Origin of the sequence: Angustibacter sp. McL0619 (assembly GCF_049994355.1) — a bacterium.
Classification (GTDB): domain Bacteria; phylum Actinomycetota; class Actinomycetes; order Actinomycetales; family Angustibacteraceae; genus Angustibacter.
Window position 1 is genome coordinate 2722495 of record NZ_CP188257.1, and the last position, 57671, is coordinate 2780165.

General features: G+C 70.1%; 50 protein-coding genes (1 of these 50 running past the window's edge). 21 read left to right on the forward strand and 29 right to left on the reverse strand.

All coding sequences use genetic code 11. The annotated features are described in order from the left end of the window. Positions 1–20: 20 nt before the first annotated feature. Positions 21–1367 (reverse strand): M20/M25/M40 family metallo-hydrolase, encoded by a 1347-nt coding sequence (locus ACPPVT_RS12590; protein ID WP_426560721.1) that lies wholly within the window; start codon positions 1365–1367, stop codon positions 21–23. Positions 1368–1421: 54 nt separating this feature from the next. After that, positions 1422–2837 carry an anaerobic C4-dicarboxylate transporter family protein gene (locus ACPPVT_RS12595; protein ID WP_426560723.1) on the reverse strand — a complete coding sequence of 472 codons (1416 nt, stop codon included), beginning with the start codon at positions 2835–2837 and terminating at the stop codon, positions 1422–1424. Positions 2838–3146: 309 nt separating this feature from the next. On the opposite strand from ACPPVT_RS12595, the gene ACPPVT_RS12600 reads away from it, so the two are divergent. Beyond that, complete coding sequence (locus ACPPVT_RS12600; RefSeq protein WP_426560725.1) at positions 3147–3884, forward strand: DedA family protein; 738 nt, start codon at positions 3147–3149, stop codon at positions 3882–3884. A gap of 47 nt (positions 3885–3931) precedes the next feature. Here ACPPVT_RS12600 and ACPPVT_RS12605 read toward each other — a convergent pair whose 3' ends face one another. The 3 genes from ACPPVT_RS12605 to ACPPVT_RS12615 form a co-directional block, all read right to left on the reverse strand. Beyond that, positions 3932–6544, reverse strand: a complete 2613-nt coding sequence (locus ACPPVT_RS12605) for a glycogen debranching protein (RefSeq protein WP_426560727.1) — start codon at positions 6542–6544, stop codon at positions 3932–3934. 354 nt (positions 6545–6898) lie between these two features. Further along, the gene (locus ACPPVT_RS12610; RefSeq protein WP_426560729.1) at positions 6899–8974 is read right to left on the reverse strand and encodes a Calx-beta domain-containing protein; all 2076 of its coding nucleotides are present in this window, start codon (positions 8972–8974) and stop codon (positions 6899–6901) included. Between the two features lie 155 nt (positions 8975–9129). Next, positions 9130–9777 carry a LuxR C-terminal-related transcriptional regulator gene (locus tag ACPPVT_RS12615; RefSeq protein WP_426560731.1) on the reverse strand — a complete coding sequence of 216 codons (648 nt, stop codon included), beginning with the start codon at positions 9775–9777 and terminating at the stop codon, positions 9130–9132. A gap of 150 nt (positions 9778–9927) precedes the next feature. On the opposite strand from ACPPVT_RS12615, the gene ACPPVT_RS12620 reads away from it, so the two are divergent. The 6 genes from ACPPVT_RS12620 to ACPPVT_RS12645 all read left to right on the forward strand — a co-directional run bounded on the left by ACPPVT_RS12620 (position 9928) and on the right by ACPPVT_RS12645 (position 16399). Beyond that, a complete protein-coding gene (locus tag ACPPVT_RS12620; RefSeq protein ID WP_426560733.1) occupies positions 9928–11112 on the forward strand; it encodes a VOC family protein in 1185 nt (394 codons plus the stop codon). A gap of 159 nt (positions 11113–11271) precedes the next feature. Continuing rightward, entirely contained in the window at positions 11272–11859 is a 588-nt protein-coding gene (locus ACPPVT_RS12625; RefSeq protein WP_426560735.1) for a hypothetical protein, read from the forward strand. A 5-nt stretch (positions 11860–11864) separates the two neighbouring features. Beyond that, positions 11865–13001 (forward strand): DUF4331 family protein, encoded by a 1137-nt coding sequence (locus ACPPVT_RS12630; RefSeq protein WP_426560737.1) that lies wholly within the window; start codon positions 11865–11867, stop codon positions 12999–13001. 33 nt (positions 13002–13034) lie between these two features. Continuing rightward, positions 13035–14378 carry a Dyp-type peroxidase gene (locus ACPPVT_RS12635; protein WP_426560739.1) on the forward strand — a complete coding sequence of 448 codons (1344 nt, stop codon included), beginning with the start codon at positions 13035–13037 and terminating at the stop codon, positions 14376–14378. 34 nt (positions 14379–14412) lie between these two features. Then, the gene (locus ACPPVT_RS12640) at positions 14413–15273 is read left to right on the forward strand and encodes an enoyl-CoA hydratase/isomerase family protein (RefSeq protein WP_426560741.1); all 861 of its coding nucleotides are present in this window, start codon (positions 14413–14415) and stop codon (positions 15271–15273) included. A 46-nt stretch (positions 15274–15319) separates the two neighbouring features. Further along, complete coding sequence (locus ACPPVT_RS12645; protein ID WP_426560743.1) at positions 15320–16399, forward strand: sulfite oxidase; 1080 nt, start codon at positions 15320–15322, stop codon at positions 16397–16399. A 48-nt stretch (positions 16400–16447) separates the two neighbouring features. Here the strand turns inward: ACPPVT_RS12645 and ACPPVT_RS12650 are convergent, their stop codons facing one another. Further along, positions 16448–17842, reverse strand: a complete 1395-nt coding sequence (locus ACPPVT_RS12650) for an NAD-dependent succinate-semialdehyde dehydrogenase (RefSeq protein WP_426560745.1) — start codon at positions 17840–17842, stop codon at positions 16448–16450. A 36-nt stretch (positions 17843–17878) separates the two neighbouring features. Then, positions 17879–18268 carry an ester cyclase gene (locus ACPPVT_RS12655; protein WP_426560747.1) on the reverse strand — a complete coding sequence of 130 codons (390 nt, stop codon included), beginning with the start codon at positions 18266–18268 and terminating at the stop codon, positions 17879–17881. A 470-nt stretch (positions 18269–18738) separates the two neighbouring features. On the opposite strand from ACPPVT_RS12655, the gene ACPPVT_RS12660 reads away from it, so the two are divergent. Continuing rightward, a complete protein-coding gene (locus ACPPVT_RS12660; RefSeq protein WP_426560749.1) occupies positions 18739–19941 on the forward strand; it encodes a cation:proton antiporter in 1203 nt (400 codons plus the stop codon). Positions 19942–20065: 124 nt separating this feature from the next. Here the strand turns inward: ACPPVT_RS12660 and ACPPVT_RS12665 are convergent, their stop codons facing one another. The 3 genes from ACPPVT_RS12665 to ACPPVT_RS12675 all read right to left on the reverse strand — a co-directional run bounded on the left by ACPPVT_RS12665 (position 20066) and on the right by ACPPVT_RS12675 (position 24562). After that, positions 20066–21385 (reverse strand): hypothetical protein, encoded by a 1320-nt coding sequence (locus tag ACPPVT_RS12665; RefSeq protein ID WP_426560751.1) that lies wholly within the window; start codon positions 21383–21385, stop codon positions 20066–20068. A 101-nt stretch (positions 21386–21486) separates the two neighbouring features. Continuing rightward, positions 21487–23325: a SulP family inorganic anion transporter gene (locus ACPPVT_RS12670; RefSeq protein WP_426560753.1), complete on the reverse strand. Its 1839-nt coding sequence runs from the start codon at positions 23323–23325 to the stop codon at positions 21487–21489. 169 nt (positions 23326–23494) lie between these two features. Beyond that, positions 23495–24562, reverse strand: a complete 1068-nt coding sequence (locus ACPPVT_RS12675) for a hypothetical protein (protein ID WP_426560755.1) — start codon at positions 24560–24562, stop codon at positions 23495–23497. Positions 24563–24775: 213 nt separating this feature from the next. Between ACPPVT_RS12675 and ACPPVT_RS12680 the strand changes: the two genes are divergently transcribed. Continuing rightward, the gene (locus ACPPVT_RS12680) at positions 24776–25567 is read left to right on the forward strand and encodes a methyltransferase domain-containing protein (protein WP_426560757.1); all 792 of its coding nucleotides are present in this window, start codon (positions 24776–24778) and stop codon (positions 25565–25567) included. A 243-nt stretch (positions 25568–25810) separates the two neighbouring features. Here the strand turns inward: ACPPVT_RS12680 and ACPPVT_RS12685 are convergent, their stop codons facing one another. The 3 genes from ACPPVT_RS12685 to ACPPVT_RS12695 form a co-directional block, all read right to left on the reverse strand. Then, on the reverse strand, positions 25811–28732 hold the full coding sequence (locus ACPPVT_RS12685; protein WP_426560758.1) for a vitamin B12-dependent ribonucleotide reductase: 2922 nt from the start codon (positions 28730–28732) through the stop codon (positions 25811–25813). Positions 28733–28916: 184 nt separating this feature from the next. Then, positions 28917–29432, reverse strand: a complete 516-nt coding sequence (gene nrdR / locus ACPPVT_RS12690) for a transcriptional regulator NrdR (protein WP_426560760.1) — start codon at positions 29430–29432, stop codon at positions 28917–28919. Between the two features lie 392 nt (positions 29433–29824). Next, positions 29825–30235 carry a LysM peptidoglycan-binding domain-containing protein gene (locus tag ACPPVT_RS12695; protein WP_426560762.1) on the reverse strand — a complete coding sequence of 137 codons (411 nt, stop codon included), beginning with the start codon at positions 30233–30235 and terminating at the stop codon, positions 29825–29827. Between the two features lie 201 nt (positions 30236–30436). Here ACPPVT_RS12695 and lexA point away from each other — a divergent pair, with 201 nt between their 5' ends. After that, the gene (lexA, locus tag ACPPVT_RS12700; protein ID WP_426560764.1) at positions 30437–31222 is read left to right on the forward strand and encodes a transcriptional repressor LexA; all 786 of its coding nucleotides are present in this window, start codon (positions 30437–30439) and stop codon (positions 31220–31222) included. Positions 31223–31268: 46 nt separating this feature from the next. Here the strand turns inward: lexA and ACPPVT_RS12705 are convergent, their stop codons facing one another. Next, positions 31269–31625 (reverse strand): hypothetical protein, encoded by a 357-nt coding sequence (locus ACPPVT_RS12705; RefSeq protein WP_426560766.1) that lies wholly within the window; start codon positions 31623–31625, stop codon positions 31269–31271. A gap of 81 nt (positions 31626–31706) precedes the next feature. Beyond that, the gene (locus ACPPVT_RS12710) at positions 31707–32816 is read right to left on the reverse strand and encodes an aminotransferase class V-fold PLP-dependent enzyme (protein ID WP_426560768.1); all 1110 of its coding nucleotides are present in this window, start codon (positions 32814–32816) and stop codon (positions 31707–31709) included. 82 nt (positions 32817–32898) lie between these two features. Here ACPPVT_RS12710 and ACPPVT_RS12715 point away from each other — a divergent pair, with 82 nt between their 5' ends. The 5 genes from ACPPVT_RS12715 to ACPPVT_RS12735 are packed head-to-tail and all read left to right on the forward strand — an operon-like array spanning position 32899 to position 38077. Further along, positions 32899–33801, forward strand: a complete 903-nt coding sequence (locus ACPPVT_RS12715; RefSeq protein WP_426560770.1) for a LysR family transcriptional regulator — start codon at positions 32899–32901, stop codon at positions 33799–33801. 22 nt (positions 33802–33823) lie between these two features. Next, entirely contained in the window at positions 33824–34567 is a 744-nt protein-coding gene (locus ACPPVT_RS12720) for a monooxygenase (RefSeq protein ID WP_426560772.1), read from the forward strand. A gap of 11 nt (positions 34568–34578) precedes the next feature. Continuing rightward, a complete protein-coding gene (locus ACPPVT_RS12725) occupies positions 34579–35421 on the forward strand; it encodes a carotenoid biosynthesis protein (RefSeq protein WP_426560774.1) in 843 nt (280 codons plus the stop codon). Beyond that, a complete protein-coding gene (locus tag ACPPVT_RS12730) occupies positions 35418–36545 on the forward strand; it encodes a glycosyltransferase (protein WP_426560776.1) in 1128 nt (375 codons plus the stop codon). The genes ACPPVT_RS12725 and ACPPVT_RS12730 overlap by 4 nt, the downstream gene beginning before the upstream one ends. Positions 36546–36565: 20 nt before the next feature. Next, positions 36566–38077, forward strand: a complete 1512-nt coding sequence (locus ACPPVT_RS12735) for a phytoene desaturase family protein (protein ID WP_426560778.1) — start codon at positions 36566–36568, stop codon at positions 38075–38077. Positions 38078–38095: 18 nt separating this feature from the next. On the opposite strand, the gene ACPPVT_RS12740 is transcribed toward ACPPVT_RS12735, so the two are convergent. Continuing rightward, positions 38096–38785, reverse strand: coding sequence for a CDP-alcohol phosphatidyltransferase family protein (locus ACPPVT_RS12740; RefSeq protein WP_426560780.1), 690 nt, complete (start codon positions 38783–38785; stop codon positions 38096–38098). After that, complete coding sequence (gene metF / locus ACPPVT_RS12745; protein ID WP_426560782.1) at positions 38757–39692, reverse strand: methylenetetrahydrofolate reductase [NAD(P)H]; 936 nt, start codon at positions 39690–39692, stop codon at positions 38757–38759. The genes ACPPVT_RS12740 and metF overlap by 29 nt, the downstream gene beginning before the upstream one ends. Positions 39693–39791: 99 nt before the next feature. Here metF and ACPPVT_RS12750 point away from each other — a divergent pair, with 99 nt between their 5' ends. Together ACPPVT_RS12750 and crtI are read left to right on the forward strand one after the other, a co-directional pair. Continuing rightward, positions 39792–40868: a polyprenyl synthetase family protein gene (locus tag ACPPVT_RS12750; protein WP_426560784.1), complete on the forward strand. Its 1077-nt coding sequence runs from the start codon at positions 39792–39794 to the stop codon at positions 40866–40868. A 13-nt stretch (positions 40869–40881) separates the two neighbouring features. Further along, positions 40882–42396 (forward strand): phytoene desaturase family protein, encoded by a 1515-nt coding sequence (gene crtI / locus ACPPVT_RS12755; RefSeq protein WP_426567148.1) that lies wholly within the window; start codon positions 40882–40884, stop codon positions 42394–42396. Here crtI and ACPPVT_RS12760 read toward each other — a convergent pair. Continuing rightward, on the reverse strand, positions 42372–43217 hold the full coding sequence (locus ACPPVT_RS12760) for a DUF559 domain-containing protein (RefSeq protein ID WP_426560786.1): 846 nt from the start codon (positions 43215–43217) through the stop codon (positions 42372–42374). The genes crtI and ACPPVT_RS12760 overlap by 25 nt on opposite strands. A gap of 167 nt (positions 43218–43384) precedes the next feature. On the opposite strand from ACPPVT_RS12760, the gene ACPPVT_RS12765 reads away from it, so the two are divergent. Then, positions 43385–44332 (forward strand): phytoene/squalene synthase family protein, encoded by a 948-nt coding sequence (locus ACPPVT_RS12765; RefSeq protein WP_426560788.1) that lies wholly within the window; start codon positions 43385–43387, stop codon positions 44330–44332. On the opposite strand, the gene ACPPVT_RS12770 is transcribed toward ACPPVT_RS12765, so the two are convergent. Genes ACPPVT_RS12770 through ACPPVT_RS12780 form a run of 3 tightly spaced genes read right to left on the reverse strand, consistent with a single transcriptional unit; the run spans position 44261 to position 45361 of the window. After that, on the reverse strand, positions 44261–44671 hold the full coding sequence (locus ACPPVT_RS12770; protein WP_426560790.1) for a lycopene cyclase domain-containing protein: 411 nt from the start codon (positions 44669–44671) through the stop codon (positions 44261–44263). The two genes, ACPPVT_RS12765 and ACPPVT_RS12770, sit on opposite strands and share 72 nt — an antisense overlap. After that, a complete protein-coding gene (locus tag ACPPVT_RS12775) occupies positions 44668–44997 on the reverse strand; it encodes a lycopene cyclase domain-containing protein (protein WP_426560792.1) in 330 nt (109 codons plus the stop codon). Before ACPPVT_RS12775 ends, ACPPVT_RS12770 begins: the two co-directional genes overlap by 4 nt. Before the next feature lie 7 nt (positions 44998–45004). Then, entirely contained in the window at positions 45005–45361 is a 357-nt protein-coding gene (locus ACPPVT_RS12780) for an Rv2175c family DNA-binding protein (RefSeq protein ID WP_426560794.1), read from the reverse strand. Between the two features lie 203 nt (positions 45362–45564). On the opposite strand from ACPPVT_RS12780, the gene ACPPVT_RS12785 reads away from it, so the two are divergent. The 3 genes from ACPPVT_RS12785 to ACPPVT_RS12795 all read left to right on the forward strand — a co-directional run bounded on the left by ACPPVT_RS12785 (position 45565) and on the right by ACPPVT_RS12795 (position 49650). Then, positions 45565–46650, forward strand: a complete 1086-nt coding sequence (locus ACPPVT_RS12785; protein ID WP_426560796.1) for a LysM peptidoglycan-binding domain-containing protein — start codon at positions 45565–45567, stop codon at positions 46648–46650. A gap of 116 nt (positions 46651–46766) precedes the next feature. Then, positions 46767–48659 (forward strand): Stk1 family PASTA domain-containing Ser/Thr kinase, encoded by a 1893-nt coding sequence (pknB, locus tag ACPPVT_RS12790; protein WP_426560798.1) that lies wholly within the window; start codon positions 46767–46769, stop codon positions 48657–48659. Between the two features lie 31 nt (positions 48660–48690). Next, on the forward strand, positions 48691–49650 hold the full coding sequence (locus ACPPVT_RS12795; protein ID WP_426560800.1) for a DMT family transporter: 960 nt from the start codon (positions 48691–48693) through the stop codon (positions 49648–49650). Here ACPPVT_RS12795 and ACPPVT_RS12800 read toward each other — a convergent pair. The 8 genes from ACPPVT_RS12800 to ACPPVT_RS12835 all read right to left on the reverse strand — a co-directional run. After that, the gene (locus tag ACPPVT_RS12800; protein ID WP_426560802.1) at positions 49559–50143 is read right to left on the reverse strand and encodes a molybdopterin-dependent oxidoreductase; all 585 of its coding nucleotides are present in this window, start codon (positions 50141–50143) and stop codon (positions 49559–49561) included. The two genes, ACPPVT_RS12795 and ACPPVT_RS12800, sit on opposite strands and share 92 nt — an antisense overlap. A 7-nt stretch (positions 50144–50150) precedes the next feature. Continuing rightward, complete coding sequence (locus ACPPVT_RS12805) at positions 50151–51197, reverse strand: threonine aldolase family protein (RefSeq protein WP_426560804.1); 1047 nt, start codon at positions 51195–51197, stop codon at positions 50151–50153. Continuing rightward, complete coding sequence (locus tag ACPPVT_RS12810) at positions 51197–52546, reverse strand: class II 3-deoxy-7-phosphoheptulonate synthase (RefSeq protein WP_426567149.1); 1350 nt, start codon at positions 52544–52546, stop codon at positions 51197–51199. Before ACPPVT_RS12810 ends, ACPPVT_RS12805 begins: the two co-directional genes overlap by 1 nt. A 130-nt stretch (positions 52547–52676) precedes the next feature. After that, a complete protein-coding gene (locus ACPPVT_RS12815; protein WP_426560806.1) occupies positions 52677–53684 on the reverse strand; it encodes a sugar phosphate isomerase/epimerase family protein in 1008 nt (335 codons plus the stop codon). Positions 53685–53705: 21 nt separating this feature from the next. Continuing rightward, on the reverse strand, positions 53706–54842 hold the full coding sequence (locus ACPPVT_RS12820; RefSeq protein ID WP_426567150.1) for a Gfo/Idh/MocA family protein: 1137 nt from the start codon (positions 54840–54842) through the stop codon (positions 53706–53708). Positions 54843–54874: 32 nt separating this feature from the next. Next, positions 54875–55942: a substrate-binding domain-containing protein gene (locus ACPPVT_RS12825; RefSeq protein ID WP_426560808.1), complete on the reverse strand. Its 1068-nt coding sequence runs from the start codon at positions 55940–55942 to the stop codon at positions 54875–54877. Between the two features lie 94 nt (positions 55943–56036). Next, positions 56037–57086, reverse strand: a complete 1050-nt coding sequence (locus ACPPVT_RS12830) for an ABC transporter permease (RefSeq protein WP_426560810.1) — start codon at positions 57084–57086, stop codon at positions 56037–56039. Beyond that, positions 57083–57671, reverse strand: partial view of a sugar ABC transporter ATP-binding protein gene (locus ACPPVT_RS12835; RefSeq protein WP_426560812.1) — the end only. 926 nt of this gene lie beyond the right edge of the window; the window shows 589 of its 1515 coding nt (coding positions 927–1515); its start codon lies off the right edge, out of view; it ends in the stop codon at positions 57083–57085. Before ACPPVT_RS12835 ends, ACPPVT_RS12830 begins: the two co-directional genes overlap by 4 nt.

The window sequence follows — 57671 nt, forward strand, 5'->3', positions numbered from 1 at the left end:
GACGCGGCCCAGACCGCCAGTCATACCTGCGACGCGAGACGGTCGAGAAGAAGGATCTGCGCGACGGTCATCGATTCGATCTCGACCGGGTCGACGCTCTCGTCGGAGGCGTGGATGCGTGCACCGGCAACGTCCTCAGGCCCCCACAGGATGAACTCGGCCCGGGGTGCGACGCCCTGCAGCGTCTTCAGGAGCGGGATTGAGCCACCCGAGCCGGCCTCGCCCACGGGCTTGCCGTAGGCGTCGGCCAGCGCGGCGCGTGCCGCTGCGTAGCCCGGACCGTCCGTAGCACACCGGAACGGCGGTGCCTCCTTCGTGCGTTCGACCGAGACCTGCGCGCCCCATGGCGCGTGGGACTCCAGATGCCGGACCAGCGCGTCCAGCTCAGCGACCGGGTCCGCACCTGGCACGATGCGCATCGAGATCTTCGCCGCGGCCTCGGGAATGAGCACGTTCGACGAGCCGGCGATCGACGTCATGTCCACGCCGATCGCCGATACGGAAGGCTGCGCCCACAAGGTGTCCGCAATCGACGGCACACCGACCACCTGCACGCCGTCCAGCAGGTCAGCACTGTCCGCGAACTCCTCGGCGGACATGTCGACGCCGTCCCAGCTGAACCTCGTGACGCCGTCGACCGCGACGTTGCCGTCGTCGTCCTGCAGTGTGGCAAGCAGGCGCGCCAGCGACATCATCGCGTCTGGGGCGGCGCCGCCGAACACGCCGGAGTGCAACGGGTGCTCAAGAGTGCGCACCGTCACGACGCAGGCCACGTCCCCGCGCAGCGTCGTGGTCAGGACCGGCTCACCGACGCGCAGGTTGCCCATGTCCGCGATGACGAACAGGTCGACGTCGAACAGCTCGGGGTGGCTCTCCACAAACACTTCGAGGTTGCTGTTCGTCTCCTCCATCCCCTCGACGATCAACCGCACAGTGCACGGCGGCTTGCCGTCGAAGGCGCGGAGCGTTCCCAGGTGCATCGCCAGACCGCCCTTGTCGTCAGCGATCCCGCGGCCGTAGATGCGCCCATCGTCCTTGCGGGTCGGCATCCACGGGTCGCTCGTCCAGCCCTGCTCCATCGGCGCCGGCTGAACGTCGTAGTGCGCGTACAGCATCACGACCGGCGAGCCGGGCGGCCCGGCGATCTCGCCGTACACCGGCCGGTAGCCGTCCGGTACGTCCATCAGTCGGGCGTTGGCGAAACCTGCGTCCCGGAACAGCTCAAGCGTGCGCTGCGCCATCTCCTCCACCGGCTCAGGCGGGTAGCCGGGGAAGGCCACGGACGCAACCTCAACCAAGGCCATCAGGTCGGTCAGCATCTGCGGCATCTGCTCGGCGACGCGCGTGCGGGCTTCTTCGATCTCCATCGTGTCCCTCTCAGCAACTGCTTGTGTCGGCGTTCAGGATGACCGGCTTGCGAGTCACTTCACGACGGCTGCGATCGCCAGGCCGACCGCGACCACGCTCACCCACGACACCAGCATCGGGATCGTGAACGAGTGCCAGACCGGGACCTGGCTCAGCTTGGTCGTCCCGGTCTTGTCGATGGCGACCGCGGCGATCTGCGAACCGTTCGCGGGGAACAACCAGACCCCGACCAGGGACGGCCACATCGCCGTGATGATCGCCGGTGACATGCCCGCGGCGAGGGCGATCGGGATCAGCGTGCGAGTGGTTGCGGACTGGCTCGTGGTCAACCCGCAGACCAGGAACAGCGCGACGGCCAGGAACAGCGGATGGTCCTTCACCACGGACCCCATCCACTCGATGATCTGCGGGTTGCCGGCGATGAACGTGTCCGCCATCCACGCGATGCCGAACAGGGCTATCGCCGCGACGATGCCTGCGGAGAGCAACGGCTGCTCGAGTACCTTCGCCGGGGCGATCCTGCCGACCAGCAAGATGATCAGCGCGACGGTGAACATGGCGAGCTCGATCACGACCGTCATGCTCAGCGGACCGGCGTCCTCACCGGTGCCGACAGTGGGCCGCAGGTCCTCGAACAGACCCATGATGACGATGAAGGCCACACCGGCCAGGAAGATCAGCGCACTGGTCCGCCCATGGGCTACGTCCGAGGCGACCTCGCTCGCGCTGCGCTCCTCCGTGACGATCGCGGAAGCCGGCCGACGCGCCGCAGCGGCCGCTGCGGCCGCGCGGGTCTCTGCCGGCAGCTCGGCCATCACCTGCTCCGGGACCTCGACCTCGCCCGCGGCAACCAGTCGCAGGTACTCGGGGTCGTCCTTCAGCTCGGCACCGATGCGCTGCTGCACAAGCGAGGTCGCGATGCACGCAACGATCGAGGCCGGGATGGTAATCATCAGGATGTCGGTCAGCGTGAAGTCGTCCGGCAGCAGCGTCAGATAGGCCGCCATCGCTGCCGACACCGGGCTCGCGGTGATGCCGAGCGCCGAAGTCACGGTCGATGACGCCAACGGGCGCTCGGGCCGGATGCCGTTGCGATACGCCGTCTCGTTGATGACCGGGATGAGCGCGAAGTAGATGTTCGACGTCCCCGCACCGACCGTGAAGACGAACGAAACCAGCGGCGCGACGATCGTGATCCGCTTGGGGTTGGCTCGGATGATCCGCGAGGCGATGGAGACCAGCCAGTCGATCCCACCCGCGGCCTGCATCGCCGACGAAGCGGTGATGACCGCGATGATGATGAAGAACGCGTCGACCGGCGGACTACCGGGATCCATCTGGAAGCCGAACACCAGCACGGCCGTACCGGCCACTCCCCACAGTCCGAGACCGATACCCCCCATGCGGACGCCGAGGAAAATCGCAGCGAGGACGACAAGACCCTCAAAGACAACGACCAGATCATCCATGGTGTCCCCCCTTCAACGTGACCGGTCGACGGCACTTGCGGGCTCACTGTCGTCCCATCGTGGGGCGAAATCAAGAGAACCATCGAACAGGGTCACTTCGCGCGGCGATAGTCGCAGAGGCAGTTGTCACCGTCGAGGCCGGCCGCTTCCTGAGCGGCGACCCATGGTCCATGATGGTCGTGGCTTTGCCCCCGCCCGAGGCAAACCTCCGGGTCGAACCAGAGCAGCTGGATGTGGTGGCTCCAATGATCTGTCGTCGGGTGATCCCTTGATCCCGCCCACCTTCGGGTTCGAGGGCCTGGTGTTCTGATGCCGCTCCTGCACGCCGCGACGGTGCGATGGCGCAGTCTGTCGTGGCGCCGAAAGGCGGCGTTCGCGGCGGGCGCGCTCGCCGTCCTGGTGTGCTGCGTCGCCGCGGTCCAGTACATGGCGACCGGCGACGGGATCACGTTCATCGATCCCAGTCATCCTGGACGGTCCTACCTGGCCGTCTTCGTCCTGGTGGCACTGGACGCCGTAATCCCCATCTTTCCCGGGGAGACGACCCTGAACGCGGCTTCGACGGCGGCCGCGCAGGGTCGGCTCGAGCTCTGGCCAATCGTGGTGATGGGTGCGTTGGGCGCGATCGCGGGTGACTCAGCGCTGTTCTGGCTGGCCCGCCGCTACTCGAGGAGGATCGAGCCCCAGGTCGACCGCGCTCGGGCCAATGCCAACGTCCGCCAGGCGCTGGACCTCATGGACTCCAGCGCACCCGCGCTGATCGTCGGTGGACGCTACGTGCCCGGCATGCGATTCGTGGTGAACGCCACGATGGGCCTGTCGCGAATCGCCTACCGTCGGTTCCTTCTCTGGTCAGTGCTGAGCGGTGTCCTGTGGAGTGTCTACACCTGCGCGATGGCCTATTGGATCGGCCTGAGCTTGGGAGAGTATCCGCTCGCCTCAGTCGTCGTCTCTGGACTGGTGACCACCGTCGCGCTGGCGATCGTGTTCCTCAGCATGCGACGTCACCGCCGAACCCTCGCCACCCGCGGGCGGACTGCACCCTGACGTCGGACATCCGGTCCGCACGTCGTCCACTGGCCGGCTGCTGCCGGCTACTCGGTGATCACCAGCGTGTGACGTCCCGGCGAGGTGGGCACGCTGACCTCGCTGCCGCGGTTGGTCTGCGTGACCTGGTAGCCGTCGACGACGTGTCCATCGAGCAGCACGGATGACGGTCGCACGCCGTGCGGCAACGTCTGGCCGATGACGATCTGGTATGCGCCGGTGCTGGCGGGAGCGTTGACCCGGGTCCGGTACGTAGCACCGACGTGAGTGGCGAGGACGTCCGCCGAGCCGGCGCCGAGCCTGATGTCACTGCCCTGGACGGTCCGCTGGCCGGCCGGTACCTGCGGGATGAAGGACAGCCGGCGCCGCCCCAGATCCGGCTGGACGCCGAGCCACTGGTGCACGACCGCCCAGGCCGTGCCGTAGTTGCCCCAGGCCTGCATGAACATGGACCGGCACGTCCAGCAGCGGTCGATGTTCGCGCCCTGGTCCGGCGAGGGGAAGATCTCCGGCATCGCGCCCGGCTGCTCGTCCGGCGTGCCGCCGGTCGCCGGCTCGGCGAACATCGTCTGCGCCAGCGCGTTGGTGTAGCGCTGCTGCTGGCCGGCACCGAGCCGGCCGTAGTTGCCCTCGGCGATCGACTGGATCGAGGTGGTCAGGCCGAAGATGACCTTCTCGCCAGTGCCGCTGGCGCCACCGCCGCAGGCGGTGTGGAACAGGCCGGGGTTGAACGGCGGGGTGCCGCTGAAGCAGTCGTTCTCGCGCCCGGCGGCCGCGGTGTCGCCGTGCTGGTAGGGGGCCAGGCCGGGTACCTCACGGCCGGCCACCCGCAGTTCGGCCTCCATCGGCGTCTGGCCGATCCAGTGCTTCTGGAAGCTCTGCATGTTGCCGGGGTCGTTCAGCGAGTCGGCGTACTGCTGCGCAGCGCCATCCCACCACGTGCTGTCGAACCGCTGCGCCAGCCCGTCGGCGAGCCGGCCGGCCCAGGTGGCGGTACCGGTGTCGTGCTTGGACGACGCCATGTCGGCCAGGTCGTAGAGACCCCGGATCAGGTACACGGTGTTGTCCAGCTTCTCCGGGCCCATCCCGGTGCGCTCGACGTTGCCAAGACCCTCCGGCCAGCCGTCGTGGTCGGCGTCCAGCTGGTTCACGACGTAGCGCAGGTTCCGAACGGTGAAGTTGTACATCTGGTCGCGGAAGCGGTTATCCCCGGTCCAGCGCCAGACCAGCGCGACGGCGCTCGGGAACTTCACCGTCTCGTCGGTGTTGAAGTCGTAGGCGGTGGTGCCGTCCGGGTTGGTCCGACGCGAGTCGTGGCCGAAGTAGACCGAGCCGTCCGAGACCACCTCGTGGGTGACGACGCCCGAGCGTTGGTTGAGCAGGTCAGAGACGTCGCGCAGCGCACGCAGATGGCCCTCGATCGACTCGAACTGCCCGACCGAGACCGCGGCGAACGACGTGTACTCCGCGTCGGTGCCGAACATCCACGGGTAGTCCGGGAAGCCCGCGCCGATCCAGGTCGCCTCAGGCACCGTGCCCAACGGCGCCGGGAACTGGGTGCCTTGGTTGGTCCAGCGAACCCGCAGGTTCTGCGCGCTCTGGGTGAGGTCGGCGAGGTTCTGCTTGCCCCAGTCGACCGCGGCCTGCAGCACCCGGTCCCCCGGCAGGGACAGTTTCGTCCTGCCGGCCAGCTGCTTGCGGGCGGCGACCTTCGCCGCGAGCGCGGCGTCGGGGTTGCGCAGCGTCTTGCGCAGCTCGTGCTGGGCTGCCGTCATCCCGTGGTCGGAGCCGGCGACAGCCAGCCACACGGTCTTCGAGGCGCCGGGCGCCAGCTTCACGGAGTAGGTCAGCTGGCCGCCGACACCGTGGCCGAACGGGCCGTCGTCGCATTGCGACGGCTTGGGGTCGGCGGGCGCGCCGGGTTCGGTCCCGGTGCAACGATGCCCCGGCTGCGGGCCCCAGAACCCGTCGCCGACCGCGCCCCAGTCAGGCTTGGCGGAGGTTCCGACGAGCGCCGCGTAGTGGTGCGTCGGCGTGCCTGGCAGGGCGCCGTCGTCGGTGAACGCGAGGTTCTGCCCGGTGAACTGGCCGTGGTCAGGCAGGTTGTCCGACGCATTCGGCGTCAGGCCACTGAAACCCCATGGGAACTGTCCCATCAGCTCGGAGCGGGCGTCGATTGACAGCTTCGCCGTCCGGGCTGCGCCGGGGTTGGTGATGGTCAGGCCGAACAGCGCGCCGCGCGAGCCGTCCGGCACGAAATCGGTGCGCCGGACCTGCAGGCCGCTGGTGTCGGGCAACGCGTACCGCGTGTAGCCCTGGCCGCTGGTGAAGGTCGTCGCCGGCCCGACCCACTGGTCGTCCAGCCCGAACCACACGCCGTCCAGGAGCTTCAGCGGCGGCGTCCACACACCGCCCATCTCGCCCGTGATGTGCCAGCCGTTCGCATAGAACCGGCCGTCCTCGAAGCCGATCGAGTAGGCCCGCGTGCCGGCGGCGACCTCGCGCCGATCTTGCAGCCGGCTGCTGGTCGACAGCTCCGGCCCGGACGGCGCAGGTCTGGCCGCCCCGGACGAGGCCGCGCTGGCCAGCCCCTGCCCCCAGATCGACATCGCGGCCATCACGAACACCGTGGCCGTCGTGGCCACGAACCTGCGAGACATGTGGCACTCCTTCATCAGCCGCGCAGCGGGCGAACCGGCGTCAATCCGGACAAACCTGCCGCCTTCGGCCGCACCTTCCCACAGGTGAGCCGGATTTGCGACCGCAACCACTGTCCGTGACCATCGAGGGTTACTCGGCACCCTCCACCACACCGGCATCGAGCCTCGGAATCCTTCGGGAATACGGGAACTGCCGAGCTGTGGCGTTGACCTAGCCGCATCGTTGCAGGGGTGGTTGCAGCGGACTGGTGGTGATCACCACCAGTCCGCTGCAACCACGGCGCGCAGACGACGACGCTGGGGCGCGGCCCGTGCGGGCCGCGCCCCAGCGCTGGGTGTTGCGGTCGGACCTCGTCAGCGGATTCGGACGCTGGCCTTCGCCGACTCGTACGTGCCCGCGGACGTGGCCACCACGGCGGCCAGGGTCACGCTGCTGCCGACCTTGTAAGCCTTGGTCGGCTTCAAGGTGAGACGACCGCCGGCGTCCAGGGTGCCCTTGGCGACCAGCGTGTGCTTGCCGGTGGAGGCGACGGTGTACAGCGACACCGTCGACTTCGGCGCGGCCGACGTCGTGGTGACCGCGGCGCTCAGGTGGCCGCTGCCGGTGGCTGCGACCTTGATCCCGACGGTCCGGTCGTCGTTGACGATCGTGCCGGTCGCCTTCGCGTCGGCGATAGAGCCGTAGCTGGCGCCGGACAACGAAACCGCGAAGGTCTCGTTGGCCTCGCGGACCTTGTCACCGACGACCTTCACCGAGATGGCGCCCGTGGTCTTCCCCTTGGGGATGGTCACGGTGCCGGTGCGAGTGACGTAGTCGCTGCCGCCCTTGGCGGTGCCCGACGTCGTGGCGAAGTTGACGTTGACGTCGTAGTCCGCCGGACCGTTGAGCGTGACCGGGAACACGGCGTTGACCGAGGAGTTGCCCTCGACGACGCGCGCGTCACCGATCGCGACCGTCGGCGGTACGACAGTCGGCTCCAGGTCGTACGACGTGCTGTTCAGCACAGAGCCGTTGCCCGCCGAGGCGGTCCCGATGACGACGTCGTCGAGGTAGTAGGCGCCGTTCATCTGCGACGTTCCGCCGCCGCCGACCTGGAAGGCGACGCCGCCACCGCCGGAGGGGTTCGCCACGATGGTGGCGTCCGGGTGCTCGGCGAGGAACGCCTTGAGGGTGACCGCGTTCTCCGGGCCGGTGTCACCCGAGCCGATGCTCCACTTGCCGGAGCCGGCGTCCCACTTCTGCCAGGTGCCCTGCGCCACGGTCTGCTGCCCGGCGTTGTTGCCAGGGTAGAAGTACATCCGCTCGTCGTCGTTCAGGTCACCGTTGGTGTCGATGTTGACCCGCAGGTACACCGGCTGCTGCGGGGTCGCGTTGTCGGCGTCCGGCTGCTGCAGCGTGCTGAACGTCAGCTTGCTCAGGTCCCGCACGAGCATGCCGTCCAGAGCCGAGGTGCGCAGGCGCTCGACCCGGTTCGGGTTGCTGTCGTTGTTGAGCTCGAAGCGCATGCTGCCCAGGCCGTGCGGCGCCGTGCCCGCACCGCGGACGAACGACTGGTGCAGAGCCAGCGGGGTGCCGCTCACGTAGTCGTACGCCTGCTGGTCCCAGCCCTGCAGGTGCCCGGGCTCGACGGTCAGCGCCTTGGCGGGCGCGGCCGTGGTGCCGTTCAGGCCCAGGTCGTAGAGCGTCGTGGACTCACGGACGCCGACGATGACCCGGTCGACGAAGTACTCGCCGTTGATCTGCGAGTCCCCGTTGCCGGAGAGCGCGCCACCGGTCAGCAGCCCCAGGCCGCCGCCGTTGGAGTAGGAGTCGGAGTGCTCCGAGACGATGGTCGCCGTGGGGTTGGCGGCGACGTAGTCGTCCCAGCTCACAGTGGCGTGCGGGCCGGCGTCGCCGTCCTCGCTGAGACGACCGTTACGCACGTCCCAGTTCTGCCAGACGCCGTTGTCGATCGGCTGCTGATCGGCGTTGTTGGCCGGGAAGAAGTACAGCTTGTGATCGCGCTCGCCATCGCCGTCGGTGTCGATCGCCAGTCGCATCGCGGACGGCTGCCGCGGGTCAGTGCCGGCCTTGGCCTGGGCGAACGTCGAGTACGCCAGCCGCGAGATGTCAGCCAGGTGGGTCTCGTCGAAGTCAGTGGTCCGGTAGATCTCGGCCTGCGCGGTGGACTCGCCGATGGTGATCTGGTGGCTACCGGTCCCGAACGGCGCGCGCCCCGGGCCCTGAACGTCGCTCTCGCGCGGGGTCAGGTGGCCGTTGCCGCCGCCGTCGAACGCCTCGAACGCCTGCGCCTTCCAGCTGCTGCCGTCGCGAACGGAGTCGGAGGGGGTCGCGGCCGCGAACGCGGAGCCGGCGCCGAGGCCAATGCCGGACACGGTCACAGCAGCTGCGATCGCAGCGCCGATGCCCGCCTTGTTGATGCACTTCACTTAGGTGTCTCCCGTAGTTCCTCAGCGCCGCCGAGTCGCGGCGCTCTTCTGGACTTCGGTGTTTGCGGGCAGACGCCCCTAGGGACCTATGTCACCTGATCCCCGCGGACTGTCACTGATTGCGTCGGCACCCGAAGTGACACCGCGTGGTGTCGCTAGCGCGGGTTGTCCATCGCCTCCGCCTGCAGGGCCATGGCTATCACCTGTGCCCGTCGCTGGACCCCGAGCTTGGCCATCAGCCGCGTGACGTAGTTGCGCACGGTTCCGTGTGCGAGCCGCAACCGTTCGGCGATCTCGGCATTTCTCAGCCCCTGCCCGATCAGCTCGAAGATCTCACGCTCCAGCGGCGTCAGGCTCGCAACTGGACCAGTCCCCCGCTCCCGCTCGCGCCGCAGCAATGCGCGCAGCACATCCGCCGGAGCGACCGTCTCGCCGCGGGCCGCCCTCAGCAGGGCGTCGTCGAAGCCCGCCTGGTCCAGGTACACCGTCGTCACGCCGGCGGCCCCCGCGTCCAGAGCCTCGGCGAGCAAGGTGACGTCGCACGTGCTGGAGAGCACCAGGGCACGCGTGCCCGGCAGCTGTGGGAGGAGCGTGCGGCACAGCTCTGTGCCGGAGGTGTCTGGCAGGAGCTGGGTGGGCAGGAGCAGGTCGATGGGCGTGTGCGGCACCAATGCAAGAGCCTGCGCACCGCTGGAGCACTGCCCGACGACTTCGAAGGCGTCTTCGGCGTCGAACACATCGACGAGGAGTTCGCGAATGGCTTCCGCATGTGAGACGAAGAAGAGTCTGATCGGATGGCCCACCACTGGAGTGTCCCACCGCCTGAGGCGCCACGAACATCCACAGATTCAGTTGAGCCTTCAACCGCGTCCCGTGATGATCGTCCGCTCATGGCTGGGACATGACCACTATCCGGGAGAAGATCGTCCGGAATGAGCTCTACAGTGCCGGGCATGACAGAGATCGGAACGGACTGGCGGGCGGTCGATGGCGTTGCGACAGCATGGTTCGACGCGCCTTCGCTGATCGCGGGGGCTGCGCTGGCCGGGCGCATCGTGGAGCTGTCGGCCGAGATCGTGGTCGACCTGCGCGCGACAGGCTTGCGGGTGCGCCTCGACTCAGACGAGCACGCCGAGGCGGTGTCGGCGGCCGCGCAGGATCTCGGGCTGCCGGCAAGCCCTGCCGTGCTGCAGCAGCTGAGCGTCGTGTTCGAATCCGCGAACCCGTCTGGGGTGAGGTGGTTCTGGCAGCGCGTGCTGGACTACGCGCCTGGGGAGGACGGCGGATTGGCGGATCCGTTGCACCGCGACCCCGCGATACGGATCCGGCAGTCGACCGAACCACGGCCGTTGCGAAACCGCATCCACCTCGACGTGGTGCGGCCGGCCGCGGCGGTCGAGCAGGCGAGTCTTGGTCAGGCATCGGGACCGTTCGGGGTCTGTCACACCGACCCCGACGGCAACGAGGTCGACCTGGTGCCGGGCGCGGCGCTCGGCGAGAGGATCGAGACTGCCGACTGGCGGGCGGTGTTCAGCGCGATGGCGTGCTACCGCATCACCTCGCCGACGCAGCAGCGTGACCTGGCCGCCGCAGCAGCGGCGCTGGCCGACGACACTGGCTTCCCGCTGCTGGTCGACCTGCGCCCCGGGCTCGTGATCATCGACAGCGGTAAGGACCAGTCGGAGGACGACGCCCACGGCCTCGAGCTCGACTTCACCGACCTCGCCGCAAACCTCCAGACCGCCGCCCGCGAACTAGGGGCCACTGCGGATCCGGGGCTGCCGCGCTTCGCTCAGCTCTTCCTCGACGCCGCCGACGTCGCCGCGGTCCGCGCGTTCTGGGTCGCCGCACTCGGATACAGCCACGACCGACGAGCCGGGGTCAGCGACATCCACGATCCACGGCGGCTGAACCCGGTGCTGCTGTTCCAAGAGCTCGACGCTTCGGAGGTGGAGCGGCGCCGGCAGCGCAACCGCATCTACTTCGAGCTCGCCGTGCCGTCGGACCTCGCGCAGACGCGCCTCGCCAGGACCGTCGCAGCCGGTGGCCGGCTCGTTGACGAGTCGGAGGATCGCTGGCGGGTCGCCGACCCCGAAGGCAACGAAATGGTGATCGTCAGTGGGGCACGCCACGCTTGAACGCCAGGGACGACGCGCCGCATGACGACGGTGATGGGTGCGCTGCCGCGTGGTGGCACCTGTTGCCACGCCTCACCCGGGACGGGCGAGGCGCTAAATCAAACGCGCGACCTACCATCCGAGAACGGGCCGCGAGTCCGGAACGGGCGCCAGCAGGCAATGGCACTCGGCGCGGCCCCCACGACTCGGCAACGGAGGCAGATGGTGGCACCTGAGCAGGCATCCCGCCCTGGCCTGAGCGTGGGTCCGACGAGCGAGTTCAGCCTCTTCTTTCGCGTCAAGCAGGGCGAAGGCCAGACCCTGCGGACGGCTCTGCGCGATCTTCAGGACACTCCCGGCTATCGGCCTGGGGACTACGACATGGCGGTCCAGTCGATCCACGAGGCGAGGTTCGTGCTGTTCGACGGCGACACCCGCCTGGCGTTCATCACCAGTTTTGACGGGCCGTGGGATGCCTACATGGAGGACTTCTTCACATCCGGGCCGACGCTGACCCTGTTCGACGTGATCTTCCGGCACACGGAAGGCTACGACGGACTGCCCGATCTGGCGGCGGTGAAGGACTTCGTCCTCAGCGCGGAGCAGACCGCAGCGGCCTACGCCCGCAACTACGGCGGCACAGTCAAGGAGATCCGCAAGGCGCAGCGGGTCAACGCCGCCTTCCAGCAGGTGCTCGACCATCCGGACGCAGCGCAGGCGCTCGAGCACCCCGCGTTGAGGCCCCTGCTCGACGAGGCAGCCGACTGACGCCTATGTCGGACCACATCTCCGGCCCTCGCGCCTTGGCGGACCCCATAGCGGACATCACAGATGTGTATGCCTTCCCCAGCCCGCAGAGCCCCGGACATCTCGTGCTGGTGATGAACACGCTTCCCTTTGCGCCACCGAACGCCTCGTTCTCGGACGGGCTGGTCTATCGCTTCAGGTTGCGCCCTGTTGCTGCGGCAAACGGCGATGACGGGTCGCTGCTGACCACCGCGGAGCAGGAGTTCGTGTTCGACTGCGTCTTCTCAGCACCAGCAGCGGAGCCGGCCGGCGGAGGCCAAGCTGCTCAGGAAGGTACGTGCACCACACCGGGAGGCCAGTCCGTCACGTTCCGGGTGAACGAGCCGGACGGCGTCGCCAGCCACGGGGTTCGCGCGTTCGCCGGCGTTCGCTGGGACCCGTTCATCATGGATGCTCCGGCCGCACTGAAGACCATCGCGACCGGCGAGCTGTCGTTCACCGATCCAAGCTCGATCTACCTTGACGGCAAGAACGTCCTCGGGCTCGTCCTGGAGGTCGACCTCGCGCTACTTCCAGGCGCCGACCTGGTCGCGGTGATCGCCGAGACGCTCACGCGCGGGACGATCAACGTCCGCATCGAACGGGTGGGGCGCCCGGAGGTCAAGAACATGATGCTCGCGCCCAAGCAGTTCGATGCAGTCAACCGGGACCTGGAGATCCGCGACCTCTACAACATGGAGGATGCCTTCGTGCTAGGCGAGACCTACCGCGGCGCCTACGTTGCGCGCCTGGACGCCAACCTGGCCTTCTGGGACGGGCTCGACGGCAAGACCGACTGGCCGGCCGGGGACGGGGGCCGTCACCCGCTGACCGACCTGGTGCTGGCGGACTTCCTGGTCGTCGACGTCACGAAGCCGTACGTCGAGCAGGGTTCGTTCCTCGAGATCGAGCTGGCCACCCGACGCGGGGAGCTGCACCGCACCTGCGGTGGCCGGACCCTGAACGACGACGTGATGGACACGATCTTCACCCAGCTGGTGAACGGCGGGGACGGCCCGGTCATCCGCGACGGAGTCGACCGCTCCAGCCGGCCGGCCTCGCTCACCTTCCCCTATCTGGCACCGCCGAACCCTGATCCGCCGGCGCTCCCGGCGCACCACTGACCCGCGGGATGCGCAGAGAAGGGATGTGACGTCGTGAGCGCGGAAGAGGGCGTCACGCTGGAACTGGACGACATCCAGAGCGGCGCGCTGCGCGAGCGGCCGTCGCCGTACATCGGCACCTACCTGATGCTGCGGATCGATGACGTGGTCGCGGGGCGCGAGCTTGTCCGACGGCTGCACGGCATCCTGGAGACCCAACGCGGGTCCGCCGAGCTCGCGGAGAGCACCTCGGTCACCGTGGGATTCACGCACCAGGGACTGAAGGTTTTGGGCGTGCCGCAGGCTTCGCTGGACTCCTTCGCACCCGAGTTCCGGGCCGGGATGGCGAGCCGCGCCGCAGAGCTGGGCGATGTCGGCGAGAGCAGCCCCGAGCGCTGGGAGCACCCGTTCGGCACCAGCGAGGTGCACGTGGCACTGGCGGTCCTGTCCCCCGATGAGGCGCGGCACCAGGAGGTCGTCGACCGGGCTCGCCAGGCCCACCAGGACCTGGTCGGGATCGAGGTCGTCTGGCGGCAGGACTGTTACCAGCTGCCGAACGGGCGGACCTCGTTCGGCTTCAAGGACGGGATCGGTCAGCCGGCCGTGGAAGGCAGCGGCCGACCCCCGCGGAACCGCCAGGAGCGCCCGCTGCGGGCAGGTGAGTTCATCCTCGGCTATCCCGACGAGACCGGGGAGCTGCCGCCGATGCCGACCCCGGACGTCCTCGGGCGCAACGGCACGTACGTGGTGCTGCGCAAGCTGCACACCCGGGTGGCGGCCTACCGACGCTACCTGAGCGAGCGCGCTGCCAACCGCACCCAGGAGGCGCTCCTCGGCGCCAAGATGGTGGGGCGCTGGCAAAGCGGTGCGCCACTCGCACTCACCCCGGACGTGGACGACGTCGAGCTGGGCGCGGACCCGGCCCGTAACAACGACTTCCGCTACGGCGACGACCCCCGTGGTTTCAAGTGCCCGGTCGGGGCCCACGCGCGACGAGCCAACCCGCGCGACGCCCTCGACCAGGACGGCAGTGTCGACGTCCGGCTCCACCGGATGATCCGGCGAGGAACGAGCTACGGGCCGATGCTCCCGGATGGCGTGCTCGAGGACGACGGGGTGGACCGAGGCATCATCTTCGTTTTCGCGGGAGCGCACCTCAAGCGGCAGTTCGAGTTCGTCAAGACCCAGTGGCTCAACGACGGCATCTTCATCGGCGCCCCGCAGGAGAAGGACCCGCTCGTGGGGGCCAACGACGGATCAGGCAGCTTCACCATCCCCCAGCGCCCGATCCGACGTCGGCTGCAGGAGCTGCCTCCGTTCGTCGTCACCCGGGGCGGCGAGTACCTCTTCGCCCCGGGACTGCGAGCGATGCGCTGGCTGTCAGAGCTCGATTCGTAGCACCGCACGCGGCGACAAGAACGGAGGCATGCCCATGAGCACAGCAGGGACCAACCGGTGGGACACGCTCGACTTCGGTCCGCCGGGATCCGACCTCGAGCAGACCGAGCCACCGGTGACCGTCGACTACCGCTCGGGCGGCGCGGTCGCCGTGATCACCCTCAACCGGCCGCGCGCCGACAACGCCATCACCACGGAGATGGGCGCGCTGCTGACCGAGGTCGTCGAGACCATCGCCGTCCGCCCGGCTGTCCGCGTCGTCGTCCTGACCGGCGCCGGTGACCGAGCGTTCTCCGTCGGGAGCGACCTTCGTCAACGAAAGAACATGACCAAGGAGGACTGGCTGCGCCAGCGCCAGGACTTCGACCGCACCCTCTACACGGTGCGCCAGCTGCGCAAGCCCATCTTCGCTGCGGTGAACGGGATCGCCTACGGCGGTGGCTCCGAGCTCGCACAGAGCACCGACTTCATCATCGCCGCCGAGAACGCCACCTTCGGCCAACCCGAGGCGATGCTCGGACTTGCCGCGGGCGGCGGATCACCTGCCCTGCTCCCGCGACTGCTCCCCCCAGGCAAGGCACTGCAGATGCTCATGACCGGCGACCCCATCACGGCGGACGAGGCGCATCGGCTCGGGATGGTCAATGAGATCCACCCCTCCAGCGGACTGATGGATGCCGCGATGCGCATCGCCGAGAAGATCGCCAGCAATTCCCCGACCGCCGTGCAGGCAGTCAAGCGTGCTGTCCGCCTCGGCGAAGGACAACCGATCGAGCAGGCCATCGCGATCATGATGGATTCGCACTGGCGTTCGGCCATCCACCCCGACCGCATCGAGGGCATCGGCGCCTTCAACGACGATCGCGAGCCGACGTTCGCCGATCCCGACTACTGAACACCCAGCTCGGCGTCACCCACCAGCCGACCAAGGAGACTGCGACATGGCAACTGCAGGCGAGCTCGAGGCGGCGCGGGCGGCGCTCCTGATGATCAATCCCGCTCCCTACAACGCCGAGGCACCTCCCGCGGCGCTCAGCGGGGACACCACACCGACCGAGCTGCACTACGTGCGCAGCAACTTCGCCGTCCCGCAACACGACGGCACGCTCGAGATCGGTGGAGCGGTGGAGAACCCGATCACGCTGAACCTCGACGACCTGCGGGCCATGCCGGCCACCGAGGTGACCGTGACGCTCGAGTGCGCCGGAAACGGGCGCCTCGACATGCGCCCGCTACCGACCGGCGAGCCATGGGGCGACTATGCGGTCTCCACCGCCCGCTGGACTGGTGCCTACCTGCACGAGGTGTTGGCCCTGGCACGTCCCATCGCAGCCGGGGTCGACGTCCGCTTCGAGGGTGCCGACCACGGCGCATACCACCTCAAGCCGATCCTGCCCGAGACCAACAAGGACGACCTGTCCTTCGTGCGAGCCCTCCCACTGGCCCACGCCGTCGACCCCGCGTCCGGGATCCTGATCGCCTACGAGATGAACGGCGAGCCGCTCGGTCCGGATCACGGTGCACCGTTCCGCGCCATCGTGCCGCACTGGTACGCCGTCGCCTCGGTCAAGTGGCTCAAGCACATCGACGTCCTCACCGAGCCGTACGCCGGGGAGTTCCAGACCGGCCACTACATGTACCAGTGGCCAGACCGACCAGAGGAACCCGTCAGCCTGATGCGCGTGCGCGCGCGGATCACCGATCCCGCACCAGGAGCCATCATCAGTCCTGGCACCTACACCGTCCGAGGCAAGGCGTGGTCCGGGACCGGGCCCGTGACCCGCGTCGAGGTCAGCCTCACCGGCGAGGGCGACTGGTACCCGGCAGAGCTTGAGCCAGCCAGAGGCCCCCACCAGTGGCAGGACTGGTCCTTCGCCTGGCCGGCACGGGACATCGGCCGGCACACCCTGCGCGCACGGGCCACCGACGCCGGCGGCAACGTCCAACCCGACGTCCCGCCGTGGAACCGCCTCGGGTACGGCAACAACGCCATCGAGGTCTCCTACGTCGACATCTGCTGAGCACGGTCGTGGACGCTGACGACCCGAGCTTTCACGGCCCGTAGATGGTCAGGACGAAGCGGCGCCGGCCGTAGTCGGGACGTGGATGAGCTTGCGGTTGACGAACTCGTCGATGCCGTACGGGCCTAGCTCGCGCCCCACACCGGACCGCTTGGTGCCACCGAACGGCAACTCCGGGCCGCCGCCCTCCGGCGCGTTGACCCATACCATCCCGGTGTCGAGCCGGTCGGCGACCTCGAACGCCACCGCCGGGTCGGAGTGGTAGACCACGCCCCCCAACCCGTACGTCGTGTCGTTGGCCAGCGCGATCGCCTCATCCGCGTCGTGGACCCGGTACACCACTGCGACTGGGCCGAACAGCTCCTCGTGGTAGGCCCGCATCCCCGGCGTGACATCGGTCAGCACCGTCGCCTCGACGAACGCGCCCGGCCGGTCCAGCCGGCGCCCACCGGTCTGCAACGTGGCGCCCTTGCCGACAGCGTCCTCGACCTGGGCCAGCAGGCCGACCGCAGCTGCTTCGGAGGACAGCGGCCCGTACGACGTGGCCGCGTCGGTGGGATCGCCGGTCGTCTGCGCGGCCATCGCCGCAGTGAACCGCTCGACGAACTCGTCGTAGAGCCCATCCGCGACGATGAAGCGCTTTGCGGCGTTGCAGGCCTGCCCGGCGTTACTCATCCGGGCTGCCACGGCAATGTCGACGACGCCCGGCAGGTCCGCGGTGTCGAGCACGATGAAGGCGTCCGACCCGCCGAGCTCGAGGACGACCTTCTTCAGGTTCGCGCCGGCGACGGCGGCTACCGCGGCGCCGGCCCGCTCGCTGCCCGTGACGGACACACCGTGCACCCGCGGGTCGGCGATGATCTGCGCGACCTGGTCGTTGGACGCGAAAACGTTGAGGTAGGCGTCCGTGGTGAGCCCGGACTCGCGGAAGACCCGCTCAATAGCGAGCGCCGACTCGGGGCACTGGGGTGCGTGTTTGAGGATGATCGTGTTGCCGACCAACAGGTTCGGGGCGGCGAAGCGGGCGACCTGGTAGTAGGGGTAGTTCCACGGCATGATTCCAAGCAGTGAGCCGATGGGCGCCTTGCGGACGAACGCGATGCCGTCCGAGTCAGAGTCGAGTCGCTGGTCGGCGAGCAGCGTGGGGGCCTGGTCCGCGTAGTAGCGGTAGATGCCGGCTACGTACTCGATCTCGGCGACGGCTTCCGCCGTGGGCTTCCCCATCTCCCGCGTGATCAGTGCTGCCAGTGCGTCGACCCGCTCCAAGTAGCGGTCGGCCACCCGGTACAGGACCGCCATACGCTCGCCCAGCGTCGTGCGGCCCAGCGCCGCGAACGCCGCGTTACTGCGGGCCAGAATGTCCGCAATCTCGGTGTCACTGGCCGTCAGGTACTCGCTCTCAACCGCGCCCGTGGCGGGGTTGACCACCCGGTAGTCGCTCATCGGAACAGCCCTCCGTGTGTGGCCGGCTAGAACCGCCTACCCGTTGGATGCTGGCGGCACGATGGTCGCCCCCAGCTGCTTGAGATGATCAAGCTCGTCGAACAACATTGCCTCGGCGACGATCTTCCCGCCGTCCAGCCGGGCAAGACCAAAGCCAACGTTCGTCCAACGTTTGCCGGTGGCTGGAACTCCCTCCCACTCACCGGAATGGACTCCACTTGTGGCGACCCGGATCGCCACCTGGTCTCCCTCGCCGACGATGTCAGTGATCTTCATGTGATGATCACTGAAGGGCAGCGTCGTCAGGACCTCGCGCCATTCTCCGGCCAACTCCGGGCTGAGTACTTCTTCCAACGAATCCAGTTCGAGGGTGTCCACCATCTCCACCAACCGCTGGACGACAGCCTTGTTCTCTTCGACCGACATGAGGGCCTCCCTGGCGTGCAGTCCGGCCTGCGCCCGGCTGACGTTACTCGCGCGCGAAGGCAGCGGGGCAGCCCCCAATCGAACCTCCGCACACGTCGGCGATCCGCTCCATCCAACGGTCATGTGGAAAAGATGACGACACCCCGAGCATCCCGGCCAGATCATCACCAGTGGGACTTGCTGGCACCTTTGCCAGCTTCGCCGCGTCGGACCTCGTACTTGTCTTGGACGCTGTTCTGCTCCTCGTGAGGGGACCCGCCGGACAACATGTGACGGTGGAACGCATCACCGCGACGGATGCCTTCTACCACGAGTCCGCGTTTCAGTGCCTGACAAGGCGGGATGGGTCTTAGATGACTAGGCGAGCAGAGATTGAGTGGCATTTCGCGTTCCCCCGTGCGTCCCAGCTGAAGATTCCTCGCCGTGCTCGGCGCACGGGCCGCTCCCGCGTGTGATCGGAGATAGGTCGGATGGATGCGCTGTCGCTGACGCTGGTCCTGACCATCATCTTCGGCTGGTGCCTGCTCGCCCGCCTCTTACAGCGAGCCGGGCTGACCGCTCCGATCGTGTTCGTCGCTGCCGGCTTTGTGCTCGCAGAGGGGCTGGAGATCCTGGATCTCACACTCGAACCGCACTTGGTCAAAGAAATCGCCGAAGTGACCCTGGTGTGGGTGCTGTTCGCCGACGCTTCAAGGGTTCGACCGAGCCAGTTCCGAAGAGACCTCGGCCTGTACGGGCGGCTGCTCGGGGTCGGGCTGCCGTTGACCGTAGCGCTGGGAACGGCAGTTGCACTGGTGGTGCTCGACGTCGACGTGTGGGCGGCTCTGCTGATCGGTGCCGCGCTCGCGCCGACCGACGCCGCCCTCGGCGCCGCCGTGATGTCCGACCCTGCAGTCCCTGGCAAGGTTCGCCGCGCGCTCAACGTCGAAAGCGGCCTCAACGACGGCATCGCCACCCCCATCGTGTTGGTGGCGATCGCCGGGGTCGCCGCAAGCGAAGGAATCGCCGGCGTGGAGAGCCCGAGCCGAGCTGTTCTCGCGCTGCTGGTCGGGGTGCTGGCCGGCGCCGCAGTCGGCGGGGCCGGCGGCGCGGCCACCCGCCTGGCCCGACGCCGAGGATGGCTTTCCGAGGAACTCTCCGGTCCCGCCGTCCTGGCCTTGGCGCTGCTCGCCTACACCGGGGCCTTGTTGGTCGACGGCAACGGATTCGTTGCCGCCTTCGTTGGCGGTCTGGTCTTCGGCGCGGTCGCCGGACGAGGCGGTGAAAAGGAGATCTACTTCGTGGAACAGTCGGGCGCCGTGGCGTCGATGGCCAGCTGGCTGATCTTCGGCGCCTTGGCTGTCCCGCTGATCGGCGACGCGTGGACTCCGCACGTGCTGGGATACGCCGTCCTCAGCCTTACCGTGATACGGATGCTGCCCGTGGCGCTCGCCCTCGCTGGCGCCGGTTTCGACCGGTTCGCAGTCGCGTTCGTCGGCTGGTTCGGACCCCGAGGGCTCGCTTCGGTGATCTTCGCGCTGCTGGCAGTGGAGGATCTGCACGACACGGGGAAGAACCTCGTCGCGGTCATCGCTTTCACCGTCCTGCTCAGCGTCGTCGCTCATGGCTTCAGCGGCGGGCCGCTCGCGAAACGGTTCACCGAATCACCCAACCGAAGCACCGCACCCCGCTGAACTCGAAGTGCACCGCGACCTCGCCGGCCAGCAGCGTGGAGGGCAAGGAGCCCCGGGCCGTGATCGGTCCTCCAAGTCCGTCCTACCCATCTCAACGTCCCGTAAAGTACCCGCCGCCACCCCGTCAGCTGCCAAGGGGAACTTGCGCCAACTCGGAAGGTCCAGCCGTCGGATCGGACGAGTGAGCCTGGCGACCGGCGCCGACCAGGACCTGCAGGCATGCCAGGAGCACCACGACGATGGCCAGCGACCACCAGACCCGCGACAGCGAGACGTCGTTTCCCCAGAGCAGGCCCACGATCCCGAGCGCAATGATCGCGGCGCGCAACCACGCGATGTTCGCCAGCACCCAGCGACCGGCGCCTGCGACCGCACCGGCGCCCAGCCGGGAACCAATGCCTTCGAGTCCACCGACCACCGTGGAGCGCACTGCCGTGCCGTACCGGTTCGAGCCGGCGAACCAGCCCGCCATCACCAGGACCAGCCCGAAGGCGAGCAGCACCTGCTGACCGCGCTGAAGGAAGGCGAGCAGGGTGTCGTAGAAGACGCGGCTGGCCGGCCCGAATGTCGTCCCTGCCAGCTGGTTCACGAACAGCTGCTCTCCGACCGACAGCGCGAGCGCAATCAGGAGAGCGTTGCAGGCCACGACCGCTCCGATCGCCACCGTCATGCGTGGCCGGCGACGGGCGAGCAGGAAGGCAGCCAGATAGAGCAGTCCGACCACCGGGAGGAGCCAGCGGGCCACGGGGTTGCTGAAGGCGTAGATGGTGCGCAGCTGCTTCACCTGTGGTGCTTCCAGGAGGACGATCTGCCGGTCGGTCTGCGGGACCGGGACGTTTTGCACGATCGTCAGCCCGCGGTCGACCAGCCGCTGCTTGACCTGGGCGATGACGTCGTCAACGTCGAGCACCAGCTGGTCGCCCTGAACGGAGACGGCACCAGTTGCCTCGCCGGTCAGCACCCGATGCATCGCCTGTTGGGTGCGCGTGGTGAGCCTGACCCAAAGGTCCGCGAACTCGTCCGAGGCGATGAAGGTTCGCACCTGGCGCTCGATCAGCCCGTCGACTGCGGCATCTATGGGTCCGGCCAGCTGCTGGAGCCGGGGCCTGTCCGTGATCACCCCCGCAAAGGCGTTGTTGAGGATCGCCTCCACGTCGACCTGCTGTTCGATGGCGTCGGTCACGGTGGTCGCGAGGGCGTCCTGGACCTCGGGCGAGTTCACCAGCGGTCCGACGGTGTCCACGAAGCGCTGGGTGTCGTTCAGCGTTCGCTGGCCCCAGTAGGCCACCGCTGCCGGTGTGGTCAGCAGGGCCGCGAGCACCACGCAGACGACGGCGGCGATGCCGCGCCCCCTCGACGGCCGCGCCGGTTCTGGGTTGGACGTCTGAGCGGGGACTGCCCCTGTTGCCGCGGCATTCGCGCGGTTCTGGCTCTCGTCAGACATGACCATCTCCTCGGACGCCGCAGCAGGGACACAACCATGGTCCTGGTCGCAGTGCCGCGCTGTCTTCACCCGAACCGCGTGAACCTGTCCCGCCTCAGCGGCTACTGGTCCGGGTCGGACCCCGACGGCGCCGTCGTCCCGGCGGCGGCCTCGACCGCTGCGGTCACCGTCGAGTGGAGGTGGTCCTGGCCGAGCATCTCGATCAGGCCGAACCGCCCGAGCGCCGCTTCCAGCGGGTCGGTGGCACGCGCGAGGCGCATGTCCACGTTCCGCGCCAGCAGCCCGTCGTGCAGCTCGCGCAGCCCCGTCGCGGCGCTCGAGTCCACGCCGGGCACGCCGGCCATGTCGAGCACCACGTGTCGGGTCGGAGCCGGTGCTGCATCCACCGCGGCCCACACTCGTCGCTTGAAGAAGTGCACGTTGGCGAAGAACAGCCGGTCGGAGAACCGGTACACGACAGTGCCGGGGGTCACCGCGACGTCGGCGCCGCTGACGTCGGCATAACGCTGCTCGCTGGTTGACCAGCCGAGTACCGCGTCGTTCGGGCGAGCGATCCGGCGGACGACGTCCAGCAACGACAGCACGACGGCCACCACCAGGGCCGTGAGCACCCCGAGGTTGACCACGGCCAGGACGGTGACGGCTGCAATGACGACCTCGGCACGGTCGCCGCGGGTCAGGGCCCGCCACTGGTCCGGATCGATGAGCCGGACCGCCGCCATCACGATGATCGCGCCGAGGCTCGCAGCCGGCAGGTACTGGATGGGTTCGGTCAGTACCAGCAGGACGACCAGGATGGCAAACGCACCGACCAGCCCGACGATCTGGCTGGTGGCGCCCGCCCCGAGGTTGACTGCAGTCCGCGAACCGGACGTGCCTATCGGCATGCCCTGGGTGATGCCGGCGGCCGCGTTCGCCGCGCTGAAGGCCAGCAGCTCCTGGTCGGCGTCGACCGTCTCCCCGCGCTGGGCCGCGAACGAGCGCGCGGTCAGGATCGAGTCGGAGAACCCGACGAGGAAGATTCCGGCGGCGACCCCGGCCAGCTGGACCCAGTCCCGGGCGCCGATCTTGGGGACGACGAACTCTGGCAGCCCGGCGGGCACTGGCCCGGCCACGCTGACACCGTGCCCCGCCAGATCGAGCCACCAGGACACCACGATTCCCAGCACGACCACGACCAGCGCGGCCGGGAAACGCGGCCACAGGTACCGCAGCCCGATCAGCAAGCCGAGCGAGACGACCGCGAGGGTCACCGTGGCGGCGTTGGCCTCACCGAGCTGGGACACGATGTCGCCGGCGGCGAGGATCGCGTTGTCCCGGTCGCTGGACAGCCCGACGAGCTTGCCGAACTGCCCGAGCACGAGCAGGATCGCGATACCGGTGATGTACCCGACCAGGACGGCCTGGGAGAAGTAGTCGGCGATCCAGCCGAGGCGTATCAAGAACGCCGCGAGATACACCCCGGCAACAAGCGCGGCGAGCGCCGACCCCAGGACCGCGTACTCGGGCGAGCCCGCGGCTGCCAACGGCGCGAGCCCCGCGCCGACCAGAAGCGCGAGGGTTCCCTCAGGCCCGACCACCACCCAGGGGGTGGAGGCGAGGAACGCGTAGACGACCAGCGGCAGCAGCAGCGAGTACAGGCCGGCAGTCACCGGCAGGCCGGCGATGTCCGCGTACGCCATGGCTGAAGGCAGCGCCAACGCCGCGACGGTGATGCCTGCGACTGTGTCCGTGCGCAGGCGTCCCGGGCTGTAGCCGCGGATGGCGGAGAGCAACGGGAGGTACCGGCTGCTGAGTGGTGCCTTCCGCGCGGAACGGAACGGCCGACGGCCGTCGTAGGCGGCCGCGAACGGCTCCAGCTGCACGGACGGCGTCCGCCTGGCCGGCGCACCGGCCTCGCTGGCCGGCTGCTCCCGGTCGTCGTGACCGGCTTCGTCCACCGCGATCGCCGCCAGTCTGCCCTCTGCGGTTCCGCGGCCGACTCGGCGCTGGCACGATCCGGTCGTCCCGGCCGCAGGAAAGGCCCGACACCAGGCCCGCTGCCACTATGCCAGCCGGGCTGTTCGGTTGTGCGTTCGTCGATGATGTCCGGGTCGTGTCCGAGGGAGATCAGACGACGAATGCGGACAGGGCATCCAGGAAGTCCGTCCGCCCGGGCTGGGCCTTGACGACCTTCCCGCGCTCACGGTCCAGCCACTCCTTCCAGAGGCGCTGATGGCCCGGGTCCAGCCGACCGTGGTAGTCGTTGAGGCGGGCGAGAGCCTCTTGCCGGACGGCCGGGTCCGCGCCCGCCCAGGGGTACACCTTCTCGGTGACGACGACGCCGAGCAGCTCGAAGAACGAGATGCTCGCGGCAGCCATGGTCGCCGCGCGGCGGTGGAAGTCGTTGGTGAAGCCTTCGACGTAGCCGAGAACCTCGGTGTTCGACGCGGCGTCCTGCGCGCCCTTGCTGATCAGAGCCAGGTCCAGGTCCGACATCTTCTTCTTGGCGACCTGCTGCTTGAGCCAGTCGTCGAGTCCGGCTTGTCCGGGCGCGGCCTGCCAGGTCCTGATGGCCTCAAGCACCTTGACCTTGTGCCGTGCGTGCACCATCTCGTGCCGGATGGTGCGCAGCGACAGGCCCTTGTCCGCGCTGAGGGCGACCGGCCCGAGGATGACGGCGATGGCCACCTCCGGCACCTGCTTCTTGGTCGGGGCCAGCTTGACCCCGAACTTGCCCGCCTTGTCGACCCAGGCCGTGTGGCCGCTCTCGCCGGCCTTCAGGGTGAAGTTCAGCCCGGGTTGGGCGGTCTTGCCGTCGGTGCTGGGGATCGATGCCAGGTTGAAGCCTGGGATCTGGTCCATCCCGGCGGTGATGGCGATGTCGCGAAAGAGCGCCTCGTACGCGGCCACTGACGGTTGGGCGACCGCAGCCTTGTACGCGGCGGCCCACTGCTGGTCGTTCGTGGTGCCGGTCGGGTTCAGGGTGCTGACCGGCGGATTCTCTGGAGTGGGCGCCCGCTGGGCACGCGCGGCGTTGGCCGGCCTCAGCAGCTGCGCGACAGCGTGGTTTCCGGCCTGCCGCTGCAGCTGCAGGATCGGTTCGAACGGCCCGGTTGGTTCCTCGCGAGAGGGTGCGGTCGAGTGTGGACGAAGCCACCTCCGCGTGGACGGGCGCTGCGTCTTCAGCTCACCCATGGAACGAGCATGACCTGTATTGGTGGCGGCTGGAATGCCCGTCGACGGAGCGCGAAGCGCCGAGCCTCATACACCCGGTTCCTCGGCCTGGAGCGCTGGAGATGCGCTGATTTCAGCAGCATGGGGCGACGGCTGGGCAAGACAGTCAAGGTTGCGCCAGATTCCGGGAGTGCGTGTCCGGACGTTCCCAGAGTCTCGTGCGAGAGTGCTGCCATGAGCACGGCGATGTCGTTCGACGAAGACATGACTCGCCGAGTCGTCGACTTGTACACGACGCCGGATGTCGTGGCCCAGCGCGAGGCGACGCTCGAGATCTTGGACCCGCAGGTGGGCGAGCGCGTACTCGACGTCGGCTCGGGGCCAGGCTTCTTGGCCGCCGGGATCGCAAGCCGCGTCGGTGAGTCCGGTGCCGTCTTTGGCGTCGACGTGAGCGAGCCGATGATCGCGCATGCGAGAGGTCTCGAGGCGGCACCGGGCGCTGCGACGATGACTTTCGGGCTCGGCGATGCAACAGCGCTCGGCTTCCACGATCAGAGCTTCGATGCGGTGGTCTCGACCCAGGTCTTCGAGTACGTGCCGGATATCGGGACGGCGTTGACCGAGGTCCACCGGGTGCTCGTCCCCGGCGGGCGGGTGCTCATTCTCGACACGGACTGGGACTCGCTCGTGTGGCACACGAGCGACCGCGAACGGCACGGACGGGTGATGAGCGCGTGGCAAGAGCACCTCGCGGATGCGTGGCTGCCAAGAACGCTCACTAGGCGACTCGAGTCCGCCGCGCTGGCGGTCGAGCGTCAGGACGTGCTCGTGCTCCACAATCCGTCGTTCGACCCGCGCTCGTTCAGCGCCGGCGTGATGCAGTTGATCGCCAACTTCGTCCCCGGCCGGCGCGGCGTCACCGAGGAGGACGCATCCGCCTGGCTGGCCGACCTCCAGGCCCTGGGGGCGGGTGGGGAGTACTTCTTCTCGGTCAACCGATACCTGTTCCTGGCCCGCCGAATCTAGCTGCGCTCCCCGGCGTGACGGGAGCGCTGCCTCGGCGCTCGCGGTGGATATGGTCGGCGGCTGACGTCATCGCGCCTACGCAGCTGAGCGGCAAGCGCACTCAGCAAGGAGCCCCGGCCCGCATTGGGCCGGGGCTCCTTTGATGCTCAGTCCTAATGTCCGCGTGACCGAATCTCGGACATTGATGGCCGAATCCGCGACGTTGCTGTCCGCGTCAGCAGGAAAATTGCATGACCGTTGACATCAGCTGCAGCCGGAGGTGCTCCCGCAGCCCTCGCAGACGTAGCAGGAACCGGCCGGGCGCATCTTCGTCCCGCAGGTCATGCACATCGGGGCGTCAGCCGCCTTGCCCTGGAACTTCTCCAGCAGCTCGGCCGAGGAGTGCACCTCGCTGTCGGAGAGCACCTTCGCCGATGCCGCACCCGCGCCGGACTTCAGCTCGGCTGCCTCGGTCGGAGCCTTGGCGGACGGCTTCACCGGCACGCCTTGGGACAGCGACACGATCTCGGCGGCGTCCGCGTCCTCCTCGTCCGAACCCGAGGTCGCCTCGGCGTCGGTCGCCGTGTACGAGCCGGTCTCGAGCTGGCGCTGACGCTCCTCGGCGGTGTGGATTCCCATGAACGAGCGGGTGTCGAAGTCCAGGTAGTCCAGGGCCAGCCGGCGGAAGACGTAGTCCATGATCGACTGCGCCATCCGGACGTCCGGATCGTCGGTCAGACCAGCTGGCTCGAACCGCAGGTTGGTGAACTTCTCGACGAAGGTCTCCAGCGGGACGCCGTACTGCAGGCCGATCGAGACGGCGATCGAGAAGGCGTCCATCACCCCGGCGAGGGTCGAACCCTGCTTGCCGAACTTCAGGAACAGCTCGCCCAGGCCGTCGTCCGGGTAGGACCCGGCCGTCAGGTAGCCCTCGGCCCCGCCGACGGCGAACGAGATCGTCTGCGACGGACGGCGCTTCGGCAGGCGCTTGCGCACGGGGCGGTACTCGACCACCTTCTCAACGGTAGCCTCCGCCGCGCCGTCGTACGCCTTGTCAGCGCCCTTGGCCTTGGCGTCGGACAGCGGCTGGCCGACCTTGCAGTTGTCGCGGTAGACGGCCAGCGCCTTCAGTCCGAGCTTCCAGCCCTGCAGGTAGACGTCCTCGATCTCCTCGACGGTGGCCGTCTCCGGCAGGTTGACCGTCTTGCTGATCGCACCGGACAGGAACGGCTGTGCCGCAGCCATCATGCGAACGTGACCCATCGGGGCGATGGACCGCGCGCCCATCGCGCAGTCGAACACCTCGTAGTGCTCGGGCTTGAGACCGGGCGCGTCGATGACGTGGCCGTTCTCGGCGATGAACTCGACGATCGCCTCGATCGTCTCGGTCGTGTAGCCGAGCTTCTTCAGAGCTCGCGGGATCGTCAGGTTGACAATCTGCATGGAGCCGCCGCCGACGAGCTTCTTGAACTTGACGAGCGAGAAGTCCGGCTCGATGCCGGTGGTGTCGCAGTCCATCATGAAGCCGATGGTCCCGGTCGGAGCGAGCACCGAGGCCTGCGCGTTGCGGTAGCCGTTCTTCTCGCCCAGCTTGACCACGTCGTCCCAGGCCTTGGTGGCCAGGCGCTGCACGTCCTTGTCCAACGTCGTCAGGGTGCGGATGGCGTCGTTCGCGGCTGCGTGCTTACGCATGACCCGCTTGTGCGCGTCAGCGTTGCGGGCGTAGCCCTCGTACGGACCTACGACCGCGGCCAGCTCGGCGGAGCGCTTGTACGCGGTGCCGGTCATCAGCGAGGTGATGGCGGCGGCGAGCGCACGGCCGCCGTCGCTGTCGTACCCCAGCCCGGAGGCCATCAGCAGCGCGCCCAGGTTGGCGTAGCCGATGCCCAGCTGGCGGTACTTGCGCGTCGTGTCGCCGATCGGCTCGGTCGGGAAGTCCGCAAAGCAGATCGAGATGTCCATCGCGGTGATGACCAGCTCGACGGCCTTGGCGAAGGTCGCGCCGTCGAACGTGTCGTCGTCCTTGAGGAACTTGAGCAGGTTCAGCGAAGCGAGGTTGCAGGAGGAGTTGTCCAGGCTCATGTACTCCGAGCAGGGGTTGGACGCAGTGATCCGGCCGGTCTCGGGGTTGGTGTGCCAGTCGTTGATGGTGTCGTCGTACTGGATGCCCGGGTCCGCGCAGGCCCACGCGGCCTGGGCGATCTTGGTGAACAGCCCCGCGGCATCGACGGTGTCGATGACCCGGCCGTCGGTGCGCGCCTTCAGGCCGAACTCGCCCTTGGCCTCGACCGCACGCATGAACTCGTCGGTGACGCGCACCGAGTTGTTCGCGTTCTGGTACTGCACGCTGGTGATGTCGTGGCCGCCGAGGTCCATGTCGAACCCGGCGTCGCGCAGGACGCGGATCTTGTCCTCCTCGCGCGCCTTGGTCTCGACGAACTCCTCGATGTCGGGGTGGTCCACGTCCAGCACGACCATCTTGGCCGCGCGACGGGTGGCGCCACCGGACTTGATGGTGCCGGCGCTCGCGTCCGCACCACGCATGAAGCTGACCGGGCCGGAGGCCGTGCCGCCCGAGGAACGCAACAGTTCCTTGCTCGAACGGATCCGGGAGAGGTTGAGGCCGGCACCGGAGCCGCCCTTGAAGATCAGCCCCTCTTCGCGGTACCAGTTCAGGATCGAGTCCATCGAGTCGTCGACGGCGAGGATGAAGCAGGCGCTGACCTGCTGCGGCGACGAGGTGCCGACGTTGAACCAGACCGGGGAGTTGAAGCTGAACACCTGGTGCAGCAGCGTCCAGGTGAGCTCGTGCTCGAAGATCTCGGCGTCCTCCGCGGTGGAGAAGTAGCCGTGCTCCTTGCCCGCCTTGACGTAGGTGAGGACGACGCGGTCGATGAGCTGGCGCAGACTCTGCTCACGCTGCTCACTGCCGACGGCACCGCGGAAGTACTTGGTGGTGACGATCGTCGACGCGTTCACCGACCAGAAGTCGGGGAACTCGACCCCGCGCTGCTCGAAGATGGTCTCGCCCGTCTTCCAGTTTTGCTGGACGACGTCGCGACGCTCCCACGTCACCTCGTCGTACGGGTGCGTACCGGGAGTCGTGAAGATGCGCTGCACACTCACGCCCTTGCCCTGCTCCTTGCGACGGGAGCTTCCTCGAGCGCCGCTCGTGGTCTCTGTCATGTGTCCTCGTCCCCTTGCCCTGTCTGTGTCAACGCCCCTGGCGTGACCCGTATTGCCTGCTGAAGTCTGTTACTGCTGTGAACCGTGTGACTCGTGTGGTGCTGTTCGGAGCGAGTCGCTCCGAGGAAGCTCGAGTGGTGACCGCCGGTGGCGTCGGCTTCCCCTCCGCCGCCACCGGCGGTGTCTATGTGGCGCGCCCCGGCCCAGGGACGTCGGCGCCGTCGGCACGCTCGCCCGGCTCGACGCCCATGGCGTCACGCTCGGCGCGCAGCAGGACGATGGCCGACTCGAAGTCCTCCAGCGAGTCGAACGCCTGGTAGACGCTGGCGAACCGCAGGTAGGCCACCTCGTCGAGCTCGCGCAGCGGGCCCAGAATGGCCAGCCCGACCTCGTGCGCCTCGATCTCGGCGCAGCCCGTCGCACGGACCGCCTCCTCGACGCGCTGGGCGATCATCGCCAGGTCGTCCTCGCCGACCGGCCGGCCCTGGCACGCCTTGCGCACGCCGGAGAGCACCTTCGCGCGGCTGAACGGCTCGGTCACCCCAGAGCGCTTCACCACCGACAGGCTCGCCGTCTCGACCGTCGTGAACCGGCGCCCGCAGTCGGGGCACTGGCGACGGCGCCGGATCGAGGATCCGTCGTCGGTGGCCCGGGAGTCCACGACACGCGAGTCGGTGTGGCGGCAGAACGGACAGTGCACGGCCGCCTCCTCTCAACGGGTCGTCAACGGATCGTCCGTCTCACCCAGCACCGACAGCCGAAGGGGCGCCCGAGTTGGGCCGGAACCCCCGGTTTCTAAGGTGCGGATCTCGTCTGTTGTGGACGGATCTGTGGATCACCTGGGGAGAACCTGTGGGCGACGGACCACAACCTGTGGACGAGTCACATCGGTGTAACTACTAGATGTTGGGGTAGACGCTAGACCGCAATCCAAGGACGCGCAAGGACCGCCACCCGATTGGTGTCCGTGTCGCAACACCGCGTGCTCCCCGGGGCGACCCACACCTGGATCGACCACATCCGCCACACCAGCACCAGCGCCTCGCGGCTGAACCGTAGACGCGTCACGCGCTCGACAGTTGGAGCGACGGCTCAGGAAGCCGGGACAGCGATCCGCTGGCCGGCCTGAACGAGGGCGGAGGGCAGTGCGTTGAGCTCGAGGATCCGCTGGACCGTGTCACGGCGGTCGACGGAAGGCGCGACCTCACCCGCGATCGCCCAGAGGGTCTCGCCCGGCGCGACCGTCACGTACCGGGTCGGCACCGGTGCCGAGTCGGTGCCGGCCAGGCCGACCCCGCCGACGAACAACGAGGCGACGATCGCTGCGGACGCCAGCATCCCGGTGATCACCAGTCGGCCGCGGCGAGTGAGCCGCAGAGCGGCCGTGGGGGCCGGGGCGACCTGCGAGCGGGCGCCCCATTTCGAACCGACCGGGCGGGCAGGCCGAGCCGCGGGCGCGCGGTGCCGCATGGACGGCGGAGCGGAGATGGTGATCGCGGTCATGGCTGGCCTCCGGGGAAGAAGAGGATCGAACGGTTGTTCGATCGAACGCCTGTACGATTTCTAGCACCGGGACTCGTCGTTGTCGAGTCCTGGCCGAACACTCGTTCGACTCATCCGTCTCATCCGTGCTCAGGAACACCACATCAGAGACCACCGACAACGGCCGCCCGAGCACCCAGGACCGGCAACACGTTCGAACAGATGTTTGAATCGAGCCCGTCCAGGCCCTACGGTGATCGCACCGCCCCGACCAGGAGGAACGCGATGGCCACGCTCGGACGACCGCCCGCCGATGTGCACGAGATGCCCGAGCGCGACTCCGGCGACGGCCTCACCGCGCGTCAGCGTCGGGTGCTCGAGACCATCCGGGACAGCGTCGAGAGGCGCGGCTATCCGCCCAGCATGCGGGAGATCGGCGAGGCGGCCGGGCTGGCCAGTCCGAGCAGCGTCTCGCACCAGCTCGCCGCGCTCGAGCGCAAGGGCTTCCTGCGCCGCGACCCGCACCGGCCCCGAGCCATCGAGGTCATGTCGCCGGACGGTCCGTCGGCCGCGTCCGCACAACCGGCCGCGGCTCCACTGGACGACCCGACCGGCTCGGGCGACGCCCGGCCCACGCCGTCCTACGTCCCGGTGGTCGGCCGGATCGCGGCTGGCGGTCCGATCCTGGCGGAGGAGGCCGTGGAGGACGTCTTCCCACTCCCCCGCCAGCTCGTCGGCGAGGGGCAGCTGTTCCTGCTCAAGGTGGTCGGCGACTCCATGGTCGACGCCGCGATCTGCGACGGCGACTGGGTCGTGGTCCGGCAGCAGCAGACCGCCGAGAACGGCGACATCGTCGCCGCGATGCTCGACGGGGAGGCGACGGTGAAAACCTTCAGGCGCCGCGACGGGCACATCTGGCTGATGCCGCACAACCCCGCCTACGAGCCCATCCCCGGGGACGAGGCGACCGTGCTCGGCCGCGTCCAGGCGGTCCTACGCCGGATCTGAAGGCCGACGCCGCCTAGCGGCGAGCGGTTGGCGCCTGAGCCTGCGGCTAACCGACGATGGCCAGACCGGCGATGCTGTGCCTCGCGATGGCTGACCGAACGCACTCCGACGGCCTGACGACGGACACCACGGCCGGCCGGGCGGCTCGGCGAAGCTCGAGGAGCAGCCAGACGCCGGGCAACCCGAAGCTCGTCACGTGCTCGGCGAGCACCTGCACCGGACGACCGGAGGTCCCGGCGACGTCGGACTCGAGGTCAGCCACGAGCTCGCGGACCTCAGCGTGCAGCTCGTTTCCGATGGCGCCGTGCAGCACGACCAAAGCACCTGCTTCGTGGTCGATCAGCAGGCTGACCGAGCCCATCTCGTCGTCGAATGACGGGGGGTCTTGGATCTCCAGCGACATGGCAGCCTTCCAGAGCGGCTCCCACGACCGGCGGGGAACGGCTTCATGAACGGCTCGCCACACAGCTGGACGAGACGGGCGTCACCCTAGCAACGACGCGGACCCCGCCAGCACAAGTGCGTCGCCGACGCGCGCGACGTCCCCGTCGTCGTTCCACAGGTGGAAGGCGATCCGGACCAGACCGGCCCGGCCGGCGACGGTGCAACCGGCCAGTCCCAGCTGCTGCGCGATGGCGCCGTCCGCGTCGGGTAGCGACAGCACTGGCCGATCCTGCGCCGGCATTCCCAGCCGGGCACGCAGCCGGTCGGCGAGCCGAGAACCGTGCGCCCGCTCCGCAGGCGTGAGCGAGGTGAAGAGCTCCAGGGACGGCACTGTCCCGACCCACGACAGCCACGCCGGCGAGACGTCGAACCGGCGCGCATCGGGGGCCAGGTCCATGTCCGGGCCGTAGCAGGAGCCCCAAACCGAGTCCCCCGCGTACCAACCGGCGTTCACCGGTCGGATCTGCTCCAGCAGTCCGGGCCGGATCGTGGCGAAGGCCGATCCCCTGGGCGCGCAGAGCCACTTGTAGGCGGAGCAGACGGTGACGTCGAACTGCGAGGCGTCGATGTCCATCCAGCCCGCCGCCTGGGTCGTGTCGCAGAACGTGAGCGCGCCGACCCGGCGGGCCGCCTCGACGACGGCGGTGGCGTCCACCACCTGGCCGTCGGCCGACTGGGCCAGCGAGAAGGCCACGACGTCGCACCCGGCGGCAACCGCCTCGGGCAGCTGCTCCAACGGCACGTGCTGCACGCTCACCGAGCGATCGGCCTGGACCAGGAACGGGAAGACCATCGAGCTGAAGTCGCCGTCCACGCAGATCACGCGGCTGCCGGGCGGCAGGCTGGCGGCCAGGGTGCCGGCCGTCACCGACACCTGCGACCCGACCGCGACCCAGGAAGATGGCACGCCGACCAGCTGGGCATACAGCTCGCGAGCCCGGTTGACCACGGTGTCGTAGCCGACCGCGCAGGCGTACCCGCGCTGCCAGGCGTCGACCGCGTCGCGCACCGCGTCCGCGGTGGCCCGCGGCGGCAGCCCCAGGGTGGCCGCGTTCAGGTAGCCCGGAGCAGCGTCGAACGCTGGGTGCCGCACGGCAGGAGCTGACGTGTCCGTGGCGAGGGATGGCGCGACAGCGGGTTGCGTACTCATCCACCCAGGGTGACGGGACCGTGGAAATAGCACAACGACCGGCTCTGTCCGGTTTCGATAACCTGACGTTATGCTTGGCCGCATGATCGACGTGAACGCACTGCGCGTCGTGCGGGCCATCGGCGACGAGGGCGGCTTCACCGCGGCCGCCAACGCGCTCGGCTACAGCCAGCCCGCGGTCAGCCAGCTCGTCCGCCGGCTCGAGCAGCGGATCGGCACGCCGTTGGTCGAGCGGCACGGCCGGTCCGTCCGGCTGACCGAGGCCGGGCAGGTGCTGGCCCGGCACGCGGTCACCGTGCAGGCCGCGCTGGATACCGCGGACGAGGAGATCGCCGCCATCACCGGCCTTCGAGCCGGTCGAGTGCGCGTGATGGCCTTCCCGTCGTCCTCGGCCTCGGTGGTGCCGCGTGCGCTGGCCGACCTGCGCGCCCGCCATCCCGGCCTGCAGGTGACCTTCAGCGAGGGCGAACCGCCGCAGTCCCTGGCCGCCCTGCGCTCGGGTGAGTGTGATGTCGCCGTGGCCTTCACCTACCCCGGCACGGGTGCGGGCCGCGACGTGGACGACCTCGCCGGACTGCTCACCGTGCCGCTGCTGGACGACGAGCTGCACGTCGTCCTGCCCGCCGACCACCCGCTCGCCGACCAGCGGCGGATCGGGCTCGACCAGCTGCGCGACCAGCCGTGGATCGCCGGCTGCCCGCGCTGTCGCGGACACCTGATGTCGCTGGCCGAACGGGACGGCTTCACCCCGCGGGTCGAGTTCGAGACCGACGACTACGTGGCCGTGATGGGCCTGGTGGCCGAGGGACTCGGGGTGGCCCTGGTGCCCGGGCTGGTGCTGCGCACGACGACGCACCAGGCGGTCGTGACCCGGCCGCTGCACCCGACCTCGCTGCGGTCGGTGCTCGCGGTGACGACGTCCGACCTGCGCCGGGTGCCGGCCGTGGATGCGTTGATCACCTCGCTGCAGAGCGCCTCGCGCTGACCGCTGCCCTACCGTGACTCGCATGCCGGACCAGCTACCCGCCGTGCTGCTCCAGGTCTGGGGGGTCGAGCGGGCCAAAGTGCCCTCGGCCATGCTGCGGATGGCCAGCACGCGCCGGCTGCTCAGGCAGGCTCCCGGCCTGCGCTTCCGCAAGCTGCTCGGCACCGGCAGCGGCCGCTCCTTCACCGTGCGGGACGCCGACCCACGGCACTGGGCCTTGCTCACCGTCTGGGACGACGACGCGCCCGCCGCGCGCTTCCTGGACGGCCACCCGGCACTCGACTCCTGGGCCGCGGTCAGCCGCGAGCGCCTCGACGTGCACCTGCGTCCGCTCGCCTCACGCGGCCGGTGGTCCGGTACCGAGCCTTTCGGGAACCCGTTGCCCGGCAAGACCTTCGGGCCGGTGGCCGCCATCACCCGGGCCAGGATCCGGCCGCGCAAGGCGCTCACCTTCTGGCGCGCCGTGCCGCCGGTCTCGCTGGACCTTCGCCAGACTCCGGGCCTGCAGCTGGCGATCGGGATCGGTGAGGCACCGGTCGGGCTGCAGGGCACCTTCAGCCTGTGGGACGACGCGCAGTCCCTGAACGACTTCGCCCACCGCCGCCGTCCGCACGTCGAGGCGATCCGCCGGACCGAGCAGGAACGCTGGTACGTCGAGGAGCTGTTCGCGCGTTTCGCGGTGACGACGGTCCGGGGCAGCTATCACGGCCGCTCGTTCGAGATCGACCGAGGCGCTCGCCCGGACGCAGACCGACCGAGCCCCTAGACTCGCCCATCGTGACGGTCCGTACCCGAACGCGCCGCGGCGCAGGCCCGGTCCGCAGCACGACCCACTCGCGGACCCGCCGGCTGTGCGCCGTGCTGGCGGCGGCCACTGTGCTGGCCCAGATCGCCTACCCGCTCACCGACGACACCGACGCGCTACGTCGGCTGACCATTGCGACGGTGCTGCTGTTCGCCACCACCTCGGTGCTGCATGCGGCGGCCACCCGCGGAGTCGGCTGGGCGGCCGGCCTGTTCGTCGTCGCCGGCGGTCTCGGTCTGGCTGCGGAGGCCGTCGGCGTGCGCACCGGATTCCCGTTCGGGCACTACAGCTACACCGGCTCGCTGGGACCGGAGGTGCTGGACGTCCCGGTCGTCGTGCCGCTGGCCTGGGTGATGATGGCCTACCCCTGCCTTCTGCTCGGGCGGCGGCTGTCCCGAGCCGGCGCCAGGCGCCGCCGGCGAGCGACGCCGTCCTCGCTGGTCGTCGTCCTAACCGGCGGGCTCGCGCTGGCCAGCTGGGACCTCTTCCTCGATCCGCAGATGGTGGCCGCCGGGTACTGGACGTGGGCCGACCCGACTCCCGCCCTGCCTGGCATCCCCGGCATCCCGCTGACGAACTTCGCCGGGTGGGTGCTGGTGGCCCTGGTCATGATGGCCGTCCTGGAGGCCGTGCTCCCGCCGGGCAAGGACGGCGCCGAAGGTGTTCCCGGGGCGCTTCTGGCCTGGACCTGGGCGGGCTCCACGCTGGGCAACGCGGTGTTCTTCGACCGTCCCGGCGTGGCGATCTGGGGTGGCGTGGCGATGGGGATCTTCGTGGTGCCCTACCTGTACCTGTGGTGGGACGGGCGACCATGAGCCTGCGCGGCATCGCCCGCGCGCTCACCTGGTCGACCTCTGCGGTGGCCGTGGCGCTGACCGCGCACACCGCGTGGAACGTGCGGAACCTTCGCCGTCCACCGTCCCCGCCGCAGCCGCCGGGTGAGTGGGTGTCCGTGCTGCTGCCGGTGCGCGACGAGGCGCACCGGGTCAAACCGACGATGCAGGCCCTGCTCGCCGCTCTGGACCGCTGCGCGGGCCGGGCCGAGCTCGTGGTGCTGGACGACGGGTCCAGCGACGGCACCCCCGCGGTGGTGCGCGCAGTGGCCGAGCATGACCCACGGGTCCGGCTGGTCGCGGGCGAGCCGTTGCCGCCGGGGTGGCTCGGCAAGCCGTGGGCGTGCCATCAGCTGGCCGGGCAGGCCAACCACGCCAGCACCGTGCTGGTCTTCGTGGACGCCGACGTGCGGGTGACGCCGGACGCCGTCGCCGCCACGGTCGGGCAGCTGCGCGACAGCGGGCTCGACCTGGTCAGCCCCTATCCACGCCAGGTGGCGGGCACGGTGGCCGAGCGGCTCGTGCAGCCACTGCTGCAGTGGTCCTTCCTGACCACCCTGCCGCTGGCGGTCGCCGAGCGGTCCGAACGGCCTGCCCTCTCGGCCGCCAACGGTCAGCTGCTCGCCGTCGACCGCGGCGCCTACGAGCGCGCGGGTGGGCACGCGGGCGTGCGGGCCGACGTCCTGGACGACCTCGCGCTCGTGCGATCGGTCAAGCTCGCCGGCGGCCGCGGCGGCGTCACCGACGGCACGGAGCTGGCGACCTGTCGGATGTACGACGGGTGGGCGGACCTGCGGGACGGGTACGGAAAGTCGCTGTGGGCGGCCTTCGGTGGTCCGAAGCGCGGCCTGGCCACCATCGGCGGGCTGAGCCTGGTCTACGCCTGGCCGGCCGCGGCGGCTCTAGGCGGCTCCCGGGCCGGCGCCGTCGGCTACCTGGCCGGCGTCGGTGGGCGGGTGCTGACCGGACGGCGTACCGGCGCGCGGGTCTGGCCGGACGCGCTGGCCCACCCGGCGTCCGTGGTCCTGTTCGGCTGGCTCACCGCCCGGTCGGTGCTCGAGCACCGTCGCGGCACGCTGCGCTGGAAGGGCCGTCCGGTCCGCTGACCGGCCGGTAGCCTCCCGCCATGGCACGGATCGTGGTCGTCGGCGCCGGCATGGGAGGTCTTGCCGTCGCCGCCCGGCTGAGCGCCCAGCGCCACGAGGTCACCGTGATCGAGCAGGGCGACACGATCGGCGGCAAGCTCGGCTGGTTCGCCCGGGACGGCTTCGCCTTCGACACCGGACCGAGCCTGCTGACCCTGCCGGCCACCTACCGGGACCTTTTCTTGAAGACCGGCGAGCCGCTCGAGCGCTCGGTCGAGCTCGTCGAGGTCGACCCGGTCTGCCGGTACCGGTTCGCGGACGGCACCTGGCTCGACCTGCCAAACGCCTCCCGCGGACGCACCGTCGCCGCGATGGACGCCGCCCTCGGCGCCGGTGCGGGCGCGCAGTGGGCCTCCCTGATGGACCACGCGGGCGCGGTGTGGGAGATCACCCGGGGGCCGTTCCTGGAGTCCCCGCTGGATGGCGCCCGGACGCTGGTCGGGCTGAGCCGCCGCACCCGCGACCTGGTCACCGTCGCACCGTGGCGGACCCTGCGCGGCCTCGGTCGCCGGTACCTGCGCGACCCCCGGCTGGCGATGATGCTGGACCGCTACGCCACCTACTCCGGCTCCGACCCGCGCCGGGCGCCCGCCGCGCTGGTCACGGTGCCGTACGTCGAGCAGACGTTCGGCGCGTGGTACGTGCGCGGCGGTCTGCGTCGGCTCGGCGACGCACTGCACCAGCGGGTCCTGGACACCGGGGCGCAGGTGCTGACCAGCAGCCGGGTGAGCGAGGTGCTGGTCGAGTCCGGTCGGGTCGGCGGCGTCCTGCTGGCCAGCGGGCGTCGGGTCGACGCGGACGTCGTCGTCTCGGACGTCGACGCCACGCACCTGTACGAGGACCTGGTCCGGGTCCCGGAGGCCGACAAGGCGCGGCGCGGGCTGGCCCGGACCACACCGTCCCTTTCCGGGTTCGTCATGCTGCTGGCCCTGCGTGGCCGGACGCCGGACCTCGCGCACCACACCGTGCTCTTCCCCGAGGACTACGACGACGAGTTCGACTCGGTCTTCGGCTCCGGCCGCCACGCCGGCGCGCCACGCACCGCGCCCGACCCGACCGTCTACGTCAGCGCGCCGGACGACCCGACGCTGCGCCCGGACGACCAGCACGAGTCGCTGTTCGTCCTGGTCAACGCGGCGCGGCACAGCGTCGAGGACCCGACCGCCGGGATCGACTGGGACGCACCGGGTCTGGCCTCGGGCTACGCCGACCGGATCCTGCAGGTGATGGCCGAGCGCGGCCTGGACGTCCGCGACCGGGTGGTCTGGCGCGAGCTGCGCACCCCGGCCGACCTGGCCCGGACGACGGCCAGCGACGGCGGCTCGATCTACGGGTCGAGCAGCAACGGCGTCCGGTCCGCGTTCCTACGCCCGGCGAACCGGTCGCCGGTCCCGGGGCTGTTTCTGGTCGGCGGCTCGGCGCACCCGGGCGGCGGCCTGCCGCTGGTCGCGATGTCCGCCGCGATCGTGGCCGAGCAGATCGGCCGGGCCTGACCGTTGCCCGCCTTCGACCTAGCGCAGCCTGCGTCGGACGGCGAAGACCAGCTGCAAGAGGGCGAACAGGCCAAGGACGGCCGAGACCCCTGCTCCGGCGGAACCCCATCGGTCAGCTGACAGCGGGTACAGGCCGGCACCCAGCAGGAACATCGCCACCACGATCACCCGCGTCGGTCGCTCGGACACCGTGATCACCGCGACGTCGCTCTGCCCGAGCGCGGCCGCGCGAGCGCGCAGGTACTCGTGCAGGTAGGCCAGGACGGCTGCCGCCACGACGAGCCAAGGGTCAGCCCCGACAACCCACAGCGCCAGGTACCCGGCGCCGTCCGCGACCCGGTCGCACAGCGCGTCCAACGCCGCTCCCCAGCGGGTGACCCGACCACTGACCACGGCGACCGCGCCGTCCAGGTTGTCGGCGAAGCCGCTCAGCGTGACCACGGCGGCGGCCGCCACCGGCCAGTGACCACCGGCCGCGGCGACCAACGGCGCCGCGAGCGCGAAGAGCACACCGAGCAGTGTCAGGGCGTCCGGCGGTACCCGCCACGAGGCGAGAGGCCGCGCGACGCGGTAGCTGAGTCCCAGCCAGAGCCGGACCAGTGCCGTGGCACGCGGGTCGGTGCCGTGCAGCCGTGCCCAGGCGTCCAGGTACTCGTCGCGGTTCAGCGCCGGGCTCGACTCACGCGACGACCACCCGATCCAGTCCAAGACCCTCGTAGATCTCCATGGTCGCGGTGGACCGGTTGAGCGTGTAGAAGTGCAAGCCCGGTGCACCCGCGTCCAACAGGTCCCTGGCCTGCTCGGTGGCGATCGCGATCCCGGCCGCGCGCACCGCCGCCGGGTCGTCACCGGCGGCGTGCAGCCGGTCGACCACCCAGCTCGGTACGGCCGCGCCCACCAGGCCGGCCACCCGCTCGATCTGCGGCAGGCTGGTGATCGGCATCAGCCCGGGGATGATCGGCAGGTCGCTGCCCAGGGCCCGCACCTTGTCCACCAGGCAGGTGTAGGGCTCGACCCCGAAGAACATCTGGGTGACCGCGAAGTCCGCGCCGGCCGCCTGCTTGGCCACCAGCACGCGGGCGTCCTGGTCGAGGTCCACCGACTCGGGGTGGCGGTCGGGGAACGCGGCCACACCGACGCAGAACGTGCCCAGCTGACGCAGCAGCTCGACCAGCTCGTCAGCGTGGTTCAGGCCGTCGTCGTGCGCCGTCCAGACCCCGCCCGGGCCGTCCGGCGGATCGCCGCGCAGCGCGAGCACGTTGCGCACCCCGGCGTCCGCGTACTGCCCGATCACCTGGCGGACCTCCGTGGCGGACGCCGACACGCAGGTCAGGTGGCCGACCGGCGTCAGCGTGGTGTCCCGGGCGATGCGCTCGGTGATCCGGACGGTGCGGTCCCGAGTGGTGCCGCCCGCCCCGTAGGTCACCGAGACGAACGTCGGCCGCAGGCGCTCCAGGCGACGGATGGCCGCCCACAGCATCGCCTCGCCCGCGTCGTCGCGGGGCGGGAAGAACTCGAACGAGAAGGAGCGCCCGCCCTCGGCGAGCAGCTCACGCAGACTCGCGTGCACGGTCGGTGCGCCGTCCGGCAGCGTCGAGGGCAGTCCGAGAGCCATGCCGGACAGGGTAATCGCGTCACCCACCAGACCGCTCGCGTGCCCGCCTGGTGGGCACGGCATACGCTCTGGAGCAGCCCGTCCGCCGAAGGAGATCGCGTGCCCCACCCGCTGGACGTCGAGGATCTGCGCTCGCGAGTGCACAAGGTCATCGACGATCACCTGAGCAAGCAGGCCGCCCAGCTCGAGCCCCTCGGCGCCGACCTCGTCCCGCTGCTCGAGGCGATTGCCGAGTTGGTCTCCGGTGGCAAGCGGCTGCGCGCCGCGTTCTGCTACTGGGGCTGGCGGGCCGCCGGTGGGGCGGACTGCGCGCAGATCGTGCACGCGGCGGCGGCGTTCGAGATCTTCCAGGCGGCCGCGCTGCTGCACGACGACGTGATGGATGCGAGCGACACCCGACGCGGTCTTCCCGCCGCGCACCGCCGGATGGCGGCGCTGCACCGGGAGAACGGCTGGGACGGCGACGCCGACCGTTTCGGCACGGCGGCCGCCATTCTGGCCGGCGACCTGTGCTTGTCCTGGTGCGACGACCTGTTCAGCCACAGTGGGCTGACCGTCGAGGCGGTGGCCAGGGCGCGGCCGACATTCGACCTGATGCGCACCCAGCTGATGGGCGGGCAGTACCTGGACGTGATGGAGCAGGTGCTCCCCCGGCGCAGCGGTGGCGGCACGACGGCCCGGGCGCGCCGGGTGATCCGCTACAAGAGCGCCAAGTACAGCGTCGAGCACCCGTTGCTCGTGGGCGGACTGCTCGCCGGGGCTTCGCCGGCCCAGCTGGCGGCCTACTCCGCGTACGGCCTGCCGCTGGGAGAGGCGTTCCAGCTGCGCGACGACGTGCTCGGCGTGTTCGGCGACCCGGCGCAGACCGGCAAGCCGGCCGGTGACGACCTGCGCGAGGGCAAGCGCACGGTGCTGGTGGCCGAGGTCGTCTCCCGTGGCACGGCGGCGCAGATCGAGGTGCTGGACAGCCTGCTGGGCCGCGCCGAGCTGAACCCCGCCGGGGTGGACGCCCTGCGTGAGGTGATGGTCGACAGCGGCGCGCTGGCCGCGGTCGAGCAGCTGATCGACGAGCTTGCGGCCCAGTCCGCCGACGCGCTGGAGGGCAGCGGGGCACAGCAGCCCGGGCTGACGGTGCTGAGCGAGCTGATCGCCGCGGCGACGGCACGCACCTCCTGAGCCAGTCGTGAGCCTGCGCACCGTCACCGGAGCGACCGACCACGTAGTGGTGGTCGGGGCCGGGCTGGCCGGACTGTCGGCGGCCATGCGGCTGGCCGGCGCCGGCCGGCGGGTCACCGTGCTCGAACGGGAGCCCCGGCCCGGCGGCCGGGCCGGGCTGGTCGAGCTGGCAGCCCCGGACGGCGCCGGCACGTACCGGATCGACAACGGCCCGACCGTGTTGACCATGCCGGACCTGATCGCCGACTGCTTCGACTGCGTGGGTGAGTCGATGTCCGACTGGCTGGACCTGGAGCCGGTCACCCCGCTGTACCGCAGCTTCCACGCCGACGGTTCGCGGATCGATGTGCTCGCCGACCCGGCGGCGATGGCGGCCGAGCTGCGCGAGGTCTGCGGTCCGGCCGAGGCGGCCGGCTACGAGCGCTACGTGGACTTCGTGTCCACGCTGTACCGGTACGAGATGAGCGACTTCATCGACCGCAACATCGACTCTCCGCTGGACCTGCTCACCCCGAACCTGGCTCGGTTGGCCGGGATCGGCGCGTTCCGGCGGCTGGCGCCGAAGGTGGCCCAGTACCTGAAGGACCCGCGCACCCAGCGGCTGTTCAGCTTCCAGGCCATGTACGCGGGACTGTCGCCGTACGACGCGCTGGCCATCTACGCGGTGATCGCGTACATGGACTCGGTGGGCGGGGTGTTCTTCCCCAAGGGCGGTATGCACGCGGTTCCGTGCGCCATGGCGGCGGCGGCCGAGAAGCACGGGGTCGAGTTCCGTTACGGCACAACAGTTTCCCGGGTCGAGCACCACGGCGGGCGGGCGGTGGCGGTGCACACCGTGGACGGTGAGCGGGTCGCTGCGGACGCCGTCGTGTTGAACCCGGACCTGCCGGTGGCGCAGCGTGAGCTGTTGGGCCGCAGCCCCTGGTCGGTGCGGCGGCTGCGCTACTCCCCCTCGTGCTTCCTGCTGCTGGCCGGGTCACGCAAGCGCTACGACACCGGGGCGCACCACACGATCCACTTCGGCCGCGCCTGGCGCGAGACCTTCGACGAGCTCGCGTCCGGGAGGCTGATGAGCGACCCGTCGGTGCTGGTCACGAACCCGACCCGCTCCGATCCCGCACTGGCGCCGGCGGGCCGCGAGATCTACTACACGCTGTTCCCCGTGCCGAACCTCGACTCCGGACTGGACTGGCGCACGCTCGCGCCGCGCTACCGCGAACATGTGCTCTCGACCCTGGAGCAGCGTGGCTATCCCGGCTTCGCCGACGCGATCGAGGTCGAGGACGTCACGACGCCGCTGGACTGGGCGGCGCGGGGAATGGAGCGTGGCGCCCCCTTCGCCGCAGCGCACACGTTCCTGCAGACCGGGCCGTTCCGGCCGCGCAACATCTGGGGCGAGAACGTCGTGTTCACCGGCTCCGGCACCCAGCCGGGGGTCGGCGTGCCGATGGTGCTCGTGTCCGGACGCCTTGCGGCAGAACGGGTGCTGGGCGTCGACCCGAGCTATCGGTCCCGGGCGCGACGATGACCGGCTCCGCGGCGCAGGGTGTCCCGGACGACGTCGAGCACCCACTGCGGTCGCCGGTGGACGTCCCGATAGGTGAACCGCAGCACGACGTAACCCTGCCGGACGAGCTCGGCGTCGCGGCGGCGGTCCTCCTCGAACCGCTCGCGGTGCACGGCGTAGCCGTCGACCTCGACGACCAGCCAGCCCTGCAGCACGAGGTCAACCCAGCCGACGCGGTCCACCGGCACCTGGCTCTCGACCGGCCCGAGCCCGTTGCTGAGGAAGAGCACCCGGGCCGCACTCTCCAGCACCGACTGCGCCTGCGGATCCACCATCCGCACGGCCGCGGTCGCTCTGGCCACATCTCGACCTCGCGCCGGAACCAGCGAGGTGAGCTCGTGGGGGTCCACCCGCCCGAGTCGGATGGCACTGTCCAGCACGGAAACCGCCTGCTCCACCGGGAGGCACCTCGCGCAGTCGTACAGCGTCTGGTGCAGCCGGGTGGCCCTGTCGTCACGCTCCACCGAGCGCCGATGGACTGTGACACCCCGGGCCACGATGTGGCGTTCACTCGTCGTCGCCAGGTGCAGCCCAGTGGTACCGAACACTTCGAGCCCGTGGTGCCGGGCGGCGCTCGCGCAGCTCAGGACCGCCTTGTGCTGCACCGCCCGGCTCATGTCATGCAGCTCCGACCCGGCCAGGCAGTAGGCTCCGCGAGCCAGTCTGGTGACCTGCCCGGCCGTGCACGCAGCGACCAGGTCCCTGCGCCGCACACCACGCGCCCGCAGCTCCTCCCACCGGGCGGCCCCGCCCTGCGAGGCCAACGACGTCAACGGATCCACCCGTCCAGGCTGGCGGATCTGCAACCTGCGCGTCGGCGGCTGTCCACAGGCAGCGCGCGTACCGAAGGTGGCACGAAGTCACCGCCGCAGGCTCGAATACCGGGACATTTCGGCGTCCCGGTGGGGATCCCCGCCATCTTCGGTACGGGAACGCCGCGGAGGGTTCGATGAAGGGCTGGTTCGACCGGTGCCTAGACGCGGCCGGCATCCATGACCCGAGGCTCAGGGCGGCCTACGAGCAGTGCCGGCAGGTGAACGCGCTGCACGGCAAGACGTACTACCTGTCTTCGCTGCTGCTCCCCCAGGACCGTCGTCCGCACGTGTTCGCGCTCTATGCCTTCAGCCGCAAGGCCGACGAGTTCGTCGACGACCTCGAGCACCCGGACCCCGAAGGCCTCGTGGCCTGGGGCGAGTCGGCCATGCTCGTCCTCGGCAAAGGCACGGGCATCACTAGCGCAGTCGACCCGGTCGTGACCGCGACCGCGCACACCGTGGCCCAGTTCGACCTCGACCTGTCGCTGTTCGCGGACTTCCTGACCGCCATGCGCCAGGACATCGACACCACCCGGTACGAGACGTTCGAGGACCTGCGCGGCTACATGTGGGGTTCGGCCGCGGTGATCGGGCTGATGATGCTGCCACTGCTCGGCCCGATCCACCCCGCCGCCAGGGAGCACGCCATCGCGCTCGGCGAGGCGTTCCAGCTGGCGAACTTCATCCGGGACGTCGGCGAGGACCTGCAACGGGGCCGCGTGTACCTGCCGATGCAGGACCTTGCGCAGTGCGGGGTGACGCCCGAGGACCTGGCCAACGGTCAGATCACCCCTGCCGTGCGCAGTCTGCTGCAGCTCGAGATCCGCCGAGCCCGCGAGACCTTCGCGTTCGCGCAGCAGGGCGTGGCGCTGGTCCGGCCCGAGAGCCGCCCCTGCCTCGCGACCGCCATCACGTTGTACCGCGGGATCCTGGACGAGGTCGAGAAGGCCGACTACCAGGTGCTCACCCGCCGGGTCAGCGTGCCGGACCGCACCCGGGCGGCGGTCGCGCTACCCGCGCTCGGCCGTGCCGTCCTCGCCCGGCGCGAGGCTGCGAGCTGGCACTCGGCCACCCCTGGCTGAGCGCGGCGGGCGCCGCTGCACCCCGCGCCGTCCCCAGAACACCCACCAGGACAACGTCTGCAGGATCAGCGCGAAGCCGAACGCCAGGTCCTCGACCGGTGCGTAGAGCACTCGCCAGTGGCCGAACGCCACCGCGTCGCCGCCGCCCAGGACTGCCGCTGGGTCGTACCGGACCACGCCGCGCCCGGTCAGCCAGCCGTTCGTCAGCAGCTGGAAGAACACCATGATCGCGTAGGACACCCAGAACGCCTTGCGGGACACCAACCAGGTGCGCAGCACCACGACGTCGAGCAGCACCGAGACCGCCAGCGCCAGCAGGCACAGCCCGGTGTAGCTCACTGCTCGTCACCGACCGTCCAGCCGCGCACCTGTCGCACGGCCTCCAGGGTGAGCACCGCCGCGATCGGCACCACCACGAAGAAGGCGACCTCCTCCAGGGGCAGGCCACCGGGCAATCGGACGTCCAGCACCTGCGCGGGGTCGAAGGTCCAATGACCCCGGTGGACCGCGTACAGGTCCCAGACCAGGAACAGCGGCACGACGCCGAGCAAGGTGAGCCCGAGCCGCCGCCATCGCCGGTACACGCCGACCTTCAGGTACAGCTCGAGCGGAAGGGTGCCCAGCAGGCAGAACAGCAGCATGCCCAGGTACGACAGCTGGCGCACCGGGACCTCAGATCGCGAGCGCCTGCGCCCGGCGACGCACCTCGGTCTTGTGCCCAGCGTGCAGGGCACCGATCGGGCTGCCGCCGACGAGGCTGTCGTCCGGGGTGAACAGCCAGCGCAGCGCCTCCTGCTCGTCGTAGCCTGCATCGGCCAGCACGCTGACCGTACCCGGCAGCTCCGGCATCAGGCCCTCGGACCCGAGCAGCAGCGCCGGCACCGACAGGATGTTCCGCTCGCCGCGGCGGACGGCGAGCAGCTGCCCGTCCTGCACCATCCGCCGCACCTTCCCGACATCGGTGCCGAGCTGGTCGGCCACGTCCGGAAGGGTGAGCCAGTCAGCCACCAGGGCGTCGAGTTCGTTCACGGGCACAGCCTGCCATGACCGGTGACACCGCAGGAACTCTCACCCGATTCGACGAATTACACCGGTGTAAGTCCTCTCGCACAACGGAATTCGTGTACCTTCCATCTGTATCGCTAGTCACATCCGTCACTTGGGACTCCCTGGTAACTGGCCAGGGTCCCGCCGCGAGCGATCGGCAGTGGACGAGATCGAGGAGACCTCACATGCCGCCCATCATCACCGCCGCCCTGGCCACCGCGCCCTTCCTGCTCGGCGCCGGCACCACCCACTGGTCCAGCTACACGGTCCGCCAGGGTGACACGCTGTGGGACATCGCGAGCCGTCACCATACGGACGTGCGCACGCTGATCCGGACGAACCACCTGGACGGCGGTGGCCACCTGATCAGGATCGGCACCCGGCTCAAGGTGCCCGGCCGAGCGGTCGCCCACCGACCGGCGGCGCCCGCCCTCGGCACCTACGTGGTGCGCTCCGGGGACACCGTCGGCCAGATCGCGCTGCGCTACAGGGTCCCCCCCGGCACCGTGCTCAAGCTGAACCACCTGGATGCCCGTGGCCGCATCTACCCGGGCCAGCACCTGCGGGTCCCGCTCGCCGCCGTCCGCGCCCAGGCCAAGGCCGCCGCCGCGAAGGCCGCCGCGCTGCGGTTCACGACGTACACGGTGCGCAGCGGTGACACGCTGAGCGCCATCGCCGCGAAGTCCGGCACCACGCTGGCCACCGTCCTCAAGCTCAACCACCTGCGGGTCAGCACGGTCATCCATCCCGGCCAGGGGCTCAAGGTGCCGCGCCGTGCTGTCACCAGCTCGGCGAACAGCTTCGCGGGCCGCACCTACTCCAGCGCCGTAGTGCGCGCGGCCGCCGCGAACCGGCACCACCTGGCCAGCCGCGCCGTCCCCGGCAAGGACGCCACGCGGCGGATGATCGTGCGGACCGCGCAGCGCTACGGGGTCGACCCCGCGCTCGCGCTCGCCGTCTCCTGGCAGGAGTCCGGCTGGAACCAGCGCCAGGTCTCGGTGGCCAACGCGATCGGCACCATGCAGGTGATCCCGTCCTCGGGACGCTGGGCGAGCGAGCTGGTCGGCCGACGGCTCAACCTGCTGAACACCCAGGACAACATCACGGCCGGCGTGGCCATCCTGCGAGCCCTGACCCGGTCCGCGGCCACCCCCAACCAGGCGGTTGCGGGCTACTACCAGGGCCTGTCGTCGGTCCAGCACAACGGCATGTTCGCCGACACCAAGGCGTACGTGCGCAGCATCAATGCGCTCGCCAAGCGCTTCGGCTGACCCGACCGAAACCCGTCCGCATGCGTGACCCAGGTCACCCGAGGCCGCCGGTGCCGTGCTCGACGAGGGCTTCACCTCCCCGATCGTGCGCCGTGACGACCGTAGACTCCTGAGCGATGGACGTCTCGGTCGCCGATCCGCTCGTCGGGCAGTTGCTCGACGGGCGATACGCGGTGCGCTCGCGCATCGCCAAGGGCGGGATGGCCACCGTCTACCTCGCCCTGGACGAGCGCCTCGACCGCGAGGTCGCGGTCAAGGTGATGAGCCCCGCGCTCGTCGACGACGAGGACTTCGTCCGCCGGTTCACCCGTGAGGCCCGCTCAGCGGCCCGGCTGAACCACCACGGCATCGTCCAGGTCTTCGACCAGGGCACGGACGGCGACATCGTGTTCCTCGCGATGGAGTACGTGCCCGGCCGCACGCTGCGCGACCTGATGCGCGAGCGCGGCCCGCTCAGCGCCGGCGAGGCGTTCGACCTGATGGAACCCGTCCTCGAGGCCCTCGCCGCCGCACACCGGGCGGGCATCGTGCACCGCGACGTCAAGCCCGAGAACGTGCTGATCGCGGACGACGGCCGGGTCAAGGTCGCCGACTTCGGGCTGGCCCGCGCGGTCGACGCCGGCACGGCGCACAGCCAGACCGGTCTGCTGCTGGGCACCGTCTCCTACCTCGCGCCGGAGCAGGTGGAGCGGGGCGTCGCGGATGCCCGCAGCGACGTCTACGCGGCCGGCGTCGTGCTCTTCGAGCTGCTCACCGGCGGCAAGCCGTTCGTCGGGGACACGGCGGTTCAGGTCGCACTCCAGCACGTGTCCAGCAGGGTCCCGGCGCCGTCCACCCGGATCGACAACCTCGACCCCGCGCTGGACGACCTCGTTCTGCTGGCCGCCGCGCGCAACCCCGACGACCGTCCCGCGGACGCCCGCGAGCTCCTCATGGTCGTGCGGGAGACGCGCCGGCGGCTGCCGCAGGAGGCGTTGGACGCCGAGCCCACGCCGGCGGCGACCACCGCCCCGCAGGCCCTGGTCGTCGCCCTGCCGCCCGAGCCGCACGACGACCCGCACGGCAGGACGGTGGCCCTGCGTCGCTCGCCGGCCGAGCCCGTCGTCGCGGACGCGCGTCCGCGACGCAGGCACCGGGGTCGGACGTCCGCCCTCGTCGTGCTGCTCCTGGCTGTGCTGCTCGGCGCCGGTGGCTGGTACCTCGGTGCCGGGCCGGGGGCGTACGAGGACGTGCCCAAGGTCGTCGGCAGCACGCAGGCGGAGGCTCAGGCGTCGCTGAGCCGGCACGGCCTCTCGGCCCGCCTGACCCAGGGCTACAGCGAGCGCGTGCCGGTCGGCTCGGTCGTGTCCAGCGACCCGGGCGAGGGTCAGCGGGTCCGCAAGAACGGCACCGTCACCCTGGTCGTCTCACAGGGGCCTGAGCGGCACGCGGTGCCCAAGCTCGTCGGGACCAGCGAGGACGCGGCCCGCGGGGCGCTGGCCGACGCCAGCCTCAAGGTCGGCAAGGTCACCCGCGCCTTCGACACCGGCGTCCCCGAGGGCTCGGTGATCTCGGCGTCGCAACCCGCGGGCACCGAGCTGCGCGCCCGGACCTCGGTCGACCTGGTGGTCAGCAAGGGCCCCGAGCCGGTGGCGGTGGCCAGCTGGGTCGGCAAGCCGGCTTCCGATGCCACCCAGGCGCTGACGTCCTCGGGACTGAAGGTCAAGGCCAGCCAGGCGTTCGACGACACGGTCGCCAAGGGGCTCGTGATCAGCCAGAAGCCGGGTGCCGGCACTGCGTACAAGGGCCAGCAGGTGACCCTGGTCGTGTCGAAGGGACCCCAGCTCGTCGACGTGCCGCGGGTGGTTGGCAGGCAGCTGGAGGACGCCGCACGTGAGCTGCAGAAGGCTGGCTTCCAGGTCGAGGTGCACAAGATCCTCGGCGGCTTCTTCGGCACCGTCCGCTCCCAGAACCCGGGTGCCGGGCAGCAGGCCCCCAAGGGGTCGACCATCCGGCTGACCGTGGTGTGAGCGGGCCGAGCCGCTCGTCCGGGGTGCTGCCGTGAGCGAGGGCCTGGTCCTCCCGGACTCGGGAACGCGGCGGACGACGACCGCAGCCGCCGGGCTGCTGGTGCTGGTCACCGCGGTGTGGGGCAGCACGTTCATCATCATCAAGGACGTCGTGCGCACCCTGCCGGTGCCCGACTTCCTGGCGCTGCGCTTCCTGGTCGCCGCCGCCGTGATGGTCCCGGTGTTCTGGCGCCCGCTGCGCCGGCTGAGCCGGCGCAGCGCCCTGCGGGGGCTCGCCCTCGGCGCCGTCTACGGGCTGGCGCAGGTGCTGCAGACGTTCGGTCTCGCGCACACCAGCGCCGCGGTCAGCGGCTTCGTGACCGGCATGTACGTCGTCCTGACGCCCGTGCTGGGTGCGGTGCTGCTCGGGCAGCGCGCGCCCGCCAGCACCTGGTTCGCGGTCGGGCTTTCCACGGCAGGGCTGGGGGTGCTGGCGCTGAACGGGTTCGCGGTCGGCACCGGCGAGCTGCTGGTGCTCGGTTCGGCGTTCCTGTACGCCTTGCACATCGTGGCGCTCGGCCTCTGGTCCGGGGCTCAGGAGGCCCTCGGGCTGGCCACGATCCAGATGGTCGCCATCGCCGGGTTGTGCACCATCTCGGCCCTGCCGCACGGGATCGAGCTCCCGTCCACCGCCGGGGCCTGGGCGGCCGTGTTCTACACCGCCATCGTGGCCGGTGCGTTCACGCTGATCGCGCAGACCTGGGCGCAGGCGCACCTGCCGGCCACCCGGGCGGCGGTGATCATGACCCTGGAGCCCGTCTTCGCGGCGCTTTTCGCAGTGCTCCTCGGCGGAGAGCAGCTCACCGCGCGGATGCTGGTCGGCGGGCTGCTGGTGCTCGCTGCGATGTACGTCGTCGAGCTCACTCCTGGTAGGCCCAGCGCTCCTCGCGCCACGCGTCGCCGACTGCGTGGTAGCCGCGCTGCTCCCAGAAGCCCCGACCCGGCTGGGTGAGGTACTCGATCCCGCGCAGCCACTTGGGGCCCTTGTAGGCGTACAGGTGCGGCACCACCAGCCGCACCGGCCACCCGTGCTCGAGGCTCAGCGGCTCGCCGTCGCGGTGGGTGGCGAGCACCGAGCGGGGCGAGGCGAGGTCTGACAGCCGAAGGTTCGCGGAGTAGCCGTACTCGGCCCAGACCATCGCGAACTCGGCATCGGCCGCCGGCGGGAACAGGTCGAGGATCGTGCGCGCAGCGACCCCGAGCCAGAGGTTGTCCGGCACGGTCCAGCGGGTCACGCAGTGCAGGTCGCCGCGGCTCGTGGTGCGCGGCAGCGCGGCGAACGCCTCCCGGTTCAGCTCGTGGTCGTGACCGCTCTCGGTCGAGCCGGTGACCGTCAGGCTCCAGCGGTCCACCCGGTCCGCCGGTACCCGGCCGTAGTGCAGCTCGGGCCAGCCGTTGGCGAGCCGCTGCCCCGGCGGCAGCACCTGCTGGTTCGCGACACTCACCGCGGGCTCACCCGTTCAGCGCGCTCGCCAGCACGTCCCCGGCGAGCTGGGCGCCGGCCCCGTCGACCTCGAGGTGGGTGACCAGCCGGACGAACGACGGGCCGAACGCGGAGACCCGGACCCCGCGGGTCGCCGCTGCGGCGACCACCTCGGCTGACGTGCGGGACGTGCCGGACAGATCGAGGACGACGATGTTCGTGCGGACGTCGTCGACGTCCACGACCCCAGGGGCGGCCGCCGCGCACGCCTTGGCGATCAGCGCCGCGTGCGCGTGGTCGTCGGCGAGCCGCTGGACGTGGTGGTCCAACGCGTACAAGCCGGCCGCGGCGAGCACGCCGACCTGTCGCATGCCTGCGCCGTAGCGCTTGCGCCACACCCTCGCCTGGGCTATCAGCTCGTCGTCCCCGACCAGCACCGACCCTGCGGGGGCCCCGAGCCCCTTGCTGAGGCAGACCGACACGGTGTCGAACAGCTGGCCCCACTCGTGCAACGGTTCGCCGGTGGCGACGTGCGCGTTCCACAGCCGCGCGCCGTCCAGGTGCAGCCGCACGCCGGTGCCCTCGACCCCGGCCCGCAGCATCCGAGCCTGGTCCAGCTCTTGCACGGTGCCACCGCCGAGGTTGTGGGTGTTCTCGACCGCGATGGCGGCCGTCGAGACGAAGTACGGGCCGGCGTCGGGCGTCATCATGGCCAGTGGCACGGCGGCGTCCAGCCGGCCACGGTCGCTGCTCCAGGTACGGGTCGTGATGCCGCTGAACACGGCTGCGGCGCCCAGCTCGGCCCGGGCCACATGCGCCGTGACGTCGCAGAGCAGCTCCTGACCCGGCGGCACCAGCATGCGCAACCCGAGCTGGTTGGCCAGCGACCCGGTGGGGGTGAACAGCCCGGCCCGGTGACCGAGCAGCTCGGCCACCTGCTGCTCGAGCCGGGTGACCGTCGGGTCCTCGCCGTAGACGTCGTCACCGACCTCGGCCTCGGCCATCGCGGCGCGCATGGCGGGCACCGGGCGGGTGACGGTGTCGCTGCGCAGGTCGACCACTGCGGGTGCGGCCATCAGCGTGCGGCCAGCATCTCGGCCACCAGGAAGGCCACCTCGAGGCTCTGCTGGTGGTTCAGCCGAGGGTCGCAGACCGACTCGTAGCGGGTGGCCAGCGCCTCCTCGTCGATCCGCTCGTAGCCACCCAGGCACTCGGTGACGTCCGAGCCGGTGAGCTCCAGGTGCACGCCGCCGGGCACCGTGCCGAGCGCCTTGTGCACCTCGAAGAAGCCGCGCAGCTCGTCGATGATGTCGTCGAACTGGCGGGTCTTGTACCCGGTCGGCGACTCGAAACCGTTGCCGTGCATCGGATCGCTGATCCAGAGCACCTGGCCCTCGGCCTCGGCGACCGCTTCCACCAAGGGCGGTAGGGCGTCCCGGATCCGGCCGGCGCCCATCCGGCTGATGAAGGTGAGTCGGCCGGGCTCGCGATCGGGGTCCAGCTTGTCGATCAGCTCCAGGACGTCGTCCGTCGACGTGGTCGGCCCGAGCTTGACGCCGATCGGGTTGCGCACCCGGGACAGCAGGTCGACGTGCGCGCCGTCCAGCTGGCGGGTGCGCTCCCCGATCCACACGAAGTGGCCGGAGACGTCGTACGGGTCACCGGTGCGCGAGTCGATGCGGGTCAGGGCGCGCTCGTACTCCAGGATCAACGCCTCGTGGCTGGCGTAGAACGCGACGGTGCGCAGCGCGTCGAAGTCGGCGCCGCAGGCGGCCATGAACTTCATCGCCTTGTCGATGTCGCGGGCCATGTTCTCGTAGCGCGCCTTCGCGGTGTTGCCGACGAAGCCGCGGTTCCAGTCGTGCACCTGGCGCAGGTCGGCGAACCCGCCCATGGTGAAGGCCCGGATCAGGTTCAGCGTGGCGCTGCTCGCGTGGTACGCCTGCACCAGCCGGGCCGGGTCGTGCCGGCGGGCCTCGGGGGTGAAGGCGTAGTCGTTGATGGCGTCACCCCGGTAGGCCGGCAGCGTGACGTCCCCGCGGGTCTCCAGGTTGTTGCTGCGCGGCTTGGCGAACTGGCCGGCCATCCGGCCGAGCTTGACCACCGGCGTGCTGGCCCCGTAGGTGAGCACGACGGCCATCTGCAGGATCGTCTTGATCCGGTCCTTGATGTCGTCGGCGTTGGTCCCGGTGAAGGTCTCGGCGCAGTCCCCGCCCTGCAGCACGAACGCCTCGCCGCGGGCGGCCGCGGCCAGCCGCGCCTGCAGGTCGTCGCACTCACCGGCGAACACCAGCGGCGGGCTCGCCTTCAACGTCGTCACCGCACGCTGCACCGCCGCCGGGTCGTCCCAGTCCGGCTGCTGCGCCGCCGGCAGGCCACGCCAGGCGTCCAGGCCGTCGAGGACCAGGCGGGCACGCTCGTCCATCGGCGCGGCGGCCGGTGACGCGGACGTGACCGAGGTCGCGGATGGCTCTGTGGGCAGGCTGTCGAGACTCACGCCTGCCAGGGTATGACCCTGCACCGCACCCCCTGCGCGCGGTCCAGATACTGAGCGCTCAGTCCCGGCTGCTGAACGCCGCGTCGAAGCTCGCCTGCGGCGGGTCGAACGCCAACCCCCTCACGAACTCGAGCGCCTCCGGGGCACCGACCAGACGGTCCATCCCCGCGTCCTCCCACTCCACCGAGATCGGGCCGTCGTACCCGATCGTGTTCAGCATCCGGAAGCACGCCTCCCACGGCACGTCGCCGTGCCCGGTGGACACGAAGTCCCAGCCCCGGCGGGGGTCCGCCCAGGCCAGGTGCGACCCCATCCGCCCGTTGCGGCCGTTGCCGGTCTGGCGCTTCGCGTCCTTGCAGTCCACGTGGTAGATCCGGTCCCGGAAGTCCCACAGGAAGCCGACCGGGTCCAGGTCCTGCCAGACGAAGTGGCTGGGGTCCCAGTTCAGCCCGAACGCCGGGCGATGGTTGATCGCCTCCAGGGTGGCGACCGCCGTCCAGTAGTCGTAGGCGATCTCGGACGGGTGCACCTCGTGGGCGAACCGCACCCCCACCTCGTCGAAGACGTCCAGGATCGGGTTCCAGCGGTCCGCGAAGTCCGCATAGCCGGCGTCCACCATGGCCTGCGGCACGGGCGGGAACATCGCCACGGTCTTCCAGATGCTCGAACCGGTGAACCCGACCACCGTGTCGACGCCCAGCGCGCGCGCCGCGTGGGCGGTCGCCTTCATCTCCTGCGCCGCTCGCCGGCGCACCCCCTCGGGGTCGCCGTCGCCCCAGACGCGGTCGGACAGGATGCCGCGGTGCCGCTCGTCGATCGGGTCGTCGCAGACGGCCTGACCGGACAGGTGGTTGGAGATCGCGAAGACCTTCAGCCCGTGCTGGTCCAGGATGTCGTGCCGGCTACGGACGTACGCGTCGTCCTCGGCGGCCCGGACGACGTCCAGGTGGTCGCCCCAGCAGGCCACCTCGAGGCCGTCGTAGCCCCACTCGCCGGCCAGCCGGGCGACCTCCTCGAACGGCAGGTCGGCCCACTGGCCGGTGAACAATGTGATCGGTCGTGCCATGTCATTGCCTCTCGAATCGACTCAGACGTGCTGCCAGGTACCGGACTCGGCGGAGCCCTCCACCGCCGCCAGCACCCGCTGCACCTGCAGCCCGTCCGCGAAGGACGGTGCGGGGTCACGGCCGGCGGCCAGGTCACCCACCAGGTCGACGACCTGGTGGGTGAACGCGTGCTCGTAGCCGAGCAGGTGTCCGGCCGGCCACCAGCCACCGACGTACGGGTGCTCGGGCTCGGTGACCAGGATCCGCCGGAACCCGGCCGTCTGCGAGCCGTCGAGGGCGTCGTAGTAGGACAGCTCGTTCATCGACTCGAAGTCGAAGGCGATGCTGCCGTCGCTGCCGTTGACCTCGAGGCGGATCGCGTTCTTGCGCCCGGTCGCGAAGCGCGTCGCCTCGAAGACCCCGAGCACCCCGCCGTCCAGCCGAGCCAGGAACGCCGCTGTGTCGTCCACGGTGACCTGACCGGTCTGCTCGCCGCCGCGACCACCGAGCTTGCCCTCCTCGACCGGCAGTGGCCGCTCGTGCACGAAGGTCTGCGTCGCCGCGGTGACCGAGGCGATCCGCCGACCAGTGACGTACTGCACGAGGTCGACGATATGGGCGCCGATGTCACCGAGCGCGCCGGAACCGGCGCGCTCACGCTGCAGCCGCCAGGACAGCGGCGTGGCCGGGTCGGCCAGCCAGTCCTGCAGGTACTGCGCCCGCACGTGGCGGATCGTGCCGATCCGCCCCTGCTGGACCAGCTGGCGAGCCAGCGCGATGGCTGGCACCCGCCGGTAGGTGAAGCCGACCATCGACCGGATGCCTTTCGCCGCAGCCTGTTCGGCAGCGGCGACCATCGCCTCGGCCTCGGCCACCGAGTTGGCCAACGGCTTCTCGCAGAGCACGTGCCGCCCGGACTCCAGCGCCGCGATCGAGATCTCGGCGTGGGTGTCGCCCGGCGTGCAGACGTCGACCAGCTGGACGTCGTCCCGGGTGAGCAGCTCCTTCCAGTCACTCACGACGTCCCCCCAGCCGAACCGCTGGGCCACCTCGCCGGCCGCCGCGGTGTTGCGACCCGAGAGCACGTTCATCCTCGGCTGCACCGGCAGGTCGAAGAACGCCCCGGCATTGCGCCAGGCCTGCGAGTGCGCCGCACCCATGAAGGCGTAGCCGACCATGCCGACGCCGAGGGACCCCTCCCCCGACGGGCTCACGACTCGAAGCCCAGCGACATGTACGTGTCGACGTTCGCCTTGGTGATGGTCGCCGAGCTGAGCGTGATGGACGACGGGACCTCCTTCTCGACGAGGTCCGACATGCCCTTCGCCTGGGCGACCAGACGGGCCAACGAGATGGCGCTGGAGGCCATCGACGGGCTGTACGTCACCGTCGCCTTGAGCACCGTGTTGTCTGCCTTGATGTCCCGCATCGCGTTGGCGGAACCTGCGCCGCCGACCATGAAGAACTCGGACCGGTTGGCCTGCTTGATGGCGGCCAGCACCCCGATGCCCTGGTCGTCGTCGTGGTTCCACATCGCGTCCAGCTTCGGTGCGGCCTGCAGCAGGTTGGCTGCCACCCGCTGGCCGCCGGCCGCGGTGAAGTCGGCCGCCTGACGCGGGCCGACCGCGAACCCGAAGGTCTTCAGGGCGTCCTTGAAACCCTGGCTGCGCTGCTGGGTCAGCGGCAGGCTGTCGATCCCGGCGATCTCCGCGATGATCGGGCTGGAGACGCCCTTGGCCTTCAGCGCGGCGCCGATGTAGTTGCCGGCGCTGACACCCATCCCGTAGTTGTCGCCGCCGATCCAGGTCCGGTAAGCCAGCGGGGTGTCGAAGATGCGGTCCAGGTTGATCACCGGGATTCCCGCGGCGGTGGCCTTGAGAGCCGTCGCCGTGAGCTGCTTCCCGTCGTTCGGCAGCATGACGATGACGCTGACCTTCTTGTTGATCAGCGTCTCCACCGCCGCGATCTGCTGGGCGATGTCGTTGGTCGGGTTCACCGGCTCGAAAGTGACGTCCTCGTACTGCGCGGCCTGGGCCTTGGCGTTGTTCGCGATGGCCGCGATCCAGCCGTGGTCGGCCGCCGGTGCCGAGAAGCCGATGGTGACCTGCTTGCCCTTGGCCGCGTTGTCCCCCGCGGCCACCGCGACGTTCGCCGAGCTGGCTTCATCGTCCTTGGAGTTGCTGGTGCAGGCGGCGAGGGCGGCCACGGACAGGGCGCCGCCGCCCAGGAGGAAGCCACGGCGTCCGAGGGAGGACGGCGAGAGCTGCGGTTCGGTCATGACACGCTCCTTGTTCGAGAGGGGCTGTGCGAGAGGGTGTGGCTGGGTAGGGCCGAGGCGGGGCCGCCGGGCCGGTTGGGTGATGGGGTCTGGGTCAGGTGACGGACGACGCCCGCTGGGCACGGGACTGGAAGAGCACCGCGGCGATGATGATCGCGCCCTTGGCGATGTTCTGTACCTCGGTGGCGAGGTTGTTGAGGACGAACAGGTTGGTGATCGTGGTGAAGACCAGGACGCCGAGGATCGAGCCGACGAGGGTTCCCTTGCCCCCGGTGAGCAGGGTGCCGCCGATGATGACGGCGGCGATCGCGTCCAGCTCGTACAGCGTTCCGTGGGTGCTCGAGCCGGTCGTGGTCAGCGCGGAGATCATGATGGCCGCGATGCCGGCGCACAGGCCGGACACCACGTACAGCGCCGCGGTGTGCCGCTGCACGTTGACGCCGGCCAGCCGGGCCGCCTCGGAGTTCCCGCCAATGGCGAAGGTGCGCCGGCCGAACGTCGTCCGGTTCAGCACCACCCAGCCGACCACGACGACCGCGGCGAAGATGTAAACCAGCACCGGGACGCCGAACCAGCGAGTCGTCGCGATGTCGTTGATCGCGGGCTGGGTGACGATCTGGCTCTGCTTTCCGGAGATCCGCTCGGCCAGGCCCTGGGCGGTGATCAGCATGGCCAGCGTGGCGATGAACGGCACTACCCGCCCGTAGGCGATCAGCAACCCGTTGACCAGGCCGCACCCCATGCCGACCAGCACCGCGCAGCCGACCATGACCCACGGGCCGTAGGACTGGGTCTGCGCCGTGGTGGCCCAGACCGAGGCCAGCGCCATCACCTTGCCGACGGACAGGTCGATGCCGCCGCCGATGATCACGAAGGTGGCACCGACCGTGATCACCCCGATCACCGAGGACGAGGTGAGGATGGTCAGCACGTTGGACCGGGTGGCGAAGGTGTCCGCGGTGATCACGCCGATGATGCACAGGATCACCAGGACGCCCACCAGACCGAGGTTGCGACCCACGCTGCTGTCCATCAGCCGCGACCAGCGGGACGCCGGTTGTCCGGCCTCCCGGGCGACGCGTTCGACGCGGGTCCGCTCGTCCGCGTCGGGTACGTGCGCCGAGGTGCTGGGCGCCTCGCTCATGCTGCGCTCCCTTCCATGACGAGGTCCAGGACCTTGCTCTCGTCCAGCTCTCCGGCCGGTGCCTCGTGCACCACCCGACCCTCGCGCAGCACGAGTACGCGGTGGCTGAGCCCGAGCACCTCCGGCACCTCGCTTGACACCAGGACGACGGCTACGCCGTCGGCGGCGAGTCGATGGATCAGCTGGTAGATCTCGGTGCGTGCCCCGACGTCGACGCCGCGGGTCGGCTCGTCCAGCAGCAGGACCCGGCAGCCGCGCAGCAACCAACGCCCCAGCACGACCTTCTGCTGGTTCCCGCCGGACAGCGTCCGCACCGGCCGCTTGGGGTCCCCGGGTCGGACGTCGAGCTGCTCGACGACCTCGCGGGCGGCGGCGATCTCGGCCCGCTCGCGGACGAACGACGCGCGGGCGAACCGGCGCATGCTGGCCAGGGATACGTTGCGGTACACCGGCTCCGCCATCAGCAGACCCTGCGACTTGCGCTCCTCCGGGCACAGGCCCAGCCCCGCGCGGACCGCGGCGTGCACGGACCCGCCGGGCAGCCGTCGTCCGTCGACCTGCACCGTGCCACGCGAGGCTCGGCGA

Coding starts and splice junctions, on each gene's coding strand:
- ACPPVT_RS12590 (WP_426560721.1), bottom strand. CDS start 1,367: ATGGAGATCGAAGAAGCCCGCACGCGCGTCGCCGAGCAGATGCCGCAG.
- ACPPVT_RS12595 (WP_426560723.1), bottom strand. CDS start 2,837: ATGGATGATCTGGTCGTTGTCTTTGAGGGTCTTGTCGTCCTCGCTGCG.
- ACPPVT_RS12600 (WP_426560725.1), top strand. CDS start 3,147: ATGCCGCTCCTGCACGCCGCGACGGTGCGATGGCGCAGTCTGTCGTGG.
- ACPPVT_RS12605 (WP_426560727.1), bottom strand. CDS start 6,544: ATGTCTCGCAGGTTCGTGGCCACGACGGCCACGGTGTTCGTGATGGCC.
- ACPPVT_RS12620 (WP_426560733.1), top strand. CDS start 9,928: ATGACAGAGATCGGAACGGACTGGCGGGCGGTCGATGGCGTTGCGACA.
- ACPPVT_RS12625 (WP_426560735.1), top strand. CDS start 11,272: ATGGCACTCGGCGCGGCCCCCACGACTCGGCAACGGAGGCAGATGGTG.
- ACPPVT_RS12630 (WP_426560737.1), top strand. CDS start 11,865: ATGTCGGACCACATCTCCGGCCCTCGCGCCTTGGCGGACCCCATAGCG.
- ACPPVT_RS12640 (WP_426560741.1), top strand. CDS start 14,413: ATGAGCACAGCAGGGACCAACCGGTGGGACACGCTCGACTTCGGTCCG.
- ACPPVT_RS12645 (WP_426560743.1), top strand. CDS start 15,320: ATGGCAACTGCAGGCGAGCTCGAGGCGGCGCGGGCGGCGCTCCTGATG.
- ACPPVT_RS12650 (WP_426560745.1), bottom strand. CDS start 17,842: ATGAGCGACTACCGGGTGGTCAACCCCGCCACGGGCGCGGTTGAGAGC.
- ACPPVT_RS12655 (WP_426560747.1), bottom strand. CDS start 18,268: ATGTCGGTCGAAGAGAACAAGGCTGTCGTCCAGCGGTTGGTGGAGATG.
- ACPPVT_RS12660 (WP_426560749.1), top strand. CDS start 18,739: ATGGATGCGCTGTCGCTGACGCTGGTCCTGACCATCATCTTCGGCTGG.
- ACPPVT_RS12665 (WP_426560751.1), bottom strand. CDS start 21,385: ATGTCTGACGAGAGCCAGAACCGCGCGAATGCCGCGGCAACAGGGGCA.
- ACPPVT_RS12675 (WP_426560755.1), bottom strand. CDS start 24,562: ATGGGTGAGCTGAAGACGCAGCGCCCGTCCACGCGGAGGTGGCTTCGT.
- ACPPVT_RS12680 (WP_426560757.1), top strand. CDS start 24,776: ATGAGCACGGCGATGTCGTTCGACGAAGACATGACTCGCCGAGTCGTC.
- ACPPVT_RS12685 (WP_426560758.1), bottom strand. CDS start 28,732: ATGACAGAGACCACGAGCGGCGCTCGAGGAAGCTCCCGTCGCAAGGAG.
- ACPPVT_RS12695 (WP_426560762.1), bottom strand. CDS start 30,235: ATGACCGCGATCACCATCTCCGCTCCGCCGTCCATGCGGCACCGCGCG.
- lexA (WP_426560764.1), top strand. CDS start 30,437: ATGTTTGAATCGAGCCCGTCCAGGCCCTACGGTGATCGCACCGCCCCG.
- ACPPVT_RS12705 (WP_426560766.1), bottom strand. CDS start 31,625: ATGTCGCTGGAGATCCAAGACCCCCCGTCATTCGACGACGAGATGGGC.
- ACPPVT_RS12710 (WP_426560768.1), bottom strand. CDS start 32,816: ATGAGTACGCAACCCGCTGTCGCGCCATCCCTCGCCACGGACACGTCA.
- ACPPVT_RS12715 (WP_426560770.1), top strand. CDS start 32,899: ATGATCGACGTGAACGCACTGCGCGTCGTGCGGGCCATCGGCGACGAG.
- ACPPVT_RS12720 (WP_426560772.1), top strand. CDS start 33,824: ATGCCGGACCAGCTACCCGCCGTGCTGCTCCAGGTCTGGGGGGTCGAG.
- ACPPVT_RS12730 (WP_426560776.1), top strand. CDS start 35,418: ATGAGCCTGCGCGGCATCGCCCGCGCGCTCACCTGGTCGACCTCTGCG.
- ACPPVT_RS12735 (WP_426560778.1), top strand. CDS start 36,566: ATGGCACGGATCGTGGTCGTCGGCGCCGGCATGGGAGGTCTTGCCGTC.
- metF (WP_426560782.1), bottom strand. CDS start 39,692: ATGGCTCTCGGACTGCCCTCGACGCTGCCGGACGGCGCACCGACCGTG.
- ACPPVT_RS12765 (WP_426560788.1), top strand. CDS start 43,385: ATGAAGGGCTGGTTCGACCGGTGCCTAGACGCGGCCGGCATCCATGAC.
- ACPPVT_RS12785 (WP_426560796.1), top strand. CDS start 45,565: ATGCCGCCCATCATCACCGCCGCCCTGGCCACCGCGCCCTTCCTGCTC.
- pknB (WP_426560798.1), top strand. CDS start 46,767: ATGGACGTCTCGGTCGCCGATCCGCTCGTCGGGCAGTTGCTCGACGGG.
- ACPPVT_RS12805 (WP_426560804.1), bottom strand. CDS start 51,197: ATGGCCGCACCCGCAGTGGTCGACCTGCGCAGCGACACCGTCACCCGC.
- ACPPVT_RS12810 (WP_426567149.1), bottom strand. CDS start 52,546: ATGGACGAGCGTGCCCGCCTGGTCCTCGACGGCCTGGACGCCTGGCGT.
- ACPPVT_RS12815 (WP_426560806.1), bottom strand. CDS start 53,684: ATGGCACGACCGATCACATTGTTCACCGGCCAGTGGGCCGACCTGCCG.
- ACPPVT_RS12820 (WP_426567150.1), bottom strand. CDS start 54,842: ATGGTCGGCTACGCCTTCATGGGTGCGGCGCACTCGCAGGCCTGGCGC.
- ACPPVT_RS12825 (WP_426560808.1), bottom strand. CDS start 55,942: ATGACCGAACCGCAGCTCTCGCCGTCCTCCCTCGGACGCCGTGGCTTC.
- ACPPVT_RS12830 (WP_426560810.1), bottom strand. CDS start 57,086: ATGAGCGAGGCGCCCAGCACCTCGGCGCACGTACCCGACGCGGACGAG.